Source organism: Paenibacillus sp. GCM10027630 (genome assembly GCF_042676305.1).
Taxonomy (GTDB): domain Bacteria; phylum Bacillota; class Bacilli; order Paenibacillales; family NBRC-103111; genus Paenibacillus_S.
Map to the genome: position 1 here is coordinate 1 of NZ_JBHTGY010000032.1, position 57671 is coordinate 57671.

Genomic DNA, 57671 nt, shown 5'->3' on the forward strand with positions numbered 1-57671 from the left:
TAGGTGGGGTTGTGTTTTAACTATGTCATGGAAAAACTTTGTGAATTTTCACACGATGATTTACAAAGTTGATGATGTGTAAGGTCTGATGCAACGCTAGTGGAGCATTTCCATTTAAATCCTTTATCGACGTTGAAATGGAAGAATTAGCTCCGGAAATTCCAGTTAACCATTCTCAACCGCCTCGTCAATCATGGGTCTCGTTCTTGGATTCTATAATACCAAGAGTTACCGGCCGGATTCGCAGACTTTTAAGGGAGAAGCGAGTTTTGAAAGTCGCATAAAGTTAAATCGCTTAACCAAAACGGCTATAAGAAAAGCTTCTGATCGAAGCCTTTTCGAGGAAGATACGTTCGCGTCTTAGCGGTGGCTTTTCTTGCAATATTAGAAAGCTGAACCTCCGGTTCGAACCTATACTTTCTGGCGTGTAATATAATCAAAAAAGACACCCAGAAAAACTGACGACAACTCAGCTTTCCGGATGTCTTTTTAATTTAAATAACCGTTAGTTGCTTCCGCTTTCCTTGGTGCTCTTGAGCAGTTTCGGAGCTACTTTCCCGATTATACGTTGAATAGGTCGAGGCAATTGCTGCAAATCAGCTACACTTAAAGTTCGGGTAATCATTAGCAGAAGCGGATATAATCCTCCCACTACCGCGGAAATAATGACAGCTTGTATAAAAGCATCCCCGCGAAGGCTTCCGAAAGGTACCACATACGAGCTGGTCAATCTATCCAGCAATACTCCTGCAATCACCATGACCACGGTTGTAATGCCCATCCCCAACCATCTGCGGCTGCCCAGAACCCGGAACGGCACCTCTTTGCGAAGCACCTGAAGATTCATAATCGTCATAAGGACGAAACATAAGCATGTAGCAGCAATGATTCCATAAATACCGAACCATGGAGCTAATACATAGCTGCCAACCAACTTCAGCACAATGCCAGCAGCTACACTCAGCATTAGGACACGCATTTTACCCATGCCCATTAGCACAGCGCCTGATGTCTGCATCACAATCTGGAAGATGGTGCTTACCGTCAGAAACACAATAATTGGAGCTGCATATGCATCAACAATAGCCGATCCTTTATCATTTCCGAAAATAAAGTCATTGATTGGACCTGCGGCCAAGCATATGATAAGCACCGCGGGCAGCCCTGTAAGAATAGATAACTGCAGCACCTTACCTGTCTGCTGAGACACCTGCTTCATGTCTTTCTGCGAATAGGCTGAGGAAATAATCGGCACCACGGACTGACTTAGCGCTACAGCCAATATTATCGGTATTCCGGCAAGTGACTGTGCCCGCCCAAGCAAAATTCCTAATATTTCCTTCGCCTGCACTTCTCCAACCTGATCCCTCAGCAGAAGGGTAACAATGGAGGAGTCGATTGTATAAATCAACGTTACCGTCAACGAAAAAATAACGATAGGAATCGATATCTTAAATAGCTGCGCATAGATTATCTTGAAAGACAGCGTGCTTCTTCGAACACCTTCTCGTGATGCTTCGTTCGGATCGGCCGACAGGCTTCCCTTGCTATCGGCCGAAGAAGGCAGTAGCCCTTCGGCACGATCGCTGCGGCGAAGCTTAATCGCATAATAAAGCATAACAGCAGCTGCAGCCACACTTCCGATGACGCCACCGAAGGAAGCGCCAGCAATGGCCCAGTCCATGCTGTGGGCCAACAATACATAGGCTAGTCCAACAGAAGTGACGACGCGGAAAAGCTGCTCAATGATCTGCGACAAGCCATTGGGCATCATCATGCGCCGACCCTGGAAGTAGCCGCGCATAATCGCAATCATTGGAAACAGCAGCAGAGCGGGAGCCAAAGCGCGTATCGGCAGCGATGCCTGCGGATTGATGATGCTGTTCGAGTAGTAAGGAGCAATGATGAATAGAAACAATGTCATTACCAAACCTGCAGCGGCGGCAAATAGTAGTGCCGCACGATAGATGCGGTTCGCTTCCGCATGAAGTCCAAGCGTCGTTCGCTCCGAGATCATTTTGCTAAGCGCGCTCGGAATACCCGCTGTCGCCACCACCAGCAGCATCGAATAAATATTAAATGCAGTCCCATAAGCTGCCATTCCTATATCGCCTAACAAAATAACGAGCGGAACCCGCTGCACTACACCCAATGCCCGTGCAACCAGAGCAGCCATTGCCAAAATAAATGTGCCTTTTACTAACGAATCCTTAGCCAAAACGTTTCCTTCTCCCTGCCGTGGTTAATTCAGAAAAAACCAAACAAAAAACAAAATGATCATCAGCGTCTGAAGCAGCAATTTTACGACCACACCTGAGAAAAAGCCGACTAATGCGCCTAAGCCTGCCCGCATAGCTTGTCTCCACTCCGTGCCTATAATGAGCTCACCAATCACTGCGCCGAGAAAAGGTCCAATCAACAATCCGGCAACCGGAATAACGAAGGGACCCAGAATCAGGCCGATTGTACTGCCGATAACTGAGGCTTTGGTGCCGCCGAACTTTTTTACCCCCATTGCACTTACCGCATAATCGGCGATCAGAAGGACGACTAAAATCGTTGTTTGTATCAACCAAAACCAAACTCCGAAGGGTTCGAACCCAATCATCCAGCCATAGACAAAATAGGCGGCATAAATGGCAACAGCCCCAGGAAGCACAGGATAGACAGCACCCACCATCCCGATTATAAACAGAACGATCACTATGATCCATGCAGCTATTATCATGGCTTTCCCACTTTCAAAATTAGTTTTGCTTTGCAAAACTGTTGCTTCCCAAGGATTAGCTTACGACAGCACGTATTGTTCGATAATTCGGGCTACTCCATGCTCTTCATTCGTCGCAGTAATTACATCGGCTAATTGCTTAATTTCATCCTGCGCATTGCCCATAGCAACACCAAGCCCTGCTTCACGAATCATGGATTCGTCATTCAAGCTGTCCCCCATAGCTATAACCTGGGACATCTCGATGCCCAGCAGCGTGCATACCTGCCGAATGCCGCTGGCTTTGTTGATGCCTTTGGGATTAAGCTCAATGTTGAGGGGATGCGAGTTCGTTATTTCCAAAGCGCCCAATGCTTCCAGCTTCGTACGAATCTCCTTCATCATCTCAGCATCCTCGTAATAATAGCCAAATTTCAGCCACTGCTTCGCATCGACCTGATCCGTCCATTTTTCCTTGTTAAAAATCTGATCGACAGCATAAGCCCAATACCAGGTATCATACTCCAAAGCTATAGTGTGCATTTGTTTGAGCAGACCCAGGTCAAGCAATGTACGATGATGAAGCACTCCAGGTGCCGCCCAAACCTCGCTTCCATTGACCGTAACAATCGGTGCCGCCAACTGCAGATCGTCCACATAAGCGACAACATTTTGAATACCTCTCCCTGTTGCGATCATTACCGTTACACCAGCTGCATTCGCGGCTTTAATCGCCGCTCTATTCTCTGCTGAAACAAGCTTGTCATCCGTCAGTAATGTACCGTCCATATCCAAAGCTATCAGCTTATAATTCCCCACGGGCTATCCTGTCCCCTTTTCTTAACAGAAGTTACAATGCAGTTGCAAAAGTCGGCCTCGGCAGCTCTTCCAAAAAAGTCGCATGCCACAGAGCAAACATGTAGATCGTCCACAACCGGCGTGCATAGTCGCCTTGGCCGTTTTGATGCAAGCTTACCATTCTGCGAACCGTATCCATATTGATATAATCTTCCACGCCGCTGGCTGCGATCTGCTCCATCATCACTGTGCCCTGATTGCCCTTAAGCCACTCCCGAAGCGGCACCGGAAAGCCAAGCTTAGGCCTGTTCAAAATGAAATCCGGAATGATACCTTCCATCGCTTTGCGGAAAATGTATTTGGTCGTTCCTTCGGCAATACGGTACCTGGTCGGGATTTTGCGGGCAATCTCAAATAATTCAACATCCAGGAAAGGGACGCGCAGCTCCAACGAATGAGCCATCGTCATCTTGTCCGCTTTCATCAAAATATCACCCGGCAGCCACAAATTCATATCGATATACTGCATCCTAGTGACGGGATCCTGATGACGCGTTTTATCGTAATACTGCTGAGCAATTTGCCATGGATTTCGATAATTGCGCAGCATTTCTTTGTCGATTCTGATGACTTCGGCCTTCATATCCTCGGTAAAAATTTTGGCATTACCGAGAAATCTCCGCTCCAGCGGCGTCGTACCGCGCAGTATGTAATTTCTGCCGTACAGCCCGCTCGGCAGCATACGCGCTGCTGCGTTCAGCAGCTGCTTCAGCGGCAGCGGCAGTCGATCGAGCGGCCGCAGTGACATCGGCTCGTTGTAGATGCGGTAGCCGCCGAACAGCTCGTCGGCCCCCTCGCCTGAGAGCGTGACCGTCACGTGCTCGCGTGCCAGCTGCGCCACGTGGTACAGCGCGATGGCCGAAGGATCGGCCACCGGCTCGTCCTGATGCCACACAGCTTTGGGCAGCGTGTCAAAAAAGTCATTCTGCGTAATGATCTTCGCATAATGCTCTGTATCCAGCGCTGCTGCGGTTTGGCTCGCAATCCCTGTCTCGTTGTTCGGCCCTTCGAAGCCAACCGAGAATGTACGAATGGGCTCAATGGACCTCATATGTGTGGCGATAGCTGTAGAATCGATGCCGCTGGATAGAAAACAGCCGCGTTCTACATCGCTCTGCATATGGTGAATAACGGAATCCTTCAAGCCTTCGCGGATTTGTTCCACATATTCTTCGAACGGACGCTCTTCCGTCTCAAACATTGGATCCCAATAACGGCGTATCGCCATATCTCCATCATAGTCAATCGTTATGTAATGACCTGGGGGCAGCTTATGTATGCCTCTAAACATGGTATCCGGTTCTGGAACGTACTGAAACGTCAAATAATTAAGCAGGCTTTCCGTATGAATCGAACGGTCCATGCCATCCGCGGCCAGCAAGCTCTTAATCTCCGAACCAAACAGAAAACGTCTGCTGTCCTTATAATAATAAAACGGTTTAATACCAAAATGGTCACGTGCCCCAAACAGCCGTTTCTTTCGGCGATCCCATATGACGAACCCGAACATTCCGCGAAGCCGATGCACACATTCTTCACCATACTCCTCGTAGAGGTGAACGATAACTTCTGTATCGCTATGCGTTTTGAATTGATGTCCCTTATCCTGCAACTCGTGGCGCAAATATTTATAATTATAAATTTCTCCATTAAAAACAATCCATACCGAATCATCTTCGTTTGAAAGCGGTTGATGCCCTTCTTTCAAATCGATGACAGACAGCCTGCGAAAGCCCAATCCTATACGATTTTCGCCCCAAAACCCAAAGTCATTCGGTCCGCGATGCACAATACAATCTGTCATTGCCTTGAGCATCGTCTGGGAGGGCTCCCTGTCATCAAAATACATTGCTCCGGTGATACCGCACATGTCTACTTTCCTCCTCAAGCGTCGTCCAAACAGCAAAATTAATATAATCGATATAATAGTATACCATATTCACAGCAACATCAGGAAATTAGACAAAAAGCTATATAGAGCAAGGTCATAAGCAACCGTTTATAAGATTGTGGAACTTTCCCCTTATCCAAATTCATCGCGCTCACTTCCTTTCTATGTTTTATATATATGCAATTTTCTTTCCTTTGTGCAACTTTTTGGAAACGTATTCTTGTTTGGACGCCATCACATTTCTGAACAATTCACTAAGAACACCTTCCGTTACCGGATGTTGTTCCTTTTATGTGCAAACCCATACGGTTCAAAGGCGATCTCTATCGCATACCCCCTCTTTACTTTTAACTTCCTTCTTTCTTGCTCTCGCCCGTATATGTCCCATCCACAGGTTTCCAAGTAGAACTGACTCTGTTGAGGCTGACTCCTTTACCTTGTAAAAGTGGACGCTCTGCACTAACTGTTTGTTTAATAACCTACGCGCTCAATCTTGGAAGCTAAGCCCAATAAAATCCAAGAAGAAATCATACGATAAGTAACCCTGCTTCCATCCAAGGATTTGGAGTCCATAGCGGAAGTACTTATTCCTTTATCGCCCGAAAAAAGCAAAAAACAGAGAGATACCGGAACAGATAGTTCCTTTATTTCTCTGTTTTCTGTGCATAATGCTCCTAATCACCCAATTAACGGAATTCCGACTTCCGCTATCGCTTAAAATTGAAGGCCGCATATTGAATAAAGGAACATCCTGTTCCGTTAAATCCTTAAATCCTTAAATCTTTAAATCCTTAATCCTTAATCCTTAATCCTTAATCCTTAATCCTTAATCCTTAAATCTTTAATCTTTAATCTTTAATCCTTAAATCTTTAATCTTTAATCCTAAATCCTAAATCCTTAAATCTTCAAATCCTTAAATCCTTAAATCCTTAAATCCCCAAACTTTAAATTCGAAATTCTTAACGGCCCCCAAAAGCTTCCCTGCTTATCCGTATAAAACCTTATAAAAAGCCCCTTCATGCAATTTGAAGTGCCCCTTAGAATTCATCAGAATAACCAGGAGGTTTTTCAATGTTTATTCTAAGGGGCACCTTCAAGTAAAGTGAGTGCTCACACTTAAATTCACTCGAACATACCGCTGCTTAAAGCTCATTTATTGCACGGAAGTCGTACCTTTGCCACCCTTCGGTACGCCGTCCAAACCATAATATTGATCATAAGCATCGAAGATCTTCCTTGCAATTGGAGCCGCGTTCCATGAGCCGAAGCCGCCCTCAGGCACAACAACTGCAATCGCCAGCTTTGGCTTATCCAATGGCGCATATGCGATAAATACCGCATTATCTATCATTTTACCGCCAACTGATTGCGTGGATGTTCCTGTTTTACGGGCAAAGCTGTATGGAAATCCTTCAAAGCCCTGTACCGTAACCTTCTCCATCCCTTTGATGACAGAATCCCAGTACTGTTTGGGGAAGGTCGTTTCATCCAGCACCTCACGCTCAATGGTTCTCACCGGATTGCCTTCATAGGTCTCAATTTTATCGACTAACAGAGGTTTCATTCTTTTACCCCGGTTAGCTAATGTAGCCGCATATTGGGCCATTTGCATCGTTGTATATTTCTCATTCTGTCCCCAAGAGGCATATACCATCCGAGATTGCAGCGTTTCCTTCGTATTGGTTATAAATTCGCTTAAGCCCGGATTCTCTCTTGGCAATCCGCTTCCTGTCAGGACGCCAAGACCGAATTTGTTCAAATACGACTCCCATAAAGCAGGCGCCTTATCGCCATTGCGCAAGTAAAGCGGGTTGCCGATCATCGCCGACATGAACGTGTTGGACGAATGCCAAATCGCATCCGCAGCATTGATAGGACCGTAGGCTTTCCGGTCGGAGTTGGTTAACTTCGCATTGTTATCTTTACCAAAGTTGAACACCCCTGTGTCATTATAAGGAGTGTTTACTCCGAATAAGCCTTCATTCAATCCAATAAGCACAGATAAAGGTTTAATTATGGAGCCTACATATACGATCGAAGTGGGATGATCCTTGAGCTCATCCGCCGGATAGTTGGGATACGCGGTCGTAATCGTCCCATTATTAATAAAAGGCTGTATCCGCTGATATTCTTCATTGTTGGAAAAGCCGGCACTCCACATGCCAGGATCATAATCCGGCATACTGGCCATCGAAATGACCCGGCCTGTATCCACTTCCATCGCCACCGCATAACCAGCTTTGGCATTAGGCGCATATCCGTATTGAGAAGCTCGGGCCGCCGGCGACTTGGCATAAACGAGCTGATCGAGGATGGCCTGCTCCGTTACCTGCTGCACATCCTTATTGATAGTCAAGAACAGGTTATTCCCTTTTTTCGGGGCTTCAACCTGAACCTTTCCGATGATTTTGGCCGAGGCATTAACAGGGTAAGTTTTCATCCCATTTTTACCGCGCAGCTCCTCTTGATACATCAGCTCAATACCGTCGTATCCAACATCCTCCGTATCGAGATAGCCTTGCGTATTTTGTTTATTTTTATAAAAATCAAGCCCGTTCTTCGGCTCCCTTGCTCTGGAAAACGGCCTCATATATCCGATAAGCTGCACACCTATAGTGCCTGGATCATAGGTCCGGATGCTCTCTTCCATAATTTCAAGCCATCTTAGTTCGTCACGGTGCTCAAGAATATAAGCAATTTCCTTTGGGGATAAACCCGATTTGATACGTCGCGGAACGAATGAATAGCTGGGAGGAGTGGTCGTATTTTTCTCCAGATCATAGCCGACATCCATCTCCTTGATAATACCGGCGGCGGTCATCGCATTTTTAGTAGGATTGCCGAATTCGTTGAAAATCTGCTCCAGCTTATGAGCCATCGCAATGACATCATCCTTTTTCTGATCCGATTCCATACGGAAATAAAGCGATTGGGCCGAGGAGGTATAAGCGATCGGATAGCCGTTCGAATCATAAATATTACCGCGGATAGGTGCGATTGGCGAATCTCGTACAGCAGTCTGCGCCTCCTCGGCAGCAAGCTGCTTTCCTTCGACAAACTGCAAAATCGCTAACCGTACAATAAGGACCGAGAACAACGTAAAAATACAAAAAAACAACAAATTAATACGAAAAGTAAAATGCCGCTGCTTGGTCTGCTCCTGCTTTTGCGGATCCTCCGACGACATCGTTTTTTTCAATTTCATTTCAGTTACAGCTCCTTTATCCTTACCAAAATCCAGTTGCAGCGATACAGACTAAACTTCCAGCAGTTCCCTAAGTGTGTGAATACCTTCGCCTGAATGGTAGTCGTAGCGTTTTATTTTGACCGCATCTATACCGGCTTGATTCGGTGCCCATATATCGTTTCTGTCATGATCTCCAATGTACAATACATCTTCTGCCGCCAAGCCCGACTGTTCCAGCGCCAGCTTAAAAATCGCAGGATCCGGCTTTTCTAAGCCTACAAGTGTCGATACAATAATTGGATCAAAGTAATGGGCAATCCCCTTTTGCTCTAGAATATGTGGCAAGGTGGGTGCAAAGTTGGAAATGATGCCTAGCTGCAATCCCGTAGCCTGAAGTTTAGGAATACACTCAGTCACATCATCAAAAAGCTGGTAAGCTTCCGGACCTGTGAATAGATCATACAGCCCATGACAGCATTGGTGAATACGCTCATCCGTCCAATTCTCTTCTTGAACTCCCAGCTTGTCCAGAATGTAATGATAGAGCTTCATCCAGAACGCGCGATCCGATTCCGGCGTACATACCTCGAAAGGGTCCAACTGCCTGCCATAATAAAATAAGCGGAATGCCTCGGTAAACAAGTCGCCAACCTGTTCTTCCGCACGGTGCAAGGAACGAGCCGCCAGAAATTGCTGCATAATGACTCTTGCTGCCGGAATGGTCATTAGTGTATCGCCAACATCAAAAAATATAGCTTTATATGAGTTCAATGGTTTACGTAAATTCATGAGCACTTACTCCTTTTAAGTTAGCTTGCTAACAGCTTCCACAGCAGCCTCCAATAGTTTACCATAATTCGCATTGAAGTGGAAAACCGGACATTCTTCCACAATATGTGGTAAGAATGCCCGGCCAAATACTTGATTATCGGATTATGCCTCACGGATATGCGTATCATTAAAGTTCGGAGGGTTGAACCAATTACCGCCACTGGCGACCCAGGTTGAATCCAATGGAACCCATTTCTGCTTATCGGATATATAGACCTCGTTCCAAGCATGCGGACCATAGCTCCCTTTTCCATCATAGCCGAGACCCGTGACAACCTTCACCTCAAGCCCTATGGAGCGGGCCATAACCGCATATAGTCTGGAGTAGTCAATACAAACGCCTTGCTTGGTTGCGAACGTTTCTTCCGGGGTTTGTTCTTTCCAAATCCGCTTTTGTTCATACAAATTCACTTTATCCCAATCATACTTTACCCGGCTGCCTACCCAGCTGTACAACAGCTTGGCTTTCTCCTCGTCAGATTTGCCTTTAGCCGATACTTCCTTGGCCGCTTGGGCAATATCCTTCGGTATATTAGCATCGAGCACCTCGTATTTCCGCTGCAAAATGTTAGTGAATTCCTGCTCGACTGCTCTGGTAAATACAGGAAGTTGATTGGCAATAAAGTCGCCAGTCACCGGTTTAATAACTTCATTTGCACCTTTCTGGTATAAACCAGAGGCTTGAATGTAGGTCGCTGCGGGCGTCTGTGGAAACAAGCTGGCAAAAATGAATAATGCCGCAATAATGAGCAAGGATCGGCCGGCACCGGTGACAGCTCCTATGAATCCCCCCACCAAGCTGCTGATTAGTGTTGGTTGCCCCTTACTGCTACGCCCTTCCTGATGAATCGATTCCTTCGCCCATCTATCAACAAGCGGATCAATAAGACGGTATAGAAGCTGCTTCGATACACTGTAGCCAATTACAAATAAAATTCCAAAGCGCAGCAGCGAGAAATCGCGAATCCCTGTCAAACCTGTATAATACAACTGTTCAAAAAAACCAAGTTCATGTGAAGGGATCATGATATCAAGCGATGTCAGCCAGCTTTGAACCTGTGGGGACAGCCATTCAACCAGCTTCCAGGCAATGATAAGCCCAAGCAGTGTGGCAATTCCTTCCGACACCATCAACATCAAATGCCTTGCCGAGGTTGAAGCGCCGCGAAGCATCCCTTGAATGACAGATAAGAGCACTGTGCCGGCCAGTAATACCGTTATCCAATTTGCTGCGCTTAGCGCGTTCCATGCTTCAGTCATACGCTACACCTCACTTCGATCATCCGGTTAATGATCTACAGCTTCGTATTTTTCTTCGCTTGCTCGATCAGAGCATTCACAGCCTCGTCCATCTTCATCGTAAAAGTCTGGTTCATAAACGTTACTTTTACCTCGTTAGAGGAGGGATTTCCGTCCAACTTCAAGCTTTTGGTAGTAACGGTAAATGTACCATCGGAATTCTGCTTATACTGAGCTTCCTTCATTTCATTGGAGAAAGCCTTAACCGCTTGATTCTTGGCCTCTGTCGATACGGCTGCACCAATATCCAACAGCTGATCCTTATAGCTGGCACCGTAGAAGAACAAGCCGGCCAGCACTGCCAACACGATAACCCATTTTACAACTGTTTTTAATATGCGCACTACAAGGAACAACACTACGATCGCACCAACAATAATAAACCAACGCTCCTGCAAAAAAGACATTAAGAAATCCAATTTCATCTCTCCCTACATTCATCAAAATTGATAACCCTGTAACCTTATTACTCTCGATCTGCATCCCGCTTCTTCTTAAGCTCCGCAAGCCTTTGCTGTATCTCATCGGATCGGTCGAATTTCTTGGTTTTGAGATACGTGGAACGTAAACGAAGTACCGCAAGAATCAGAATAACTGCCAAAATAATAATATATGGACTCACTAATGCGTCCGCCTTCCCCCAGTATAGTTCGTATAATTGCAAGTTAATTATAAAGGGCTGCTCTATTCCTCAAGGACGAGCACGTTGATCAAGGTTGAGTGAAACTATGTACAAACTCATACCTTCAGTTCAACTTATTCAATCTGTTGTAAGCAAGTACGCTGTTCTCAATAAGAGGTTGCAAAAATAATGGTACTAACCTACCAGCTTGTCACGTAAAAGTAATCATAGACGGATAGGAGTCAGACAAAGATCAGAAGTTGAGGTGATGACGTTGAAAACCGCAATTTGGCTTTACTTGTTTATGTTTGTGGCCTTTTTCGACTTGCACGCACAGTACCCTATTTTATCCCCGTTTGCTATATCATTAGGTGCAGCTCCATCGTTTATCGGATTGATCCTGGGTGTGTATTCGATCACTCACCTGCCTGGAAACCTGTTGGCAGGCTATGGTGTCGATCGTTATGGCAGTAAACGATTTATTGTATTCAGCTTGATTGTAGCAGGAATCGTACTGCTCATACAATCCAAAGTTACCGACCCATGGGACTTGCTCATTGTCCGTTCCATAAGTGGATTTGTGCTTGCCTTCCTTTCTCCGGCTTGTCTATCCCTACTCGCTAGATTAGCAAAAGACAGTGTTCAACAAAGCAAGCTGATGGCCGGTAACGGGTTCGTGCATACTATGGCGTCCGTATTAAGCCCGGCGGCTGGCGCCTTCCTCGTTGCAAAGCTCGGGTTTGCCCAATCCTTCACCATGCTCGGATGGCTGCTTATTATTACAGGTGTGCTCGCTATATTCGGCGTTAAAGAACGTCAGTATACGCAGAGCGCTGTAGAGCTATTTCCACAGGCACATGGACATGGACATGGCGCTCACGCGCTTCCAGCAGGCATAGAGGAAGCGACCGCGAGAACAGGAACTATTCCCTGGTTGTTCTTCGGCGTTCCGTTAGCCATTTCCTGCTCTCAAGGGATATTGTTCTTTGAGCTGCCTCTTATGAAAGAAACAAACGGCTCCATCCTAACCTCCGGAATTCTCTTTTCATTGGTTAGTTTAGGCGCCCTGGTCACGCTGAGCATGGTTTTCTTGAACCGAATCTCGCCTTTACTTCGCACCTCTTTCGGCAGCTTGGCACTCGCATTCATCTTCTTCGGTTTATCGATTGGTTGGCCGCTGCCGATCCATGTCTCCTTGTTCATGATTGGAATGGCAAAAGGTGTTATTTATCCAGCCATTGCCTCTTTGTTAGCCAGTTTGACAAGCGCGAACCGTTATGGACGTATTTTTTCATTCCTATCCATCTCTTTTTCCATCGGAGCCTTTATAGGTCCCATTGTTGCCGGTCATATGCGGAGTCATACATCACCTTATTTTATCGCCTTTATCTGTTTAATGACAGCCCTCACCCTGCTCCCGCTGCGTGGTTTCAAAACCGTTCAGACCTGAAGGACTTGGCTTCCACAGTACGCCCCAATCCGTTTAAATTGTATAAGTTTACCTTATTAAAAAACTGTTGAGAGTACTCACTAGCTGGCCGTTCGGCACTTTTGCCGGACGGTTTTTCTTTTTGTGATTCACTAATATAAACCCTGGGTAAATAAAAATAGGGTCGTACTCACTTTTCACATTTCTGCCATTTTTCCTACTAAAAATGATTTTTATAGGAGAGACGGACTTAAATCTGGGAACTGCGTTCGAAGGTTTTTGGTGTTCTGTTTTTTTATTCAAAGGAGGTGAAAAGCATTTTGAGTCAAGAGCCATTTCAAGAATCGAAGAATTTATTAGAGACAGAAAGGAGTGAAACCGTAATGAAATCAACGATATTCAAAAAAACGGCGCAAGTAACCGTCATGATGCTTATCATTTCAGCATTACTGCCCGTACTAGCGTTCGCAGCAACAGGCTTCAGTAATTTGGTTTATAAAAATAATACCGTTACAGGTAACGTTTATACGGATACTCCTTACAGTGTGAGCACACAAGTTTATATGTATGATCCAAACGGCAATCTGGTGGGAACTACTACAACAAGTGCTACATACAGCGTATACGAGGGTGTATACACTTATTCTTTCACAGGTAGCCCAACCGTAACTACTCAAACTTACCTCGATCTTAAGGAAGTTTCGAGCAGCGTTACTTCCAGAGTTTATGACAGCACAACTAGCGGCGGCAACAACAGCAATGGCGGCGGCGGTGGTGGCGGTGGTGGCGGTATTTCCGGCGGAGCTACAATTACTGTAAATTCCGATGGATCTATTGACGCATACACACTGCAAAATTCACTTAGTCAATACGATGTCGTTGAGCTTAAGCTGAACGGTGATGTCGCATTAATTCCAGCCAAGTCGTTGGTAAACTATGTAAGCGACAAGAACAAAATGCTGAAAATTTCTAACGAAAAAGGAACTTATACTCTTCCTCTATATGTATTGCAGTTAGAAAATCTTGCCAGCAAACTGTCCACAACCGTTGATGACTTGAAAATCAAGGTTGGAATCGCAGCTGCGGACGAAACAGCAACTAGCGAAATTGCAACTTCTGCTACTACCTTAGGAGCAACTGTGATCAGCAGTGCCGTTGACTTTACGCTTGCAGCAGTTGCAGCAGACGGTACGACACAGAATATTAATCTGGGCAGCAACTACATCAGCCGGACGATTCCATTATCCAAAGAAGTGGATCCATCCCGTACAACAGCTGTTGTTTTCGACACAACCACGAAGAAGCTAAGCTTCGTACCTTCTTTGTTCACAACAACTGACGGTATCAATGAAGCTGTTATCAAACGCAATAATAACAGCATCTACACCGTTGTTGAACTGAACAAAAGCTTCGGTGACAGTAAAGGCCATTGGGCACAAGGTTACATCGAGCTGCTGGCTAACAAGCTGGTTATCGATGGTGTAACCGATGATACGTTCCAGCCTGAACGCGATATTACCCGTGCTGAATTCGCAGCTTTGGTCGTTCGTGCTTTAGGATTGGATCAATCCGTTGGAAGCAGCTCATTTGGTGATGTAACTTCCAGTGATTGGTTCTCCGGTGTAGTCGGCGCTGCAGTCAATGCCAAAATCATTGACGGCTATGAAGACAACACTTTCCGTCCGAATCAAGCGATCAAACGTGAAGAGCTTGCAGCAATGGTCGTTCGTGCATTGAGCTATGCAGGCGCTAAGCCGGAAGTATCCTCTTCCCAGCAATCGGAGTTGTTAGCGAAGTTTACAGACGCTAATCAAATCGTATGGGCTCAGAACGAGCTGGCTGTAGCTATCGAAGCAGGAATTGTAGACGGAATTACAGACTCCACAATTTCTCCAAACACTCAAGCGACTCGCGCTCAATCAGCTACAATGCTGAAACGCTTGTTGACTAAAGCACAATTCATCAACAATTAAGATTAACTCTAAAAAGCTACACTCTCCAAAAAACGGGCTGACTATTGTCAGTCCGTTTTTTTAATTGAAGCCAGCTTCTATTTGACACATAACTCATGTTACTGTTTAACGGCCATTTTTATATAAAGGATAATCAACCTCAGTTGGAATCTCGATCAGAATCATTCTTAACCCCTCTGCAGCTGCTGTCAGGACCACATCCTCTGCTTGCTCGCCTTCCGCTTCGATGACTGTAAAATCTTTATGATTGAACGGATGTAAAGGATGCTTGTCTGCCTCTATAGCTAATGTCCAGCTTCCGTGACCACGAATGGCCAATGCCGCCAAAGAACGCCCTGCCTCAAGCTTGAGATTGTACGATATTCCCCCTGCGAGCTCCACATCCCACATTTGAACATCAGCAACCAATTCAACAGGAGAACCTTCCCCTATTACTGTTTTCACAGTGAGTCCAGCCGATTCGAATGCAGGGAACGCTTCATGATCATATTGGTTATAAGTAGGCTTGCGCTGCAGCGCTTCACGGAGATGCGGCTCAAACCATATTTGAAATCCTTCGGAATCCGGTCCAATAAACTTTTCGCTATGAGATACGCCTGAGCCTGTCTGCATCACTTGAAGCCCGCCTGCCGTTACTATGCTTCGGGTACCTAACGTATCCGAATGCTCAGCCTGGGCATTGACCATGTACGTTATAATCTCAAACGCTTGATGGGGGTGCATAGGGATATGGCCTTCCTCCTTCGCATGCGCCCAAGCCCAATAAAATAAAGGGCCAATCCCTTTTACAGCTGAACCTTCTCTTGGGAATCCGATTGGTTTCAGCTCTGTTATTTTGCCCCCGTCAAAATTGCCTACTGCTTGCTTTTCCGGTGGGTATATAGTAATTGTCATAACCTTTGCCTCCTTCGAATTATTTCTTAACATTATCAATTATTAACTTACTAATAATAAGTTTCTATAATAAGATTAATTTATTTGGCTAGCTTCGTCAAGCAGATTTTAAGTTTTATCCACAATTCGACATTTCCTGGGAAATATGACCCTTCATATTGCATCACAGCTTGGAACGAACAGCAAAACTGGATATACTACAAAAAGATACTGTTAAACAAAGAGGTGGTGTTTCCTGTGCCGGTTATTATTGTTGAAGGAAAAAACGACAAAAGCAGGCTTCGCCGCCTGTTAAGCAACGATGTCGATATATTATGCACCTACGGATCTTTGAATACGGAGAAGTTGGAGGCATTGAAGAAAAAGGCTGACCACAATGATGTGTATTTATTTACCGATAATGACTCCTCCGGGAAAAAAATCCGCGGCATTTTACGGGATACGTTTCCCGAAGCTGAGCAAATCTATACAAGAAAGGGCTACGCCGGGGTAGAGGGAACACCCGCTGAATATTTAATCCAACAATTAGAAAAAGCCGGTCTGGAAGAGTTTATCCTATACCCTCCACCAGATCCGACTCTTAGCCCGTAAATCAGCTTTTCCTTCTCAAGCTATTGTTTATGTTTTATTCCTTTGTCAGTTGAATCATGTCCTGGGCGATTTTTTCCACATCCAAATTCGGATCACTGCCAACATAGTACGTGCGAAGATCGCCTTTTTTGTCTACCAGCAAAATAACATTGTTATGTGTGAACGTACCGCCTTGCTTATCCTTCATGACCGTAACTCCGAATTTTTCTGCAAGCTGCATGGATTCGGCTTCTCCCCCGCGCAGGAAGTACCAGCCCTTGGGATCCGCATGAAAGCGCCCTGCGAACTCTTTAAGCTGCTCTGTTGTATCCTTCGTCGGGTCAAAAGTAATGGAGACAATAGCCGTTTTATCACCGAAGACGCCTTTTTTCACAAGTGAATCCTGTATTTTCGAAATCGTGTAGGTGGTTGGAGAGCATACATCAGGACAAGTAGAATAAAAGAAATAGACCAGCTTAGCTTTACCCGACAAATCCGCAAGCCCAACCTTCTTCCCATCAATATTCTCAAGCTTGAAATCCGGCGCCGGCTTGATAACCCCAATCTTAGTATCTTTACCTTTAAGCATCATATATCCGAAAACGCCAATCATAGCAAGCAGCAGCACAATGACAACAATTTTAAACCAATTACTTTGAGCATTTGTATTCATAAAGCTTTCTCCATCCTTTATCTAAAAAAAATAGCCCATGCTTCCATGGGACTTAGGTGATTAACTTTCTTACAGCCGCAAATTAATGATTCGTCGAAACGGTAGTAATAACCATTATGATAAACATCAGCGTTAAGTAGTTAATGGAATAAATGAACATCTTTTTGGCCCAAAGCTCTTCATCTTGCGCTTTGAAGCCTTTAATACAGAGAAACGCCCAGTAAAGCCCCATAATTGTCGCCGCATAAAAATAGAACACATTGACATAACCATAAACATAAAGCAGAAGTGATAATGGAACCAGTAAGACGATATAGCGAATCATACTGATCTTTGTAACATACGTCCCTCTCACAACAGGAAGCAGCGGAAAGCCGGCTGCCCGGTACTCTTCCATACGGCGAATGCCGAGTGCCCAGAAATGCGGCGGCTGCCATAGAAATAAAATCCCGAATAAAATGATCGCACCTGCATCAATCTCAGGACGAACTGCGCAATAACCGATTACAGGAGGTATAGCGCCGGAAAAGCTTCCTACAAATGTGCTCCATACAGAGGTGCGTTTGAACCAGGCTGTATAAATCCAAACATAGACAAAAAGCCCGATCAAACCAAGCAGAGCTGTCATCGAATTGACCAGCAGCCCAAGACCACTGACACCTATGACGCCGAGAATAATTCCATAAATCATTACCGTCTGCGCAGAAAGCTTGCCGCTCGGAAGCGCCCGCTGCTGGGTACGCGCCATCTTCGTATCCATATCGCGGTCCAAATAATTGTTCAGCACGCAGCCTGATGCCATTACTAACGCCGTCCCAATCATCGTGTACAGCATTTGCAGCCAATTTATTTGCCAGCCTGATGCCACCCAGAAGCCGCCGAATGCAGTAATGGAATTGGAAAAAATAATACCCGGCTTGGCTAATTGTACAAAATCTCTCCAAGTGACGGGTCCGTGATCAACCGTTTCAGACGCAGCTTCATCCGCTGAATTTACTGTGTTGTTGAGGTCTAGCCTCATTTGTTCTTCCACTTTATTTGAACCTCCTAAGAGTTTTGCTCTAGCAAAACTATCTTCGTAAGCAAAAGCTTAAGTATTCCTTTTGGCAAAACTTAACCTGTAAATATAATTCCTTTTATACCCTCTCTTATAATAACAACCACGAACCTGTTTGACAATGAACCGGGAGACGAGTTCAAAATATTGTCGAATCTTTTGCCCTGTCGGACTTAATATGATCATATTTTAAAACCAAACAGCCGATATTTCTTATTATCAGTTAAAAGTTAACATTTCAGTCGTATTCATTCACTGCATTTTCCAAAGAGTAAGATTCGACCAACTTCTATTCTCATCAGCCAACCCCTTCATCCTTTTGCTTCATTAATATACATTAATAACAACAGAAAAAAAATCCGCTGTGAGGAACGACGGATTTGTTATATGCAATGAAATTCTGTGCAATGAAATATGATGTACTGGTGATGTATTTACTTGCGTACATACAGCTTAGGCTTAGCAAATAGATGCTGCCGGGTAAATTGCCACGCTCCATCAAGCAAACTTTGGATTTGATATACTTTGTGACCCATTACAGATAATACCAGTCCGTATTTGTAGGTTCTGCTAACGCCGTAATAAAGTGGAATCGCTGGTTCTACAGCCCCATCTTGCGTTGTGATTGCTGTATGCTGCTGCTCTAAATAATCTCTTAGCGATTCTATAAATGCGGCGTCCACCCGGTCACTGAAAATACAGAGTGATCCAGTATGGGTATAGCCAGACCAGCTTCCCAGTGAATGAAGCTTCTGTTCAGCAGGGCATACACGCTGTTTGGCACAATAAATCATTTCGCCGTCATAATGAACCGTTAGCTGATTTTCATACTTTTCGTAGTGAAATAGCTCGCCTCTATGCGTTCTCCCCGGACAAACCGTGTCCGAATAAATCAGAACGGAGCCAGGCTCCATATGAACCTCTGTGCTTGCGTACAGAATGGAATCCTTATATAGCATTAACGGCTCAGGCATATACTCCACATAGCTGCCGCTATGAAGAATAAGCTTCTGCTGCTGCCTGCTCGGCTTAGCTGTTGAGGCATCCATTCCCTCTCCGCGGGCGGGATGTACTTTTGTATAGGATTGATTGGTAATATATACATTTGTATTTTCACCGAATCTCCAGTCCAGCACATATTCGTCTCCCCCCATAATACCTGGAGAGGCGTCCATGATATAAACTCCAAGCTGGCCATGATCGAATGGGAATGCTTTGGCGATTTTGAGCGGATATGCATGGTACCTATCGCTTAGCCGTGTCTGCCCTCCCGCCTCCGTAAAGGAGGCGGAAATGCATCCGGTCACTTTAGGCATGATCAAATTCCCGTTCTACCCATTCGACAATATCATCTAGACCTTGGCCGTTAAACAGATTAGAGAAAATAAATGGTCGCTCGCCGCGCATTTTCCGGGTATCTTCTTCCATTACTATTAAACTGGCGCCTACGTGAGGGGCCAAGTCAATTTTATTAATCACTAACATATCGGATCTTATAATGCCAGGACCTCCTTTACGGGGGATCTTCTCACCCTGGGCCACATCAATAATATAGATGAAGCGATCTACCAATTCCGGACTAAAGGCAGCTGCCAGATTGTCACCGCCGCTTTCAATAAAAATAATGTCCAGATGGTCAAAGCGGCTTTCCAGCTCCTCAATTGCTTCAAAATTCATTGAAGCATCTTCCCTGATAGCCGTATGAGGGCAGCCTCCTGTTTCAACACCAATAATTCGGTCTGCGGATAATGCTTCGGAACGAATAAGGATATTGGCATCTTCCTTGGTATAGATATCGTTGGTTATAACGGCGATGCTATATTTATCATTCAATCTGCGGGCAAGCCGCTCCACTAATGCGGTTTTGCCAGAGCCTACAGGGCCTCCAATCCCAATTCGCATCGGGCGTTCCTGATGATGCTTCTCCGGTGTTTCCCATTGATGGTGATGATGCGTTCCTCCTTGACACATAGAAATGCGCCTCCTTAATTATTATTGGTTCAGGACATAAACAAGCGTGAATAGAGTGCTTCATGACGCATCATGGCAATGTCCGTCTGAGGAGTATTACCGAAGCCATCCTCTAGCGGGTCCAAATGCTGCGCGCCCTGCCAGGCTTGCGCAATTACAGGTGTAAGCTCTGCAAGCAGACGCTGTCCTTCCGTTTGACCGATGGACATCAGCCTCAGGCCGCTGTTAATACAGGTCATCGTGCAAGCGTATAAATAGCCTTCCGCTGCCATAGCAAGCGGCACTTGTATTTGATAACTGATCCAGCCATGAATCAGAGGATGGGTGCCGTGACAACGGCGCTGCTGAAGCGCAGCCTGCAGCGGCTCCCATGTCATATGCGGGTAGATGGATCTTGCCAGCTGGAACAGCCGCCGCCCCATCTTGACTACCCCTTCCCTCGTCTCCGCAGCCGCTCGCTGCACATGCTGGGTTTGATCCACAAGCCAAAGCGAATCCCACTGCTGCTCAGGTGCGTAAAGATAAACTGCTTTTACCGCGAGGGCATCTATCGGCGCCCAGCTTTGAAACAGCATAGTTTCAATATATTCCCTCAAATGCTCAGACCGCTGCACATGTCCAGACTGAACCAACGTTTCCAGCCCAAAGGAGTGGGAGAACCCTCCGATTGGCAGCGCAGAATCGAGCAGTTGAACGTAGGAGAGCCACAAGTGTGCGGATTGTTGCTGCATGGTTGGTTCCCCTCCTATTGCATTCCTTCAATATATAGTAGGAATGCGTTAAAACAAGAAGTATCGCTGAGCCATCGGCAATTGCTGTGCCGGCTCACAAGTGATAGCCGCTCCATCGACCTTTACCTCATACGTCTCAGGATTCACCTCTATACGAGGAGTTTCCCCATTATGGATCATATCCTTCTTGGTTATGCTTCGGCAGTTTTTAATCGGCTCTATCCGTTTTTGCAGCCCTAGCTCAGTGTGTACACCTGAATCGAAAGCAGCCTGCGAAACGAATGTAATGCAATGATTCAGCGCCTTACCGAAGGAGCCGAACATAGGCCTTCCGAATACCGGCTGCGGCGTTGGTATGGAAGCGTTCGGATCGCCCATTTGCGCATAAGCGATCACTCCTCCCTTAAGCACCATTTCCGGCTTGACTCCAAAAAACATCGGGCTCCACAGCACCAGGTCCGCCAGCTTCCCCACCTCTACAGATCCTACAAGATGGGAGACGCCATGAGTAATCGCCGGGTTTATCGTATATTTCGCAATGTAGCGCTTAATCCGAAAGTTGTCGGCATCGCTGGATAAAACGTCGTTACCTTTATCAGGCGCCGGCAAGTAACCGCGCTGCTTTTTCATTTTATCCGCCGTCTGCCAAGTTCGGATAATCACTTCCCCCACTCGCCCCATGGCTTGCGAATCCGAGCTAAGCATACTGAACACGCCAAGGTCGTGTAGGATATCCTCTGCAGCGATAGTCTCAGGCCGTATCCGTGAGTCCGCAAAAGCGACATCCTCCGGAATTCGACTGTCGAGATGATGGCAAACCATCAGCATGTCGAGATGCTCTTCAATCGTATTTACGGTATAAGGACGCGTCGGATTAGTGGATGATGGAAGCACATTAAGCTCAGCAGCAATCTTGATAATATCCGGCGCATGGCCTCCTCCTGCTCCCTCTGTATGATAAGTATGGATGGTTCGGCCGCCAATGGCCGCTATCGTATCCTCGACAAAGCCGGATTCATTCAACGTATCCGAATGAATAGCAACCTGCACGTCATATTCGTCAGCCACCCGCAGACATGTATCGATCGCCGCAGGCGTTGTCCCCCAATCCTCATGCAGCTTCAAGCCTATAGCACCCGCTTCCACCTGCTCGATGAGCGGCTCCGTGAATGACGCATTGCCCTTGCCCGTGAATCCGAGGTTCATCGGAAACGCTTCAGCCGCTTCAAGCATACGGTACATATGCCACTTACCTGGCGTGCAGGTTGTCGCGCTCGTACCCGCGGCGGGCCCTGTTCCGCCTCCGATCATTGTAGTGACGCCGGATGCAAGCGCCGTCTCAATCTGCTGAGGGCATATATAATGAATATGGGTATCAATACCGCCAGCAGTAATAATACGTCCCTCGCCAGCAATAACCTCAGTTCCGGCGCCAGCAATCATATTCGACTGCACCCCATCCATCAAATCCGGATTGCCAGCCTTGCCTATGCCTACTATAACTCCATCCTTAATCCCTATATCAGCCTTAACAATACCCCAGTGATCAATAATCACAGCATTGGTTATCAAAGTATCAAGAACCCCTTGATCCCGGGTATGGCGGCTTGACTGTCCCATTCCGTCACGGATAACCTTACCTCCGCCGAACTTGCATTCCTCGCCATAAACGGTGAAATCATGCTCAATTTCAGCCCATAATTCGGTATCAGCAAGACGAACAGCATCTCCGACAGTAGGTCCGAACATCTGAGCATACGCTTTACGATTCATTATTGCCATCTTCTGAAGCACCCTCCTTAGAGTTTTTCGAAGAAAAGCTTGAATCGTAAGCATGCTCTAAGCTTTTCGCAGAAGAAGCGGCTTCGTAATCTGAGCCTTGCTTCGTATGCAGAAGCTCCCATGCATCCAAGCGGATCTTCACTTCCTCAGGCATATGGCCATACTTCGCTTCTCCTTGTGACAGGTTGTTTAAACCATAAGAAAGTTTGGCACCGCCAAGCTCTACCAGCTGAACAGGCTTTTCCTCCCCCGGTTCAAATCTCACAGCCGTGCCCGAAGCAATATTGAGACGCATGCCGAATGCTTCTGCCCTGTTAAACTTCAAAGCTCTGTTCACTTCAAAAAAATGAAAATGGGAGCCAACCTGAATCGGCCGGTCGCCGCTGTTGACTACTAACATTGGCAATGTTTGTTTCCCCTTATTTAATTCAATCTCTCCAGCTTTAATTCGATACTCGCCCGGAATCATCGTTAAGGCTCCTTTCCATTAAAGACAATTAAACACCTATAGGGTGATGCACAGTGACCAGCTTGGTTCCGTCAGGAAAGGTCGCCTCAACCTGTACCTCATGAATCATCTCAGGTATGCCTTCCATCACTTGCTCTGCTTTTAATATAGTTGTTCCGAATTGCATCAGCTCGGCTACCGTTAAACCATCCCTTGCCCCTTCCATAATCTCAGAAGTAATTAAAGCAATGCTTTCGGGATAATTTAATTTCACACCGCGCTGCAGACGTCTTCGAGCCAAATCCGCAGCTACTGTAATTAACAGCTTCTCTTTTTCACGTTCTGTTAAATGCATTTGATTAAAACCTCCCAATCCCAATTATTCATTTGTAAGAAAACCTAACATATAAACACGAATAATTAGTTGCTAACACATCCATTATATTCGCTTTTTCAAAAATTGTAAATTACTTATGTCAGATATATGTAGGTATTTTGAATCATATTTTCCGTTTTTGGACATACTTAATTCAAAAACATTATATTGTAATAATTATTTTGAATAATAATTCCACATTTTCAATTACAAGAGAAAATTGTGTTATGTATATTGACATTGATGTAACGCTAAATTATGATATCTCATGTAAGCAAACCTACCTTTTGAGCTTAACGCCATAAAATATAAATCGGATTTGTTTTTCCGAGATTCACCACGACAATAAGCTGCTTAAACAAATGAGTAACTGGCCGGCACTAATAGACATCAAACTGCAGAGTCCGGTACAGCTGCTTACAAGCTGCACAACAATTTTTTAAGGAGTGGATGAGATGTTGGCAAAAAGAAAAGGGATCAAAGTATTAATGGCGGTCTGCATGTCTCTGACAGCACTTCTTGCAGGCTGTGCAACTCAGACAACGCCGGCTGCAACACCAGCTGCTCCGGCAGCAGCAACCAAAACCGATGCGAAGCCGGAAGCGGGCAAGGATGAAGCTATTCCAGTCGGAATTCTGCATTCATTGACCGGCACCATGTCCATCAGTGAGGTTTCTGTAAAAGATGCCGAGATGATGGCTATTGATGAAATTAACAAAGCAGGGGGCGTACTTGGCAAGCAGTTGAAACCCATTGTTGAAGATGGGGCATCTGATTGGCCAACTTTCGCAGAAAAAACGAAGAAACTGCTGCAAAAAGACAAAACGGCCGTTATCTTCGGCGGATGGACTTCTTCAAGCCGCAAAGCAGTGCTTCCGGTTGTAGAGCAAAACAAAGGACTCTTTTTCTATCCCGTGCAATATGAAGGTCTTGAATCATCCCCATACATCTTCTACACAGGCGCAACAACCAATCAACAAATCGTACCTGCGGTAACCTGGCTGCTGCAAAACAAAGGAAAGAAATTTTTCCTGCTGGGCTCTGATTATGTTTTCCCAAGAACCGCCAATAAAATCATTAAAGAGCAGCTGAAAGCTGAAGGCGGACAATTAATTGCAGAAGAATACACCCCGCTCGGGCATACCGACTACAACACAATCATAAGCAAAATCAAAAAAGATAAGCCGGATGTCATTTTCAACACTTTAAATGGTGACAGTAACGTTGCTTTCTTCAAGCAGTTGAAGGATGCAGGTATAAGCGCAAAAGATTTGACCACACTTTCCGTAAGTATTGCAGAAGAAGAAATTCGCGGTATCGGCGCTTCCGTCCTGGAAGGACATTATGCCGCATGGAACTACTACCAAACTACAGATACTCCTGAGAACAAAAAGTTCGTTGAAGCCTACAAGGCCAAATACGGTAAAGACCGCGTGACCGATGATCCAATCGAAGCAGGTTACTTTGGTGTATATCTATGGGCCGAAGCCGTGAAAAAAGCAGGCTCCTTCGATGTAGAAAAAGTGAAAGAGGCCGCAAAAGGACTAGAATATAACGCTCCAGGCGGTAAAGTCATGATCGATGGAGAAAATCAGCACGTTTATAAAACGGTTCGTATAGGTCAAGTGCAGGCCGACGGCCAATTCAAAGAAGTGTGGAATTCCGGCAAACCAGTGAAGCCAGATCCTTTCCTCAAAACGTACCCATGGGGCGCCGAGGTTACCAAGAAATAAACGTAGCTTCGCTGCCGCAATAGCGCAAACAAACTTTCGGGGCTGCTCCAATGCGGGCAGTCCCGCCTTTTCATAAAGGGCTTTGAGAAAGAAGCTATTCAAATCAAGGAGGTTGATGCCAATGGGCTTGCTGCTGCTTCAATTATTTAACGGCGTATCGCTTAGCTCCATCCTGCTTCTGATCGCCTTAGGGCTCGCCATCACGTTCGGTTTGATGAATGTGATCAACATGGCGCATGGTGAATTTATTATGATAGGCGCTTATATGGCTTATACGATCCAGCAATTATTTCAAAAGTTTTTGCCAGCGTCCGCTTTTGGCTGGTATTTTATTCTTTCTCTAGGCGTTGCATTCGCCATGGCATTCGCCATTGGCTGGCTGCTTGAGGCAACGCTGATCCGCTTCCTTTATGGCAGGCCGCTCGACAGCTTGCTCGCAACCTGGGGTGTGAGCCTTGTGCTGCAGCAGCTGGCACGGCAAATTTTCGGAGCGCCTAACGTGGCGGTCAAAGCACCGGAATGGCTGGAAGGAGGCCTTGCGCTTAGCGCCGATCTGATGCTGCCTTACAAGCGGCTGTTCATCATCGGGCTGGTGATCGTGTGCATCACGATCATTTACCTGTACCAATATCACAGCCGTGGCGGGCGCAACATGCAGGCGGTTATGCAAAACCGCGGCATGGCTTCATGCCTCGGCATTTCCACGCGGCGCATCGATTCGCAAGCATTCGCCTTCGGCTCGGGCATGGCTGGCATCGCCGGCTGCGCGCTGACCCTAGTCGGTCCGATCGGACCGTCGATCGGAACCTACTACATTGTCGATGCGTTCATGGTCGTTGTACTTGGCGGCATCGGCAAGATTATCGGCACCGTTGCCGGCGCTCTTGGCATCGGCGTGCTGAACACCGCCTTCGAATACACAACGAGCGCTACAATCGGCAAAGTTATCGTATTTACGCTTATCATCGCTTTCCTGCAATGGAAGCCTTCCGGTTTTGTAACTATTAAATCGCGAGCGCTTGATTAACCGCCATGCTTTCGTAGAAAGTTTTGCATTAGCAAAACTCTAAGGAGTTGATAAAATGACTATCACAAATACCAAAATAAAAATCGTGATCACACTCATTCTATTTGCAGCGATGTTGATAGCCCCGCTATTTTTATCCGAATTCCGGCTCTCCCTGCTAGGCAAATTTCTAACTTATGCAATTGTTGCTATGGGGCTTGATTTAATCTGGGGCTATACAGGCATTCTCAGCTTGGGTCACGGCGTTTACTTCGGACTTGGAGCCTATTGTATGGCTATGCACCTCAAGCTTGTAAGCTCACATGGCGAATTGCCTGATTTCATGTCATGGAGCGGTGTTGAAAAGCTTCCTTGGTTCTGGCTCCCCTTCCAGTCAGCCGGAGCTGCCATCCTTCTCGCCATGCTGGTACCGGTGGCTGTTGCCTTTATTCTTGGATATCTCACCTTCCGAAATCGAATCAAAGGAACCTTCTTCTCGATTCTATCGCAAGCATTGGTCATCATTACTGTTACGCTGTTTGTCGGGCAACAAGGCTATACCGGCGGGACTAACGGACTCACAAATTTCGATACGTTCTTGGGCTTTCCTGTAGGCGAACAGTCTACCAAGCTGATGTTCTACTATGTGACCGCATTTGTTGTGATCGGCACCTTGGCATTATGTCTTTGGATCTCCAAAAGCAGGCTGGGCAAAATTCTCGTTGCTGTACGCGACGCAGAGAATCGTGTCCGCTTCATCGGTTACAATCCTGTAACCTACAAAGTATTTATTTATTGCTTCTCCGCCGCACTATCGGGGCTGGCCGGCATTTTATTCGTTTTGCAGGAAGGCATTATTTCACCCGCTCAAATGGGCATTGTTCCGTCTATCGAAATGGTTCTATGGGTTGCCATCGGTGGTCGTGCCACCATATTCGGCGCAATCATTGGAGCACTCGTCACCAACTCGGCAAAAACCACCTTCAGTGAGGCTTATCCGGAATGGTGGCCGATTATTATGGGCGCAATGTTCATCGTAGTTGTATTGTTCCTGCCTAAAGGCATCGTAGGAACCGTCAAAAGCATCGTTGAGAAAAAAGGCTGGTACCCGATCAAAAAATCCAAGCGTTTGCTTCCAACAGCCGCATCTTTAGTAACCTATTCAGATTTGCATAACGAAACCAATCCAGCCAGTACGAAGTAATCCTCATTATATTTAAAACCTAAAAGAGATGAAAACTCAGAGATCGCATACGAAAAAAGTTTTCATAAGAAAACCCTAAGGAGGTTGTTCCTATTATGGAGACATCACCAAAGAAAGAATTTGCCGCCGATATAGTCCGCATCGAGCAGCTTGAGGTAGATTTCGACGGTTTCAAAGCCATTCGCGGACTCGACTTCTCCCTCCAGCGAGGCGAGCTGCGATTTCTGATCGGCCCTAACGGCGCTGGCAAAACAACTCTGTTAGATGTTCTATGCGGTAAAGTCAAGCCCTCTAAAGGCACTGTTCGGTTTAAAAACAGCATCGATATCACCAAACATCAGGAGCATCAAATAGCCCAGCTCGGCATCGGACGTAAATTCCAGGCGCCTTCTATCTTTATTACACTGAGCGTTTTGGAAAACCTGCTTTTATCGATGCGCCAGAAACGAGGACTGTTAAGCTCCTTAATTGCCAAGACAACAGCAGATCAGCGGGAACGTATCAAGCATTATTTGCAAATGATTGGTCTCGAGCATAAATCTCAAGATAAAGCAGGCTCCCTATCTCATGGAGAAAAGCAATGGCTAGAAATAGGGATGCTGTTGATTCAAGAGCCAGAGCTGCTCTTGCTCGATGAGCCAGCTGCTGGGATGACCGACAGCGAGACAGAAAAGACCGGTGAGCTGCTGCACAAAATCAGTGACAAGCAGACTATTATTGTTGTCGAGCATGATATGGAGTTTGTACGCCAGTTTGCTAAAACCGTCACCGTCATGCATGAAGGATCCGTACTCTGTGAAGGAACCATGGAGGACATCCAGAATGATGATAAGGTTGCCGAAGTTTATTTGGGGAGACGAGGTGTTCGTGATGCTGAACATTAGTGGATTGGAGGCGGGTTACGGAGAAAGCATGATTTTGCGAAATGTGGAGTTACAGATTAAGCCTGGTCAGGTCGTCTGCTTAATGGGGCGTAACGGTGTCGGAAAAACAACGCTAATGAAAACTATTATGGGATTAATCAAGCCTAAGAAAGGCAGCCTCACCTATGATAGCCGAGACATCACTAGCGCAACTCCAGATCGACGGGCCAAGGGAGGAATCGGCTATGTTCCCCAGGGACGAGATATTTTCCCACAGCTTACAGTGGAGGAAAATTTACTGTTGGGACTTGAAGCCAGCAGCATTCGCAAAACCAGTATACCGGAAACCGTCTATGAAATGTTCCCGGTGCTTAAGGAGATGATCCGGCGCAAAGGCGGCGACTTAAGCGGCGGGCAGCAGCAGCAGCTATCCATCGCCCGCGCTCTGGTCGCCGAGCCGAAGCTGCTTCTACTCGATGAGCCTATGGAAGGGATACAGCCATCCATTGTTATGGAAATCGAGCATGTCATTGAGAAGATCAAAGCAAGCAAACAAATGTCCGTCCTGCTTATTGAGCAAAGCCTTACCTTTGCAACCCGCATAGCCGACTACTACTACGTGCTTGACAAGGGTACCATTGTAGCGGAAGGCAGCTCCTCCTCATTAAGCGAGGATCAAGTTAAAAAGCATCTGGCCGTCTAATAGGACAGCCGATAAGCTTACGCAGACAGCCAATCATCTTGGGGCTGTTTTTCTTTTTGTTTAAATCAGCCTCATCCCGATTATTTTATTTCACCAATCGTAAGTGGTATGATAATTAGGCGGGTAATTATCCCAAATAAGGAGGAGAAAAATGATGACTCAACAAGTTTCTGACAGCACAACATTGCATAATGGCGTCAAAATGCCATGGTTAGGATTAGGTGTCTGGAAAACGAAAGACGGAGACGAAGTCATACAGGCAGTCAAATCCGCTATCCAAACCGGTTACCGTAGTATAGATACAGCGGCTGCATATGGCAATGAAGAAGGCGTTGGCATTGGAATCAAGCAATCCGGCGTACCGCGTGATGAACTATTCATCACTACCAAGGTGTGGAATGCCGATCAAGGCTATGATTCTACATTAAGAGCTTTCGAAGAGAGCCGCAAGAAGCTCGGTCTTGAAGTCATCGACCTCTACTTGATCCATTGGCCGGTAAAAGGTAAATATAAGGACACCTGGCATGCTTTGGAGAAGCTGTACAAGGATGGGGCGGTTCGAGCTATTGGAGTCAGTAATTTCCATACTCATCACCTCAAGGATGTCATTTCTGAAAGCGAAACGGTTCCTATGGTTAATCAGGTTGAATACCATCCTTTGTTGAGCCAGCAGGAGCTGCGCAGCTTCTGTAATTCCAATCAAATTCAACTGGAAGCCTGGAGCCCCTTAATGCAGGGCAACCTGGACAACCCGCTTATTAGCGAGCTGGCTGCCCAATACGGCAAGTCACCTGCGCAAATTATTCTTCGCTGGGATATTCAGAACGGCGTCGTCACCATTCCGAAATCGATCAACGCTAATCGGATTCGCGAGAACAGTGAGATTTTCGATTTCACTTTATCCGAGGATGATGTAGCTAAAATCAATTCATTAAACAAAAATCAACGTTTCGGTCCTGACCCCGATAACTTTAATTTCTAATTCAAACTTTAACCCCCAACAGGCTGTCATGTTCTCATGGCAGCCTGTTGGGGGTTGTGAAATAAGAAAGATATTATAAAGATGGAAATACTCACGTTAATCCAGCCGCGAAATCGTTTGAGATCATTCTAACTGGAAAAACTCCCGCTAATAGACGTGATAGGGATGATATCAACCAAAATCCTTAGAATTAGCATGAGAAATTCCAGCTATAGGGCTTGGAATGCTATTTTCGGAGCAACTAACATGACATTTTCCTGATAATTGCGTGGAGCTCCCCAGGCTGCCATGCAAAGTGCCCTATCCAATCCCTGAATCCCGATACACGAGATTGAACGTGTTGGAAAGTGACCTCAGCTCGCATTTCGCAAGGGGTGCAACCATCTATTCAGGATAAAGTGGTGGATAGTCTGTCCCCAAAATGACATTTGGGACAGACCCTAACATAACGTTCTGAATAGGTTAACCTTTTACGGAACCGCTGGTCATACCGGCGATAAATGATTTGTTAGCAAACAAATATACAACGAGAATCGGCAGCATAGACAGCATTGAGCCTGCCAGCATAAGATTCCATTCCGCTGCGGCGTTAGCTGAATATTTCAGAGAAATAACGCCTACCGTCAGCGGCCGCATCTCCGGATGCGTCATGGTGAAAATAAGCGGCAGAACATACTGGTTCCAAGCCTCACGGAACGTGAACAGCCCAACTACGCCTAACCCCGGTGTGAGCAACGGCAAAATAATGCGCCAATATATACCAAAGAATCCGCAGCCGTCAATTGTAGCCGCCTCGTCCAAATCCTTCGGAATAGCCTTCACAAACCGCTCCAACAAGAAAATATCAAAGGATAAATGCGTTCCAACGAAAATCAGAACGACCGACCACAGCGAAGTATGCATATGCACCGCACGCATCATATCGTAAAGAGGTCGGAAAGTAATCGCCCCGATCGTAATGAACATCGTTGCAGCCAGAACCCACATAAGGAGCCGCCTACCGGGAAATGCTTTTCGGGCCAACACATAAGCGCCCATAGAACAGATAATAATATTTAGAACGGTTGAGGCTACGGAAATGAACAAGCTGTTCCATGTATATTGAGCAAAGTTGGCTCTTTCCCAAGCTTCTGCATAATTTTTCCAATTCCATGTTTCTGCCAAAATATTGGTGCTGTTTAACAGCTCGAAATTGGTTTTAAACGATCCGAACAAGGTATAAGCTACGGGATACACTATGGCGATAAGGATAGCAAGCAGAAATACCCAGATGATCGCCCAACCTAGCACTGTGCCTAAACCCAAAGAGGATTTTCGATTTGCCGTTAATGTACTCATAATTTCCCCTCCTCTCTTAATGGACCTCGCTGGATTTACGCGAAATATAGAGATACAATCCCGTGAGCACACTGACGATCAAGGCAGAGGTGAAACCTACCGCCGCACCGTAGCCGTACTGCTGTACTACGGCATCGCCTTCGGATACCGGGAAGAACAGCTTATAAATATACAGGTACATCACTTCGGTTTTGCCCCCAGGACCACCGGCCGTAAGAACCATAATACTTTCATAGCTTTTCAGTGTATTGACAATCGCCAACATAACGATCATCTGAAGCACGGGTCCTAGCAATGGAATCGTTACATGCCAGAACTGTTGGGGCTTGTTAGCTCCGTCAATCGATGCCGCTTCGTATAGATCATTCGGGATCCCCTGCAGGCCGGCAATGAAAAGCACCATATAATTACCCACTGCGCCCCAAATGGCTACCAAAATTGCCGTTAGCATCGAATATTTAACACCGAGCCACTCAATAGGTGAATGGATCAGCCCAATCGACATGAGCATGTTATTGATAATCCCGTTGTATGAATTAAACATCAGGTAGAACACTAGGGATATGACTGCTGTACTGATGATGGTCGGCATGAAAATGATCGCACGAATCGTATTTTTGGCAAACAGCTTGTTATTTAATATAAAAGCCAGGATCAGCGAAAGCGGTATAACAATAACAAGCTTTCCGAGCGTAAATACAACCGTGTTCCATACGGAATGCCAATATTCCATATCCCGTGTAAACAAACGGACGAAGTTATCCATACCGATAAATTTGGCTTGCGTAAAACCATCATAATCAAAAAACATATATTTAAAGGCCCAAGCAAGCGGGTAGATCGCAAATAGAAGCAAAAACACAATCGTAGGCATAATCATCAAATACGGAAGTCCGTATTCTCTTAAACGTTTTTTTAACAGCATGGCTTTTATCCGGCTCCTTTCAATGGGAAATTTCCGAAAAAAAAGAGAGCAGATCTCCTCGATGTTTCCAAAGAGGAGAACAACCTGCATCTCTGTGCATTCAATTTAATTCAAGTCTATTGCAAAATTACTTTTTAAGCTGGCTGCGAGGATCGAAGTTAGGATCAACGACACGTTTCACGTTGCCGGCTTTTTCTTCATTGTTCAGTGCGTCATTGTAACGTTTGTTCAAATCTTCAATACCTTTATCCAACGGAGTCAGGCCCAGAAGCGATTCGGAAATCACACTTTGCCATGGCTTGCCTTCTACTTTATGAACCGGATAAGCAGGCCACATGATATCGTCCTTAGGTGCGAACTCTTTGAAGTTTTTGAGCGTTGGCTCTTTCGCTTTACTGATTACGCTAGGCACTACGCTAACACCTTTACCCTGCTCATAATAAGGGACAAGCAATTCATCGCTATATAAGTAGTTCATGAATTCCCAAGCTTCTTTTTTGTTTTTGCTTTTTGCCGACATGTACAGCCAAGATGCGCCGCCGTTAATGTAGTTGACACCTTTAGGCGCTCCACCGTCCAATGTAGGAACCTGAGCTACGCCCCAATCAATTTTGGTAGGAAATTGGGAATCATATACGCCAGGCTCTGCGGAAAGCGAAAAGTACATACCAATCTTTCCCGCTGCAAACTGGTTGCGAAGCGGATCTATATCCAGAGATTCGTAGCCCGGCAGCATGCTTTTGTTGTCTACGATTTTCTTAATTCCTTCAACATATGGCTTCAATACCTCAAAGTCATATTTACCGGTCTTCCAGTCGTAATAGTCTTTGCCATCCAAACGAACCATAGGCAGAAGACCTCTTTCAAAAGCAGCCGAAGGTGTTTTCATATTCAGTGCAAATCCGTATACACCATCAGCTTTGCTGGCTTCGGTAATCTTTTTTGCATCGTCAACAAGCTCGGCTACAGACTTCGGCGGTCCGCTTATTCCAGCTTTGGCAAACAGATCTTTATTGTAAATTAAGCGCCAAGTGGTTCCATAGTTGGGAAGACTGTATGTTTTGCCGTCTATAGCATTCTGACGATCGACCTTGAGCAGGCTTTCCCCGAAACGAGTTTTGATATCAGGTGTCAAATATTCATCGAGCGGTTCAATCGCTTTCATTTTGACTAAATCTTCGAACTTGATCTTCATTTTTGCATTAAAAATATCCGGTGCCTCATCAGCTTGAATCGCTGTTTGCAGCGCTTGCTCATAGTTATCCGTCATGATCTGCTGTTCAACTTCAATCTTGCCTTTATGCGTTTCATTGAACTTGTCGATTTTCTCTTTCATCAAATCCGTATCATGACGTGCATTCGTCCAATATTTCAGTTTAACGGGCTGTCCGTTCGCCCCGCCACTTGAGGAAGCCGAATTCGATGCAGCACCGCAGCCAGCAAGCAGGGACGAAGCCAATATCAATGCCAAGCTCGTCTTAGCAATCGTTTTTTTATTTTTCATGTTGTGTTAACCTCCCTTTAGTGTCCAAACTTATATTTTAAAGTATAGCGGAATGAAGCTGATTGGATAGGGAGGCATTTTTCGTTTCAGAGGGGGAATAATTACTCCTGTTCCCTATTGTTATTTCATTCCAAGACGTTGCTCACGATACTCAGAGGGAGTAATACCAAGCTTTTTTTTGAAAATTTCACGAAAGTACTTCCGATCCAGATAGCCAAGCCGTTCCGCGATTTCATATATCGGTATGCCTGCGTCCTCTAGCCAAACCTTGGCCTTCTCCAGCTTCAAATCCGTAATGTACTCAACGAAAGTCGTACCGGTCTCGCGTTTAAACAAACTGCTCAAATAATTCGGGCTAACGCCAACATGATCCGCTACTTCAGACAATCCCACCTGCTGCAGCAATTGCTGCTGGATGAATGCCTTCGCTTCTCCTACAATGTTTTTAGTGCCCAATTGCATGTATTGTTTGACTTGCAGCGTCGCTTCATAAAACCATCCGGCCATCTGCTCCTGCAGCTCGGTCAAATTGGCATGCTCGCAAGTGTGATACCAAGTCTCGGGAGCATTGTTCCGCTCTTCTACCTGCACACCCACATCGAGCAGCAGACGTATCAGCATAGTAACCAGCTGTATACAAGAAATTCTGAAATCGGCCGGCGTGCTTTCGCTACCCTTCAAAGCGTTAAAAAAAACAGCTACTCCCTCCGCCACCGATTCAACCTGCCCTCTGCGTATGAGCGTAAACAGCTCTTGCTCCTCAACAACCGGATAACCTGTGCGTTTCATTCGAAACGGCAGCAGATCCTCCACATGCATCACCTGGTTATTTCCGAAAAAGTAGATATGATCAATAGCTTCGCAGGCTTCTTTATAGGCATCCGGCAATCCTGTGATTTCCGGGCAAGGCGAGCTGATTCCAATGGTGACCGTATGGTTGGAATACACCTCAATGGAGGATCGGCAATGCTCCGCAAATTTCAGCAACAAATCTTTGACTTCTTTGGATGACATCGACAGATCATAATTAACGAGGAGGGTCAGAATCCCCCATTCCGAATAAAAGGTAATGCCTGTCCCCCAAGCCGGCAGGCAGTCTCCAATTATATTTTCCACAACAAAACGGCTCAATTCGACCTCCTCAACGGAGTTTTGGGAAATCGTTTGGAAGTCATCTATAGCTATAGCGAGTAAGGCAAAGTAATCAGAGCGCAGCGGAATTTCAGCAAACTCCCATTTATCCTTGGATCGCACTAGTTTGTGATCACGGAAATGAACCATTTCATTCAAATATTGCTGCCGTAAAGCAGGTAAGCTTCGCCGGATCGTTTGTTGGAATCTCTGCTTTTGTTCATCCTGCTCCTTGACCTTCTTCAGCTCCAAAACTACCTTTTCCAAAATGACAGTCAGTTCTTTAATGTCCACAGGCTTAAGCACATAATCCGATGCCCCAAGCGCCAATGCCTGCTTTGCATAATCGAATTCCTCGTAGCCGCTGAGCACGACAAACCGAATCACGTGGTCATAGTCATGTCTCAACCGTTCCATCAGCTCAATCCCGTTCATGTTGGGCATTTTAATATCCGTTACGACCAAATCCGCCGGTTCCGCATCAAATTTAGCCAGCGCCTCTTTACCGTCCAGCGCGATATCTACATGAGTAATACCGAGCTCCTCCCAAGAAATATGCTTGCGTATCCCCTGTACTACACTTTCCTTATCATCAACCAGCAACACTCTCATGGTTTCATTCCCCGCTTCCATCCATTCGTATGCGTATTACAAAACGGGAGCCGGAGCCTAACTCGCTCTCCACATGAAACGATGCTTGTCTCCCAAAAAAATACCATAAACGTTCTTTAATATTCATAATGGCGTAGCCTTCACCCGTTCTCTCAGCCCCATTCAGCCTTCCGCTTGTTTTATCGTCCGTTAGCGGCCGGTTGAAATGAGCTACAAGCTCCGGTTCCATACCACATCCGTTATCCTCCACCTCAAGCACAATAACATGAGGTTCTTCAAACCGGCTTATCGCCCTAATGTGGAAATCCTTGTATTCATTTGCTTTGAAGGCATGAAGAACGCTATTTTCCGCAAGGGGCTGTAAAATAATTTTGGGTACCAGGAAGGTCCGGGTTCTGTCATCCGTATGGATCTCAAATGAAAACTGCCGTTTATATTGATAATTGACCAGCTTCAAGTATTGTTCCACATGCTCCATTTCTTTGGAAATTGGCGTTGCTTCCTCGCCGCGGTTTAAGCTAAGCCTGAAAAAACGCGACAATGACAAAATAATATCGGCTGCGGAAGTATCTTGAAATTCCAGTGCTTTCCAGTAAATCTCATCGAGTGTGTTGTAAAGAAAATGTGGATTTATTTGCGCCTGAAGCACCCGCATTTCCGCCTTGCGTTTGGCCTGACTCTCCTCGACAACCTGCTTGAGCAGCAGCTGAATTTGATCCAGCATCTCGTTAAAATGGCTGCCCAGCTCTCCGATCTCATCCCGGTTGCTTGAGGCAAACCGCACGTCCAGCCTCCCCCGCTTCGCTTGACCCATCAGCCTCTGCAGCTTACGAACGGGATTAGTCACCATTCTTGCGATATATTTATTCAAAAAAAACGAAACCGCAAGCAAAATCGCAGTGAGCAGTATCGTAAAGTATTTGATGTAAGAGACCTTATCCATCAATTGTTCCTTCGGTTGAAGCACCATCGCCTTCCAGCCCGGAATCGGGATCGACTTATGATTGACCAGGTACGTGTGCCCGTCGATATTCAAATCAAATGAGGAGCGCTCGGATTCCTGGGCGGCAATTGAAGCCTGTTGAAACAACTGCCGAGTCCACGACTCCTGGGAAGATGCCAAAATCGGCTGCCCTTTTTCATCCAGGACCAGTGAAAAGCCTCCATTTACAAGTTGTATGCTCTGTAAATTATGTTGAAAGGTTTCAACCGTCAGTGTAATGACCATATAGTTATCCTGATCCAGATAATTGGTATCCGCCGCAGGACGGGTTATGAGACTAAGGACCTCTGCGTCCCCGCCAAAAAGCGGATCCTGCTTGGAGTACACCCAGCGGTTGGTAGGTGAATTTCGAATCGCTTCGTAATAAGGCGTTTCCTTAAACGAGACATTCCGCTTGCCTCCGGGCATTCCTTGATAAAACTCACCTCTGGGCGTATACAAGTAAATACTGCGAATCGTACTGGAGGACAAACTGACATTGGAGAATAAAGAAAACATTTTATTGAACATCACGGAGTAGGTCTCATCTGATTTGAACTGGCTCCACTCAATCGTCTGCCGGAGCTCCACGCTGGAATTGATCAAATACAGCTTGTCTCCAATGCTTTTTAGCTCGTTATTAATATTCGATCCTAATTGTGCAACCGTTTGGTCCGCAGCATTATAAGCGTATCCCTCCAAAATTCGGGATGTCTGATAAATGGAAAATGCCCCGGTTAGTGAAACCGCGAGCACAATAACGACGGAGGTCATCATAAATACTTTCCATTCCAGGCTAAAATCACGAAACCGCTGAACGGCGATCCGCTTGAACCGTTGCAACCTAAACATAAACCCACCTCTTCCTATCCTTTTGTAGCATAATCAGTAAACTTCGGAAAGGGTTAATATTTTATATTCCCGACTAGCAGTGGTAATTATTCCACCCTTTGGGAATCTCTGAACTGCAAAAAAACTATCAAACAAGCCCTAATAAAAAGCAAAGCTTTTATTCACCAAGCAGTGCTAATTGTCCAAGCGTTCATAATACTAATTAATGTAGAAGTATTTTTACTATCTTAAGGAGGAATTCGATAATATGATGAACAACCCTTACAGACCTGGGGGAGCCTACGGGGGCTATCCAGGGTACCCAGCTCAACAGGGAGGCATGCAGTATGGCGGACAAATGTCTCCTCCACCGGCAAGCGGTCAATTTATTTCTCCCACAGGTCAGGTTGCGCCAACGTCGATGCTGCCTATCGAGCAATCGTTCATTGAGAACATTTTGCGGCTCAATTTAGGAAAAATGGCAACACTCTACATGACGTATGAAAATAACAGCGAGTGGAATGCCAAAATATTCAAAGGCAGGCTCGAAGCGGCAGGAAGAGATCACATCATTATCAGTGACCCTACCACAGGCATGCGTTATCTGCTTCTCATGGTAAACCTGGATTATATCACCTTTAATGAAGAGCTCAAATATGCTTATCCTTATGGGCAGCAGCCTCCTCTAACGACACGTTAAGCTTGTTAAGCAAGAGCAATCCAGCTATGCTATTCAGCAAGCAAAAGAGAACCGGTTGTGCCAACTCTCGAGAAACGTTAGCAATTGTCAAGGTTCGCGAAGCAAGATACAAGCAATTTTAGTTTCTATTCGCATAAAAAAAAGCCGTCACACTGTGACGGCTTTTGGCTTGTACTTAACCCATTACCAAGACAACTTTACCCTGAGACATATGTTATAATCAGCAATAGATTGTTTGTAAGGGTCAAATCCAATCCAGTCAAAGGGGCAGTCCTCGTGCATACTTACGGCGCCATCCGGTACTATCAGTTCGGAAATCCACCTGATGTGCTTCAGCTAATATACAGACGCATCCTGAAGCCGGGTGCAGGCGAAGTGCTTGTTCGTATGACAGCTCGGCCCATCAATCCGTCGGATTTGATCCCTGTTCGTGGCGCCTACCCACACCGCATTTCGCTGCCTTGCATACCCGGCTATGAGGGAGTCGGCATCGTAGAAGCAATCGGCCCTTCGGTTGATCCTTCACTTCTGGGAAAACGTGTATTGCCACTGCGAAGCGAGGGGACTTGGCAGGAGCGAGTTGTTGCCTCATCTGAGCTGGTCATTCCGGTTCCGAATGATTTGGACGATGATATAGCATGCCAATTATATATAAACCCGGTAACAGCATGGGTTATTCTAACAGAAGCCTTGCGGCTGCAGCCAGGTGATTTTGTGGCAGTTAATGCTTGCGGTTCGTCAATCGGACGTATTTTTGCGCAGCTATCCGCCATTCTCGGCTATCGGTTAATCGCTATAACACGCAGTTCAAGGCATACCCAAGAGCTGCTGTCGCTTGGCGCATCACATGTTATTGATACATCGGATCCAAACACGCCTTCAATCCGCGAAGCTGTCTTTAGCATTACGGAAGGCCGGGGTGCAGCGGCTGCCATTGACAGCGTGGGAGGTGCTGATGGCGAACAGCTGGCCTATTGTACCTGCGCTCAGGGAACCGTCATTAGCATTGGACTTCTATCAGGCCAGCCTGTTCATTGGGGTGAAGTTTCACGAGCCAGCAAAACTGCCGTACAGTTGTTTTGGCTGAGGAACTGGGTCCGTGATGCTTCCGTTCACACATGGCATGATACGTTCGGGCAGCTGATAGATTTGATTCAACATAATCGTCTTCGCTTATCGCGCATAAGCGAGCGATACGAGCTTGCTCAAGTAAAGCACGCTGTGATCGCGGCTGAAGCCTCTGCCAGTAAGGGTAAGGTTTTATTAGTCGATGCGGATAACAAATCCATAATTTAATAGATATTGATTTCAGGATTGACTAGATGTACGGGTCTTTCGCCTGAGACGCCACGAACCAGATTTTCTGCAGCAAGTATCGCCATTTGGGTTCGTGTCTTAATGCTTGCGCTGCCGATATGCGGCATTGCTACAACATTAGGCAGCGTGAGCAGCCGATGATTTGGGTCCAAAGGCTCCGTTTCGAATACGTCCAAGCCTGCCGCCCAAATCTGGCCGCCTGTTAAAGCATCGTACAAGGCATCCTCATTCACAATGCCCCCGCGGGCCGTATTAATAAGGACTGCGGTGTTTTTCATTCGTGCAAATTGCTCTCGGTCGATCAAATTAACTGTGTCAGGTGAATACGGTGTTAACACAACAATGAAATCAGATTGGCTCAGTAAAGTGTCTATATTGGCATAGGTCATGTCATAGGCTTGTTCAGCTTCAAGCTTTCTGGAACGGTTATAGTAAAGGAGCTTCATGTCAAACCCCTTCGCCCTCTTGGCGACAGACTCGCCGATTCTGCCCATTCCGATGATCCCTAAAGTTGCTCCAAAGATATCCTGCCCCGTCAACTGCATCGGTGACCACGTTTTCCATTGACCGTCTCTTAAATAATTGGAGGCTTCAATTAATCTTCGGGAGGTTGCGAGCAGCAGGGCAAAGGTTAAATCTGCCGTCGTTTCCGTCAACACCCCTGGTGTATTAGTAACCGCAATGCCCCGTTTTGTTGCAGCTCCCACATCAATATTGTTATAGCCCACAGCCATATTGCTGATGACCTTCAGATTAGGCGCCGCCTCAAGCAGCTGTTCATCAATCCGCTCCGTTAAGAGGCACAGCAACCCATCGGCATTTTTAAGCTGCTCCTGAAGCACTTCCCTCGGTACTGGCGTATCCTCTTCATCCCAAATGGTTACCTCACACTGCTGCTTGATTATAGCCAAAGCGGCTTCGGGAAGCTTGCGGGTTATGTAGATCTTATTCAATTGCCCTCATCCCTTCCATTAGAAAATTATAAATTGTTTCGATTGGAATCGTTTACACTCAATGTATGTACTTTGCCTGTGCTTGTCAAGAGTCCCTTTATAATATTGCAGCAAAAAACCGGACTCCCCTAATTCAGGAAATCCGGTCTGGTTTCGTTGCTCGCTCAAATAGAGTTTACGCTTTGGTTTGTGCTGTGCGATCCTGCAGCTGATGTACGGAAATACTGCCCCAGCTCAAATCAGGCACTCTATATTTCTCAATCAAATCCCAATCCAGCTCCATCCCGAAGCCTGGCTTGTCGCGGCCCGGTACGAGCAAATATCCGTCCTCGTATTTCACCGGATTTTTCACAATGTCGCTGACGTACAGCTCAGGGCCAGTTGGATCGGAGGTGAAATTCAGATTAACAAGCGATGCTCCCAAATGAGCCATCGCAGCCGTACCAATGGACAGCTCTTGCGTGGTTCCAAGCAAGCAGCCCTTGCCTGACACTTCAGCAGCAGCAGCAGCTTTCCGCGCAGCAGTAAGGCCTCCAATAAAGATTGGTGAAATGTTAAAAATATCGACCGAGTCATGACGGATCATTTCATACTGCTGACGGAAGCTCCATACATGCTCGCTGATCGGATGATCCACTTTCAAACGGAAATGGTGAAGACCTTCAAAATCATTTTGCGCCGCTGGGCTCTCAATGAGCTGGAAATCGTATTTGGACAAACGCTTAGTCGCTTGCCATGCTTGCTTCCAATCCAGCAAATGGCTGAAATCCAGCGATTTAATGATAACTTTGGAGCCGAATTCACTTTTGACTCCATCTAGGAAAGCTTCGTCCGCATCCAAATTTTTACCTACGTACAACCGGAAAGTGTCAAAGCCCTGCTTGAAGCGTGTGCGAACAACCTCAAGGTTCTCCTCGACTTCCTCCATAAACCGATGTCTAAAGATTGGGTAACACACCTTAATTTTGTCCTTCACCCGACCACCGATAAAATCAGCAACCGAAGTATTCAATAGCTTACCTGCAAGGTCATGAAGGGCGGCGTCCACTCCATTACGCACGAAATTACCTTTTTCATAGTAGAACATCATTTCTGGAAAATTGCTCAATAGCTCCTTGTTGATCAACGATATATCGAATGGATTTTTGCCGACCAGGATTGTTTTTAATACCGTTGTCAGGTCGTTAACATCCAGTGAGTATTGCGGAAGGTGGGAAAAGTCGGACATTTCCCCGATTCCAGTAACACCTTCATCGGTCATAATTTCAACGATAACATGCTTGCTAACGAAGCCAGTATGTCTTGGAGTGCCCACTACAGTTAATTTCAGGTCTGATATTTTCATGTTTATTGTCGCTCCTTTAAGTCTCTATATGATACGATCAGTCAAATAAAACCTAATACAATCCCCAGTCCTTCAACAAGTTAGTTACTTGCTTCACTTCATTCTCGTTCAAGAGGCTGATTGGCGGTCTGACGGCTTTGGAAGGCAATAATCCGAGCTGAAACATCGCTTCCTTCACGACAGTTACATTGTTACCTGTATTATATTTGGCTCTCAGATCTTCAAACGGTGCAACTTCCTCCCAGATCGACATCGCCTCTGCATAATTGCCTTCCCGCAAAGCATCCAGCATTTTGAACGGACGAATGGTTTCTACATTGACCAATCCAGATGTGAATCCGACAGCTCCTGCTGCGAAAAAGTAAGGCGCCCACATTTCAGCTGTGCCGCAAATCCATACGAGATCCTCTTTAACTCCCTGAACAGCTTTGGTGAAGGAAGGCAAATGGTTAACCGCATATTTAACGCCGATAACATTAGGCAGCTTGGCTGTTTCCTGAAGCACTTCAAGTGAAATTTGCTCACTGCGCACATAAAGGATAATCGGAAGCTTCGTGGAAGCGGCAATTTGTTTATAATATTCGATAAGTCCGTCGGCTAACAGATAAGGATGAATCGGTTGATGGACCATAAGTCCGTCTGCTCCGCAGGCTTCCGCGTTCTGTGCTAAATCGCAAGCCGTTTTCACGTCATAACCAACGCCAGCAATTACTAAGCTTCGTTTGGCTACAAGCTCAGTAACATAACGGGTGACCTCTTTGGCCTCATCTATGGTTAGAGCATAAAATTCACCTGTATTGCCGCAAGGGTATATAGCTTCGAGCCCTCTATTCAGCAAAAAAGTAATGTTATCATTCAGCGCAGGCCAATCAATCTCCAAGCTGGAGTCAAAAGGGGTTACGTTGATTGCGTTGATCCCCTTAATTTTTTCAATAACGTTGCTGTACAATATGTTCGCCGCCTCTCGGGGTATTATAGTAGATGAATCCCTAAATCTCTCAGTCCATGATGCTATGCTACTGCTTTACAAATACGGTTTTGATCGAAGTAAAAAACTCAATCGCCGCCTGTCCCTGCTCACGAGAGTGGGAGCTGGATTGCTTCATACCACCGAATGGTGCTTGCAGCTCAACCCCTGCGCTTTCCGCATTGACTCTCACAAGCCCCGCTTCCATATCGTTAACGAATGCTAGCATGTTTCCAATATTTTTTGTGAAAATCGATGCGCTTAAGCCGAACTCACTATCGTTCGCTGTCTGCAAGGCTTCTTCAAAAGTATCCACCTTAATCAGAGCCAGCACCGGACCGAAAATCTCCTCTTTGGCAATGGTCATATCCGGCTTCACATTATCGAACACAGCAGGCTCTACATAGAAACCCTCTCCTGTGCCGTCAGGTACTTTTCCTCCGAACAGAAGTGTAGCTCCTTCACTAATTCCCTTCTCCACATAGGAAAGCACCGTTTGCTGCTGGCTTTCGCTGGCGCACGGTCCCAACCATGTTTGCGGGTCCATGCCATCTCCAACCTTTAATTGCTTAACTCGCTCTACCAGCTTCTGTTTGAATGTTTCGTAAACAGCGCTTTGTACAATCACTCGGCTTGTTGCCGTACATTTCTGCCCTGTGGAACGCAAGCCTCCGCTTATCGTAGCTTCAACGGCTAAGTCGAGATCGGCGTCTGCGGCTACGATGACTGGATTTTTACCGCCCATTTCCAACTGATACTTGGCCCCACGAGCAATGGCGCCCATGGCTATGCGCTTGCCTGTCGCATTGGAACCAGTGAATGTAATTCCGTTGATGCTCTTATGCTCAATGATGCCTTGGCCGATTTCACTGCCACTGCCTACAACCATGTTGATTACACCTGCTGGCAAATTCGCCTCATGGAAGCATTCCATGAGTTTAGCTGCTGTTACCGCTGTCTCGCTGGCCGGCTTAAGAATAACTGTGTTTCCATATATTAGCGCCGGTGCGATTTTCCAAATGGGAATGGCAACTGGGAAATTCCAAGGTGTAATGACGCCGACAACCCCTAACGGTACACGTGTCGTAAACATCAAGGCTTCGCTGTCGGTTGATGGGATAACATCCCCGACTTTGCGCATCCCCTCGCCTGCATAATACCTGAGAATGGCAATACCACGAGCCGTTTCACCCTTAGCTTCCGGGAACGTCTTGCCCATCTCGCGGGTCATCGTCTCGGCAACCTCATCCAGGCGCTTTTCCAATGCATTAGCGATTTTGTACAAATATTCACCTCTGGCTGCGCCGGAAAGCTTGCGCCATGCTGTCGAAGCTTGCTTCGCAGCGGCAGCTGCATGATCCAGATCAACTCTAGAGGAACGTTGAATATAGCCTACGACCTCCGATTTGTTAGAAGGATTTATACTGGAATCCACTTCTCCGGTTACGGAAGACGTCCATTCCCCATTGATATAGTTTAAAGTTGTTTCTCCTGCCTGAAAGGCCATTACTAGACACATCCTTTTCCTGACTAAAGTTTAAGAAATATAATATCTGATATATCAGATATTGCCATAAGAAACCTTTGCCGTCAATACACAGTTTCTGCTTCCAATTACTGTGTTGCTTGAATTACCTAATATGGCTGAACCAAGCATAAATATAGGCAAGGGTAAAATTTTCAAATATAAGCTAACAAGCTTTTATTTATTGCTTCTCCATTACAAAAGAAGCCGTTCTGCGAATATGATTGCGCATAGCTTCCTCCGCACCATCCGGGTCCCGCTGCATAATTTTTTCAAATACCAAATAATGCTCCTTGTAAGCCCGTTCCAGCTCTTGTGAATCAGACAATGCCTGCTTGCGAACAGCCCGGTCAAAGGCTCTAACCGCGTTAATTTGCTGAACAATATAGTCATTCTGGGCGATATCCAATATCTTATTGTGATAAGCCTCATTCAATTCATACAAAAGAGCCCCATTATCCTCCTGGGTAGCCTTCTTTATCTTCTCCATATGCTCTTCCAGATCTCTAATTTCCTGATCGGAAATTTTAATAGCAGCAAGCCTCGCAGCTACCCCTTCCAGCGCAGATCTTGCCCAACTGATCTCCTCAATAGAGCTCATAATTTTATTCGACACAAACGTCCCGATTCTGGGTTTAGTTATAACAAGGCCTTCCTGATCCAGACGGCGTAAAGCCTCTTTTACAGGCGTAGTGCTGACACTGAAGCTTTGAGCGATATCCCGCTCCTTCAAATGCGAGCCCTGGGCAATAGTGCCGGATAAAATGGCTTCTTTTAAAGTTTCATAAACCATATCCCGGATTGATAGTACTTTGGAGCTTATATCTACACGGTATTGCATTGAATTTCTCTCCTCAAAAAGTATATTACTCCCGCATATCCCTAGGTAAAAACTAGTCGTGATATATCAGATATCTTATGCCGATCATATCAACCCGGTTATTATATGTCAATCCATGATTCAATAGACGGACATAATAAAAGCGACCCTCAACCGAGAGCCGCATCACGAACAAACTCTATTCAATTCCTGCAAGCGTCACATTGTAGAAAGCTCCATCCGTTTCTATAGAATAAAGGGGCTGTCCCAAAAGTCATTTTGAGACAACCCCTCCACCATTTTATCCTGAATAGATGGTTGCAAAAGAGCCCTCAATTCCACTTTAATAGTTGAAGGCTTTTTTGCACATTCTTATGTATTCTTAGTGATAAATAAGATGAAGTCGCTTTCAAGCGCGTACTCATCGCGGGTATCGGGTTCGGGGTTCGGTTACGGCATTGCATGGCAGTCTGGCGCACTTCGTGCAATTATCAGGAAAATGTCAAGTTAGTTACTCCGAAAATAGCGTTCCAAGTCTTATAGCTGGAATTCCTCNAAAATAGCGTTCCAAGTCTTATAGCTGGAATTCCTCCTGCTAATTCTACGTATTTTGGCTAATATCCACCATTTCACCTCTATTAGAGTTAGTTTTTCCAGATAGATTGATTTCAGGCGATATCCACGCTGGATTAGCGTTACAATTTCCATCTAGTTTCTTTCCTTCCGCAGCGGCCCCGACAAATCATGGTCTCCTCTAGATTGAAAGCATCCGCCCCATCACTTAAGTAACATCCAAAAAGCGGCCGGACTCATTTTTCGATTTTCGAACCCCCACTCTGATGGGAATTTCCCTACAAAAAAGACGCTTCCATTTCCGCTTACATGGTGGTTTTGGAGGCGTCTTTGTACATAGTTTGGGACTGATTCATTCACTGATACCCTTTTGGGACAGCCCCTTCTCGTTTTAATAGATGGACCTACAGCTTGTTATCGGTTATTGCAATAGGCTGAGCAAATTCGCAATCGCCTGAGCGGTTTCTGCCCTATTCGTCCACAGAGTCGGTTGGAATTCGCCGTCCCCCGTACCATTCAGCAGTCTTGCTGAGGCAGCTGCCTGGACGGCTTCAATTGCCCAGCTCGATACTTTGTTTGCATCCGTGAAGCTGCTGCTCGAAGCAGCTTGCAGCTTTTGTCCCTTGGCAGCCACTTCATAAGCTCTTACCAGCATGACCGCCATTTCTTCTCGGCTTAGCTTATCATCGGGAGCGAATGTTGCAGCCGCACGGCCTCCAATAAGCTTCGCTTCATAAGCTGCCGCTACAGCTTCCGTATACCATGCATTGGACGGTACATCGTTGAAGGGCAAGGCTGTGGCAGCTTTTGCCGATAATCCTAGAGATCGGACAAGCAGTGCCGCAAATTCAGCACGGGTTGTAGATGCTGTCGGTGCAAAATGCTCGGCATCTATGCCATTGACAATGTGCTTAGCTGAAAGTACGTTTACGGCATTAAACCCCCAATGTCCGGATGGCACATCTATATAGGTTTTATTGTATTCCAGCACCGTATATACGCTGAAATGGCTTAGTTTTACAGTGATTTGTTTATTCACGGCATCAATAGGCCCACCTACATACTCCCACTCCTTAGTTTGCTCGTTAAGGTAGTAGACACCAAGCAGCTGTTCTTTAAGACCTGAGCTGCCAACATAAGGAATCTTAATCTCAATGGGCTCATTGAAGAGAGGCAGTTTCTTCTCCACGCCATCCTTGGTAAAGATAGACAGCTCGAACCGCAGCACTTCGCTCGCTGATTTTACGAGAGCATCCTTTGTTTTTAACGCTGAAGCTGCCATGTTTTCTGCGGATTGCTTATCCATAGCGCTTAGTATGAATGAAATCTGTGCATCCTTAGCCGCCGCATCATTTCCAAGTAGTGCTGTTAATGACTTTAATACATCAAGCGGAATGCTCACAGTCCCTTTCTCTGATTGAATTTCAAGCTTACCGCTTTGCGATTTCAAAGCATTAATAGCTTCGACCGGCAACATCAACTGCTTCTTGCCAATTCCCATCTCTAGAACCAATTTACCGTTGATATCCGGCTTCAGATCAGTGAGTTTCACATTTTGCTTATCTTCCGATTGAGGTCCAACTGGAGCACTTCCGCCTCCACCGTTGGAATGGTTGGAAGAATACGTAGATGTAAGTACGCTGATTGCCGCTCCTTCCGATAAGTTGCCTGCTGCATCCACAGCCTTAACAACAAAAGTGTAAGAAGTGCTAGGCAGCAGGCCTGTTAATGTATAGGTCAATCCTGTTACTGTTGCTGCTGCCGCTGTTCCATTGTTTACATATACTTTATAACCCACAACACCCACGTTATCCGTTGCTTCTGTCCAGCTTAAACTGACGCTGGTTTGAGTCTTCCCGCTTACGCTTACCACCGGTGCACTTGGTGGAATGGTGTCTGCTCCAGTTGGAGGCGGGGCCGAGTCAAAGGTAGCCGTAACACCAGTTAATGCGGCTTTGACTATGCTGTTGGCTGCCAGAGCAGCAGCTGTAGTACCGCTTATTTGCAGCTGCGTATCTTGGCTTGCATTCAGAACTTTGAATTTCAGCGTTGCATAAGGCTTGACTCCACTAGCAGCATCTAATCCAATGCGAGTGGCTGCATACGCAATGTGGCTTCCCTGCACCGTTACACTTCTGAAGCCTGTCAGCTTACCGTCAACGTTGACAAGGCTGGCTGCATCAATCTCTATCACATCTCCTTCGAAAAGCTCTGTTGCAATTCCCTCTAGCTTCAACACAGTAGGATCAAAATCAAAGCCAGACTGGATCCCATATACCGAATCGGCCCCCACAGCCCACAAATAGACCTGTAGACTGCCTTTACCAGTGGTAGGAAGAATCACTTGAGAACTATAACCGGTTGAGCTCACTGTTACATTAACTACAGCACGGCTTTGTCCGTATACAGCTGTTATAACCGTTGAGCCGTCCTTCTTGCCCGTTACTTTACCCGCTGAATCTACCTCTGCAACCGCTGGATTAGAGGAGCTGAAGCCGGCTAATCCGGAAACATTAAGTTCAGAGCCATCAGGGGCCTGAAGAAGTACGTTTGTTTGACGGATAGTGCCTGGCTGCAGCACGTATCCGTCTGAATCCAGCTTCACCGAACTGACAGCCACATTAGAGGATACCGATTTACCGCCGTAGGTAGCCGTAATTACGGAGGTTCCTGCGGATACTCCTGTTACAGTACCCGCGCGATCTACCCAGGCAACAGATGAATTGGTGCTCATGTAAGCAGAAGATAAGGATACATCCCTAACGCTTTGATCCGAATAAACGGCTGAAACAACCGTTTTATGTGAGGCGCCAGCTTGTAAGCTGTATACGCCTGTATCCAATTGCAGCGTTGCAAGCACAGGAATTACCGTCACTATAGCCGATGCCGATTTACCCCCATAAGTGGCTGTGATTACAGTAGTTCCCGGACTTTTGCCGGTAACAAGTCCTGTTCCACTAACCGTAGCTATGGACGGGTTATTCGAAGAATACCCCGCAGCAGCTGTGACATTTCTCAATCCATTGGAATAAACAGCTGTCACTGCAGTGGCACGCTCGGATCCATGCTGAATGCTATAAGCTTCTGCATCCATCTGCAGGCCGTTAAGCACTACGTCGCTGGCGACTTCAATGGTTGTTGAAGTGGTTTTTCCGGCATAGTGAGCGGTAATGACCGCAGACCCGATGCCTTTGGCCGTTACAACCCCTTTGGCATCCACCTGAGCTATCGCCGTGTTGGAGGAATCATACCAAGCTGCCTTCGTAACATCGCCGCTCGTTCCATCCGGATAGTTGGAAGTTACCTTGGATGTATGAGTATGGCCAATCACAAGCCCATATGGGGCTTCCAGCTCTATAGTAGTTGGCACCTCAGTTACTCTCAAGTCATCGAAGGAGACGGTTCCAATCTGATTAGAGCCAATGGCAAAGCGAATATACGTTAACGGATTGGCTGCAGTAGTCCTAAAAGAAAACTGGGATGCCACCAACTTACCGTCAACATACATATCAAACTTGCTTGTATTCGTGTCCAGCACAAGCTGAACTTGATACCAGGTACCCGCTGTGAAAGCTTGCAGCTTGGCATTGGTCGAACCGTTGTAAGCCTTTATGCTGCCTGTATCCAGAGAGATATTGACGCCTGTCTGAGTAGCGTTATTAATATAGGGAGCCGACTTATTACCCTCAACCTCATCGCTCTTAACACGATAATCCACAACAAATTGCCCGGTTAAGCTAATATTTTTGCGATCCGCATTTACAGTGCCGGTCATATTGGTTTTTGTAATTTTGACACTCTTATTATTGGCATTACTGGCATCCTCCTCGACCATCACCGAACCTGAAGCCGTTGTAGTGCCCCAATTCGCTCCGCTCAAAGTGGCCGTCGGATAATTGTCGAAGTTCTCATCCAAGTATAATGAAGACGGTACAGCTCCAAATACCACTGAAGACGTACCTGTAAATATAGACAGCAGAACCGCAATCATTAGCAGCACTGCAGCTGCCGTCGGAAATTTTATTGTTAAATGTCTCATTGAACCAAGCCTCCTTCCTTATTGTTTATTGATGTACAAGCCGAGCAGAGACAGATCCTCAATGGAAATGATCCCATCTCCATTCAAATCGTACAGGTAAGGGAAATTCACTCTATCGTTAGCTAGGGTTCTGCCCTGCTCCTTCCACAGATTAGCCAGCTCAGAGGCCGCAGCCGGATTGCCGTTGAACCGAATCATCCCTGCTTGCTTATCAATAAATAAATCATTGCCTCCGCTTAGCACCAACTTCATACCCTCATCCTCAACGGTAATAGCCTGCAAAACATCGCTGCGTGTAGAATAAGTCTGCACAGGAGTTACGGAAAAGCTGCCCGTCTTACTATCAGGAGCATATTTGGCCACAAAATAAACCCATTCTCCAGCCTTGTAAGCAGCGGGAGCCGCCGAATCGGTCAGCTTGACCATAAGCTTATCCGAGTTAGCAAATTGAACAATAACTCCGTTATTATCAGACGTTCTAACATTTGTCGGATCCCACAGCGCCTTCGAATACAGATCATCCATAACCTTGCCGTTAGTTGTGGTAAATCCGGCGTTCAGTTGGTTAATGTCAGCGCTCGATAGCCATGTCGGCTTTGCCGTACCGCCCGCAGGCGCATTAACAGCCTTCAAGCCGGGCCAGCCGTTTATTCGGGCCTTGCCAGCACGAACTTCACTAGCCGAAGCCTCTCCCGTATCTTGCGTCAAATCAAGCAAGGGAGAGCCATCGCTTGCATATATACCATTGATCCGCACCATGTTAGGATCGATGCTGCCAGGCACATAGGGATAATCGGGTACTGACATATAAGGCAGACCAATCAACTGATTCAGCGATTTGTAGCTTTGATCGGAGCTGAATTGTACCGCCAATACATTATAAAGCGACGTTCCGTTCGTAATGTAATACTGCTTCGTAATGTTCGAAGTAGAAGTGGAGACACCCGTATCTTTGCGAACATAATAATTAGGCGTTGCCATATTCGAGGTCGAAGCTTTCACATCATCATATAGCCACTGATCATTGCCATCTTTAAAATACATCCCCATAACCCGATCAATCTTAGGTCCCGTTGGGGTTACAGTACCGGAATCAATCAAATTTTCAGTAAAATCGGTTCCAGATACGGAGATTGTCAGAGGCTGCCGGTTATCATTTTTGAAATAAGCCGACACCTTGCCTTTACGGAATGTATAGTCCTCCAGCTTCTGCTGCTCAGTGGATACCCATGCGTATTTTTGCAGCATATGGTGCAAGGCTACAGGACCGTGTACCGCAATATGACCCAGATTGGCCGTTTCCCCGTAGGATGGAATTAAGGCACTCGGGCCTTTGATCAAAAACCGCCCCAAATCCGAATTCAACTCTTGAGCCCAATACGATAAGCCTGAGAAGTTACCCATGTTAAAGCTGGAGCCGCCGCCCTCGTTATGCCGCGAGCCTGCGAAAATCCAACCATCGGCAGAAAGCCGCGAGTTGAAATATTGTGCCATTTCCATGCCGTCCGCATGAATGATGCTTTTGAAATCCTTAAAGCCAGCATCCTGATCAGGAATCTCATTGATAATTTCAGCCAAATCGCTCAGTGATACACCTGCGTAGCTAACATCAAACCCGTTCACCTCATAAAAAATATGTTTGCCATCCACCTCCTGCCGTGCCTCTTTCCGAAACCCTCCCTCATTCGGCAGGTTCGTTCCAGGAATTCCTTTTGTATAATAATTATAAATTTCATTTTTCAATGCCTGATCGTCATACAACACCGCCAACTCAATACCACCCAGCAGCGCTACAAGGGCTTGGTTCTGCGATTTTTGCGTGCTGAATTTGGTTACCCGGGTTAGCCATTTCCACATGGAATAAGCCTTTTCCTTGCCCTCAGCCAGCTGCTCCGTCGTGAACAGCTCTTGACCATATTTCAACGTGCTCGCCAAGTTATGAAGACCAAATGCGGTTGTCGGATAGTCTGCACCCGTTGTGCTCCCGCTGACATAATACGGCACATAGGCTTCTCCACTGTTCTTTGCACCAGTCAAAAGCTTATCCGAATTAGCTGGATTATCAATCAACTGAACACGGTTATGTAAATAGAAATCGAGAGCTTTCCTTGCTTGCTTAGCTAACAGCTCATCCGTTTTACCCGACAACTTCCACATGTAAGCAAATAGGCCGGCAGCTCCAAAGCCCGCTTCTGTGCTGCTGTTTTGTTGATCCATACCGATAAACGATGCATTGTCAAAAATAACGGTTCCCACCGCCTGATCCAGCATCAACTCAAAAGTCATCGTGTAGGCCGGATATTCCGCATCAAAAATACCGCTTAGTTCCTTCCAGCTTCCTTCTGTGGCGCTGCCATAAAATATTTTGCTGCCCACTAGCAGCCCGTCTTTATCGTTATAGCTAATTTTTGCCGCCACTCCACGTCCGTCTGCTGCCGTGAATCCAGGCAATGTTTTGTACTTGACGGAAAATACCCGATAGTCGCCGCCAAATTGCCGTGTTCCATTAGATGAAGCCTTAGCCAGCATACTAACCGAAGCGACTGTATTTATCGAAGAAGAAACGATCTGCACCCCTTTACCCGACAAACCGCTGGAGGTCTTTTGATCTATAGTCGCCTTAGTTCCATTCAGTTGATTCTCTGTCCAGGCAGGCGTTGCATCGAAATTAGCATTCGGAATCGCTGCCGCTCCTTTGTTCCCGACCTGAACGCCTGCTGATCCGGCTGCTGTGGAAATTGAAGTATCCAATCGCATCAGTCTGACGCCATCCCAATAGACCGTTCCTGACGCTCCATCCAAGCCGGCTTCCACAACAATACTGTCTGGCTGCACAGCGGGTACTGTTACTAGACCGCGAATTTCCGTCCAATCCTGTGTACCTTTGCCACCGCCACCTTCAGTAAATACATAAGGGATTTCAAGCACGGCACCGTTGGCATCCTTAAAAGAAACCTTCGCGTACACACCTTGGCCTGAACCGGTTACCTGCTCCTTTTTCACATAAGCGCTAAACAGCATCAAACTGTTAGGCTTTAATGTTACAGTCGCTGGAGTCACATAATCGACCAGTACGTCGAGCGGATTCGCAATGGTTTGTGACAGAACACCGCCGCTTTCTGATAGCGCTTCCATTTTGATCATTCTTGCAGCTTCAAAAGCAGCTTGCACATCATTTACCCAAGTGAATTGTGCTGCTCCTGAATAACTCCAGCTATCGGGTGCTGCTGCAGAAGAAGTCCCCGCTTCAAAGCCCCTATTCGAAACAATGTTACCAGTCAAAAGGGTTCCGTTGCTGACAGTCACTTTCTGCGGAAAGTTATCTGTTCTACCGTCTGGCTGTTGATTGGCGAGCAGATTGGTTTTGAAAAATTTCAGTTGTTTTTCCGCTGCACTTACATCCGGGTACACCCGGTCCACTCTATCCAAAAAAAGATTCGCATCCGGCGTAATGGTTACAGCCGCTGCCACTGACACGCTTGTAAAAGCGGATAGCGACACCAGCATTGCGAGTATGGCCGCTCCCCAAGATTTCCGTTTTCCAGCTATTTTCCCTTGTTTCATCTTGTTTTCCCTCCCGTATACATGTTTATGAGTACAGAAAATCAAGGGGAAGTAAACAACAGCTCCCCCCAATTGTAAGTATTAAAAAAAGGTTTTCGCTAACAAAATAAAATGACAAAAGACGGTAGCGATGAGATGGCAACGCAAGCTGGATTTGTCTGTAGCATCATTGATGGATTAACTTGCCTCTAGATTGTCTAAATCTCATTTTCGTGGGAATCAAGCAGCTCACTGATCAGCAGCAGAGCCAAGGCTTGCCCATAAGGCGTTGGCGTAATCTTCACTTCATTGTACGCCTCTACCGTAGGCATAACCGGCGTGCCGCCGGACACCCCGTGCACCGCGCCGTATACATCGACGTGGATCATGACCGAGTCGGCCGCCTTGCGCACGGCCTCGCGAAGCTCGGCCTGCAGCGCCGCATCGGCGATCAAGCCGCTGCGCAGCGCAAGCGCAAAGCCGTAGGCGATCCCTGCCGTCGCCGACGTCTCAAGATAAAAGTCCGGCCGGTCCATTACGGTATGCCACATACCGTTAGCTGTCTGAAGCCGGACCAAGCCCTGCACCAGCGCCGTATACCGCTCGCCCACTTCGGGCGGGATATAGGCCAAATGCTTCACCTCGGCGATGATCTCCGGCACGCCGAAAGCCACCCAAGCGTTGGCGCGGCCCCAGCGCGCCGCCGACATGTGGCTGCGGTGCAGCCCATCGAAGCCGTGGAACAGCACGCCCGTCGCCTCATCCTGCAGAATCTGCAGATGAACGACGACCTGCTTCACGGCTTCCTGCGCCATCGCCTCGTCGCCAGTCAGCGACGCGAGCCGCGCCAGAAACAGTGCGCCGACTACCAGCGTGTCGGCCCACAGCTGCTCCGGGAAGTCGACGCCTTCGGTCACTGTGTGCTCGAAGCCGCCTTCCTTCGTGCGCGGCGCTTCGTGCATGAGCCACTCGCCGTGCTCACGCACGAGCGGCATCCACTCCGCCACAGCCTCCGGCTCGCTGCGCAGCATTTCCGTCAGCGCGGCGAATGGCGCTGTCGAGTTAATGACACGCTGCTGCGCCGCCTTGTGGCGGTTGTCACGCATCCAGCGCCACAAATATTCGCGAACCTCCTTTGAGTCAGCGATCACTTCGCCATACTTCACCGCGGCGATCAAGCCAACGCCCGGCTTCCAGTCCCAATTGTACATATTGCGCTGCCAATCGCTCTCAGGTGCGGTGACCATATACTCGTATACCTGCTGCGCCTTGCTCAACAATCTTTCTCTGTCCATCCTTATTGCAGCCTCCCAATAGTTTCGCTTCAGCTAGACTCGCATCATAAACATATTCTGCGTTCCACTTTTACGAAACAGAATTCATTCCTTTCATCAGGCCTACCCTTTCACCGAACCAATCATCGCACCTTTGGCAAAATACTTTTGCAAGAACGGATAAATCAATAGAATCGGTACCGTAGCGATTATAATCATCGCCATCTTGACCGTCACGCCAATCTTTGGAGTATCCCCCGACATTGCCGCATCCACGGCATCGCTGGTCATCTGGACCAAAATTTGCCGCAGCAGCACCTGCATCGTCATTTTACTGACATCACTGTTGTACATAACCGCTTGGAAAAATATATTCCACTTGGAGACCGCATAAAACAATGTCAAAGTCGCAATAACCGGAAGTGAAATCGGTACAATGATACGCAGCAGTACTCCGATATCGTTACATCCGTCCATCTTGGCCGACTCCTCCAGCTCGGATGGTAGTGAACGGAAGAAGCTGACCATAATCATCAGGTTGAACACGCTCAGCGCACTTGGAATGATTAAGGACCATAGCGAGTTGAGCATACCTAGCTGCTTAACCAGTAAATAAGAAGGGATAATTCCCCCATTGAACAGCATTGTGAAAAAGGCGATAAACAGCATTGCACTTGCGCCCTTAACCGTCCGTTTGGATAGCGGATACGCAAGAGTCGTTGTCAGTACCATACTTATGGCCGTGCCTACAATGGTTATAAATACAGTATTTTGCAGCGTTTGAATGAACTGACGGTTTTGAAATACTACGTTGTAGGCTGCCGTCGTCCATTGCTTGGGCCAAAACAACAGCTGTCCCTCATAAACCAAATGAGATGTCGAAAATGACATTACCAATACATTCCAGAATGGAAATATCATCAATAGTGCCATTAATCCGAGGAGCGCGTAGTTAATCACTTCGAATCCTGAACTTTTCTGCCTTTTCATCGATTGTCTCCTCCCTGGAAGTTTGTTGAACCATATCTAGAATAAATAGTTATCACTAGTCTTTTTAGCCAAAAAGTTGGAGCCGAGTATTAGAACAAGCCCTACTGCCGATTTAAACAGCCCTACCGCTGCCGCAAAGCTGAAGTTGCCTTGAAGAACCCCGGCTTTAAATACATAGGTATCAAATACTTCAGCCACATCGCTAACCATTGGGTTACCCATCATGTACAGCTGGTCGAACGAAAGGCTCATAATATGTCCAATCCGCAATAACAGCAGCACAACAACTGTGCTCATCAACGCGGGAATCGTAATCGATTTCATCTGATGCCAACGGTTTGCTCCGTCCACACGCGCCGCCTCATACAGCTCGGGATTAATACCCGCCAGCGCCGCAAGGAAAATAATCGTCCCCCAGCCGGCTTCCTTCCAAATGCTTTGCAGCGTAATCATGCCCCAGAACAGTTGTTTATCGAGCAGCAGTTGTACCTTCGGAAAGCCCAATGCATGGACAATCTGTGTAACCAGCCCTTCCGAGTTCATCAAGGTGATCGTTAGTGAGCAAATGACAACCCATGATACGAAGTGAGGCAAATAAATAATCGTTTGTATCGTCCGCTGGAACCATTTTAACCGTATCTCATTAAGCAGCAATGCCAATACAATCGGAGTCGGGAAAAACAGCACCAAATTCATTAAACTGATTACCAGAGTATTACGTAAAACCAACCAAAAATCCGGATGCTTAAATAGACGCTCAAAATGGGCAAAACCGACCCAATCACTATGGAGAATGCCTGCAAACGGGTTATAATCCTGAAAGGCAAGAACAATTCCGTACATCGGAACATAATCAAAAAGTAAAATAAAAGCCATTCCGGGCAGAGCCAGCAAATATAAGTAACGGTCCGTCCATAGCTTCTTCCACAGCTTACCGCTCCCAGTGCGGGCAGCGGCCGCCGGTCTTCTTCCTGGGTATGCGGCTTCCGTCCTAGTTGTCATTATCCATCACTCCCTATAGAAAGCTCGGGTACGTGCCGCTGATCTGACACGCACCCCTGTGCCGCTTCATTTATTTACCTGCAGTAGCTGCAATTTCCTCAATCCATTTAGCGCCTTCAAAACGGTCGTACCATTGTTTCACAACGCCATCCCAATCCTTCACTTCCGTATTGCCCATAATGACTTTTACTATATTGGTGTTGATAAAAGCATCGGCCTCCGCCCTATATTTCGAACCGACAGGGGAGAACGCGAAATCCATAGGTGTTGGGATTTTCAAAAACTTCTCAAGCATTTTATTTCCGTTTATAACAATTTTTTGCGCTTCCTCGGAGTTTTTCTTGCTCACGAACATTTCTTCCGTAGGCTGCATAGGCAGTGTTCTGAGGAATGTACCCGGCATATCACGAGAAATCAGCTCGCTTTTCACTTCATTCTTGCCATCTTTTTTCGTAAAATGAATACCTTCCGCACCATACAGGTTGAAAGTTTGACCTTCAGGACTTGCTCCGAAGTCGAGCCATTCCATCAGCTTTTGCATTTTCGCCGGATCTTGAGCCGCTTTTTTAGAAACGAACAAACCTCCATATTCCACGCGACCTGTAGCCCCTTGCAGTCCGGCAGGACCTTTTACAGGTTCAAAAGGCATCAGCTTGGCATTCGGGTTCGCTTTCTTAAAGTTATCTTCAAAATCGTTTACACGGGACATGTAATGGAAGAAAATCCCGGACTGACCTTTGCTGACCACCTTGGATTCAGCTGTTTTGCCATCCGTTACCGCGAAATCGGGATCAATCAGACCATCTTTGAATGCTTTATTCATCCAGGTCAAATATTCCTTGAAGGCCGGAGTCGCGAAATAAGGGACGTATTTACCATCCGCCTGCTTCACCCATTTATCTTGAATGCCGAATGGCTCTTGTAAGCCGCTAACTCCTATAAATGCATTAGCTCCAAAACCAATCTGGATGCCGTACGTATCTTTTTTTCCATTTTTATCCGGATCGTTGAAGGAAAATGCTTTGGCTACATTGTACAGATCATCCATTGTTTTTGGCGCCTGCAATCCCAAAGCATCCAGCCAATCCTGACGAATTAGCGGAGCATCGCCAGAGGCAACCGGGTTACGCACATTCGCAATCGCATACGTCTTATTTTGATATTTGGTCAGGTACAGATCCTTTTGCTTCTTTAGATTCGGATACTTATCGATGTATTCATCCAGCGGTACAATTTCTCCAGCCTTAATCATGCCTACAATAAAATCATCCATGGTTCTCCATGCAAACGCATCTGGAACATCTCCGGACGCGATTTGTACGCGGATCTTCTCTTTATAGATTTCCCAGGCATTTACTGTGAGATCAAATTGTATGCCCAGCTTATCCTGCAAATATTTCATCGCTTCATTACTGTCTGCCGAGGTGCTTGGAATCGTGTTGCCGGAGTCATAAGCCAGCTTCAGCTTCACTGGACCTGTTGGCGCTTTGGCAGCCCCACCGGTTTGAG

The 57671-nt window shown here is 46.4% G+C and carries 44 protein-coding genes and 1 pseudogene (1 of these 45 running past the window's edge); 11 read left to right on the forward strand and 34 right to left on the reverse strand.

Annotated elements, in window-relative coordinates; genetic code table 11:
- Window positions 1-505: 505 nt before the first annotated feature.
- The 9 genes from ACFQ0C_RS15395 to ACFQ0C_RS15435 all read right to left on the reverse strand — a co-directional run bounded on the left by ACFQ0C_RS15395 (window position 506) and on the right by ACFQ0C_RS15435 (window position 11396).
- A complete protein-coding gene (locus tag ACFQ0C_RS15395; RefSeq protein WP_379367966.1) occupies window positions 506-2218 on the reverse strand; it encodes a putative polysaccharide biosynthesis protein in 1713 nt (570 codons plus the stop codon).
- 24 nt (window positions 2219-2242) lie between these two features.
- Window positions 2243-2728 (reverse strand): DUF456 domain-containing protein, encoded by a 486-nt coding sequence (locus tag ACFQ0C_RS15400; RefSeq protein WP_379367967.1) that lies wholly within the window; start codon window positions 2726-2728, stop codon window positions 2243-2245.
- Window positions 2729-2788: 60 nt separating this feature from the next.
- Window positions 2789-3526, reverse strand: a complete 738-nt coding sequence (locus ACFQ0C_RS15405; protein ID WP_379367968.1) for a Cof-type HAD-IIB family hydrolase — start codon at window positions 3524-3526, stop codon at window positions 2789-2791.
- A gap of 31 nt (window positions 3527-3557) precedes the next feature.
- Window positions 3558-5435, reverse strand: a complete 1878-nt coding sequence (gene asnB, locus ACFQ0C_RS15410; protein ID WP_379367969.1) for an asparagine synthase (glutamine-hydrolyzing) — start codon at window positions 5433-5435, stop codon at window positions 3558-3560.
- Between the two features lie 1175 nt (window positions 5436-6610).
- A complete protein-coding gene (locus tag ACFQ0C_RS15415; protein WP_379368019.1) occupies window positions 6611-8656 on the reverse strand; it encodes a peptidoglycan D,D-transpeptidase FtsI family protein in 2046 nt (681 codons plus the stop codon).
- A gap of 57 nt (window positions 8657-8713) precedes the next feature.
- On the reverse strand, window positions 8714-9433 hold the full coding sequence (locus ACFQ0C_RS15420) for an HAD-IA family hydrolase (RefSeq protein ID WP_379367970.1): 720 nt from the start codon (window positions 9431-9433) through the stop codon (window positions 8714-8716).
- A 144-nt stretch (window positions 9434-9577) separates the two neighbouring features.
- Window positions 9578-10735 (reverse strand): transglutaminase domain-containing protein, encoded by a 1158-nt coding sequence (locus tag ACFQ0C_RS15425; RefSeq protein ID WP_379367971.1) that lies wholly within the window; start codon window positions 10733-10735, stop codon window positions 9578-9580.
- 35 nt (window positions 10736-10770) lie between these two features.
- On the reverse strand, window positions 10771-11199 hold the full coding sequence (locus ACFQ0C_RS15430) for a hypothetical protein (protein ID WP_379367972.1): 429 nt from the start codon (window positions 11197-11199) through the stop codon (window positions 10771-10773).
- A gap of 41 nt (window positions 11200-11240) precedes the next feature.
- Entirely contained in the window at window positions 11241-11396 is a 156-nt protein-coding gene (locus ACFQ0C_RS15435; protein ID WP_379367973.1) for a hypothetical protein, read from the reverse strand.
- 274 nt (window positions 11397-11670) lie between these two features.
- Here ACFQ0C_RS15435 and ACFQ0C_RS15440 point away from each other — a divergent pair, with 274 nt between their 5' ends.
- Window positions 11671-12846: an MFS transporter gene (locus ACFQ0C_RS15440; protein ID WP_379367974.1), complete on the forward strand. Its 1176-nt coding sequence runs from the start codon at window positions 11671-11673 to the stop codon at window positions 12844-12846.
- A gap of 362 nt (window positions 12847-13208) precedes the next feature.
- Window positions 13209-14798, forward strand: coding sequence for an S-layer homology domain-containing protein (locus ACFQ0C_RS15445; RefSeq protein WP_379367975.1), 1590 nt, complete (start codon window positions 13209-13211; stop codon window positions 14796-14798).
- Window positions 14799-14903: 105 nt separating this feature from the next.
- On the opposite strand, the gene ACFQ0C_RS15450 is transcribed toward ACFQ0C_RS15445, so the two are convergent.
- Window positions 14904-15692, reverse strand: coding sequence for a pirin family protein (locus ACFQ0C_RS15450; RefSeq protein WP_379367976.1), 789 nt, complete (start codon window positions 15690-15692; stop codon window positions 14904-14906).
- Between the two features lie 237 nt (window positions 15693-15929).
- On the opposite strand from ACFQ0C_RS15450, the gene ACFQ0C_RS15455 reads away from it, so the two are divergent.
- On the forward strand, window positions 15930-16283 hold the full coding sequence (locus tag ACFQ0C_RS15455) for a ribonuclease M5 (protein WP_379367977.1): 354 nt from the start codon (window positions 15930-15932) through the stop codon (window positions 16281-16283).
- Window positions 16284-16317: 34 nt separating this feature from the next.
- On the opposite strand, the gene ACFQ0C_RS15460 is transcribed toward ACFQ0C_RS15455, so the two are convergent.
- The 8 genes and pseudogenes from ACFQ0C_RS15460 to ACFQ0C_RS15495 form a co-directional block, all read right to left on the reverse strand.
- Window positions 16318-16935 carry an SCO family protein gene (locus tag ACFQ0C_RS15460; protein ID WP_379367978.1) on the reverse strand — a complete coding sequence of 206 codons (618 nt, stop codon included), beginning with the start codon at window positions 16933-16935 and terminating at the stop codon, window positions 16318-16320.
- 82 nt (window positions 16936-17017) lie between these two features.
- The gene (gene cyoE / locus ACFQ0C_RS15465; RefSeq protein WP_379368020.1) at window positions 17018-17956 is read right to left on the reverse strand and encodes a heme o synthase; all 939 of its coding nucleotides are present in this window, start codon (window positions 17954-17956) and stop codon (window positions 17018-17020) included.
- Between the two features lie 470 nt (window positions 17957-18426).
- Window positions 18427-19308, reverse strand: coding sequence for an urease accessory protein UreD (locus tag ACFQ0C_RS15470; RefSeq protein WP_379367979.1), 882 nt, complete (start codon window positions 19306-19308; stop codon window positions 18427-18429).
- A complete protein-coding gene (gene ureG, locus ACFQ0C_RS15475) occupies window positions 19301-19963 on the reverse strand; it encodes an urease accessory protein UreG (RefSeq protein ID WP_379367980.1) in 663 nt (220 codons plus the stop codon). The genes ACFQ0C_RS15470 and ureG overlap by 8 nt, the downstream gene beginning before the upstream one ends.
- A gap of 29 nt (window positions 19964-19992) precedes the next feature.
- Complete coding sequence (locus tag ACFQ0C_RS15480; protein ID WP_379367981.1) at window positions 19993-20694, reverse strand: urease accessory protein UreF; 702 nt, start codon at window positions 20692-20694, stop codon at window positions 19993-19995.
- 48 nt (window positions 20695-20742) lie between these two features.
- Window positions 20743-22476, reverse strand: a complete 1734-nt coding sequence (ureC, locus tag ACFQ0C_RS15485) for an urease subunit alpha (protein WP_379367982.1) — start codon at window positions 22474-22476, stop codon at window positions 20743-20745.
- 115 nt (window positions 22477-22591) lie between these two features.
- A pseudogene (locus ACFQ0C_RS15490) lies at window positions 22592-22945 on the reverse strand (urease subunit beta); the annotation flags it as partial.
- A 28-nt stretch (window positions 22946-22973) separates the two neighbouring features.
- On the reverse strand, window positions 22974-23279 hold the full coding sequence (locus ACFQ0C_RS15495; protein ID WP_379367983.1) for an urease subunit gamma: 306 nt from the start codon (window positions 23277-23279) through the stop codon (window positions 22974-22976).
- Window positions 23280-23755: 476 nt separating this feature from the next.
- Between ACFQ0C_RS15495 and urtA the strand changes: the two genes are divergently transcribed.
- The 6 genes from urtA to ACFQ0C_RS15525 all read left to right on the forward strand — a co-directional run bounded on the left by urtA (window position 23756) and on the right by ACFQ0C_RS15525 (window position 29791).
- Window positions 23756-25033: an urea ABC transporter substrate-binding protein gene (gene urtA / locus ACFQ0C_RS15500; protein WP_379367984.1), complete on the forward strand. Its 1278-nt coding sequence runs from the start codon at window positions 23756-23758 to the stop codon at window positions 25031-25033.
- 121 nt (window positions 25034-25154) lie between these two features.
- On the forward strand, window positions 25155-26060 hold the full coding sequence (urtB, locus tag ACFQ0C_RS15505) for an urea ABC transporter permease subunit UrtB (protein WP_258211705.1): 906 nt from the start codon (window positions 25155-25157) through the stop codon (window positions 26058-26060).
- A 55-nt stretch (window positions 26061-26115) separates the two neighbouring features.
- Window positions 26116-27243, forward strand: coding sequence for an urea ABC transporter permease subunit UrtC (urtC, locus tag ACFQ0C_RS15510; RefSeq protein WP_379367985.1), 1128 nt, complete (start codon window positions 26116-26118; stop codon window positions 27241-27243).
- A 95-nt stretch (window positions 27244-27338) separates the two neighbouring features.
- Complete coding sequence (gene urtD, locus ACFQ0C_RS15515; protein ID WP_379367986.1) at window positions 27339-28127, forward strand: urea ABC transporter ATP-binding protein UrtD; 789 nt, start codon at window positions 27339-27341, stop codon at window positions 28125-28127.
- Window positions 28114-28809, forward strand: coding sequence for an urea ABC transporter ATP-binding subunit UrtE (gene urtE / locus ACFQ0C_RS15520; protein ID WP_379368021.1), 696 nt, complete (start codon window positions 28114-28116; stop codon window positions 28807-28809). Before urtD ends, urtE begins: the two co-directional genes overlap by 14 nt.
- Window positions 28810-28963: 154 nt before the next feature.
- Window positions 28964-29791: an aldo/keto reductase gene (locus tag ACFQ0C_RS15525; RefSeq protein WP_379368022.1), complete on the forward strand. Its 828-nt coding sequence runs from the start codon at window positions 28964-28966 to the stop codon at window positions 29789-29791.
- Between the two features lie 462 nt (window positions 29792-30253).
- On the opposite strand, the gene ACFQ0C_RS15530 is transcribed toward ACFQ0C_RS15525, so the two are convergent.
- The 5 genes from ACFQ0C_RS15530 to ACFQ0C_RS15550 form a co-directional block, all read right to left on the reverse strand.
- On the reverse strand, window positions 30254-31129 hold the full coding sequence (locus ACFQ0C_RS15530; RefSeq protein ID WP_379367987.1) for a carbohydrate ABC transporter permease: 876 nt from the start codon (window positions 31127-31129) through the stop codon (window positions 30254-30256).
- Between the two features lie 16 nt (window positions 31130-31145).
- A complete protein-coding gene (locus tag ACFQ0C_RS15535) occupies window positions 31146-32054 on the reverse strand; it encodes a carbohydrate ABC transporter permease (RefSeq protein WP_379367988.1) in 909 nt (302 codons plus the stop codon).
- A 127-nt stretch (window positions 32055-32181) separates the two neighbouring features.
- The gene (locus tag ACFQ0C_RS15540) at window positions 32182-33558 is read right to left on the reverse strand and encodes an ABC transporter substrate-binding protein (protein ID WP_379367989.1); all 1377 of its coding nucleotides are present in this window, start codon (window positions 33556-33558) and stop codon (window positions 32182-32184) included.
- A gap of 120 nt (window positions 33559-33678) precedes the next feature.
- The gene (locus tag ACFQ0C_RS15545; protein ID WP_379367990.1) at window positions 33679-35301 is read right to left on the reverse strand and encodes a response regulator; all 1623 of its coding nucleotides are present in this window, start codon (window positions 35299-35301) and stop codon (window positions 33679-33681) included.
- Between the two features lie 4 nt (window positions 35302-35305).
- Window positions 35306-37135: a cache domain-containing sensor histidine kinase gene (locus ACFQ0C_RS15550; protein ID WP_379367991.1), complete on the reverse strand. Its 1830-nt coding sequence runs from the start codon at window positions 37133-37135 to the stop codon at window positions 35306-35308.
- Window positions 37136-37382: 247 nt separating this feature from the next.
- Here ACFQ0C_RS15550 and gerQ point away from each other — a divergent pair, with 247 nt between their 5' ends.
- Together gerQ and ACFQ0C_RS15560 are read left to right on the forward strand one after the other, a co-directional pair.
- The gene (gene gerQ / locus ACFQ0C_RS15555) at window positions 37383-37814 is read left to right on the forward strand and encodes a spore coat protein GerQ (RefSeq protein ID WP_258211545.1); all 432 of its coding nucleotides are present in this window, start codon (window positions 37383-37385) and stop codon (window positions 37812-37814) included.
- 276 nt (window positions 37815-38090) lie between these two features.
- The gene (locus ACFQ0C_RS15560; protein ID WP_379367992.1) at window positions 38091-39110 is read left to right on the forward strand and encodes a zinc-dependent alcohol dehydrogenase family protein; all 1020 of its coding nucleotides are present in this window, start codon (window positions 38091-38093) and stop codon (window positions 39108-39110) included.
- Here the strand turns inward: ACFQ0C_RS15560 and ACFQ0C_RS15565 are convergent.
- The 11 genes from ACFQ0C_RS15565 to ACFQ0C_RS15615 all read right to left on the reverse strand — a co-directional run.
- Window positions 39107-40084, reverse strand: a complete 978-nt coding sequence (locus ACFQ0C_RS15565; RefSeq protein ID WP_379367993.1) for a 2-hydroxyacid dehydrogenase — start codon at window positions 40082-40084, stop codon at window positions 39107-39109. The two genes, ACFQ0C_RS15560 and ACFQ0C_RS15565, sit on opposite strands and share 4 nt — an antisense overlap.
- Window positions 40085-40259: 175 nt before the next feature.
- Window positions 40260-41429, reverse strand: coding sequence for a mandelate racemase/muconate lactonizing enzyme family protein (locus tag ACFQ0C_RS15570; protein WP_379367994.1), 1170 nt, complete (start codon window positions 41427-41429; stop codon window positions 40260-40262).
- A 52-nt stretch (window positions 41430-41481) separates the two neighbouring features.
- Window positions 41482-42378: a dihydrodipicolinate synthase family protein gene (locus ACFQ0C_RS15575; RefSeq protein ID WP_379367995.1), complete on the reverse strand. Its 897-nt coding sequence runs from the start codon at window positions 42376-42378 to the stop codon at window positions 41482-41484.
- A 67-nt stretch (window positions 42379-42445) separates the two neighbouring features.
- Window positions 42446-43903: an alpha-ketoglutaric semialdehyde dehydrogenase GucD gene (gucD, locus tag ACFQ0C_RS15580; protein WP_258211550.1), complete on the reverse strand. Its 1458-nt coding sequence runs from the start codon at window positions 43901-43903 to the stop codon at window positions 42446-42448.
- Between the two features lie 199 nt (window positions 43904-44102).
- Window positions 44103-44762 (reverse strand): GntR family transcriptional regulator, encoded by a 660-nt coding sequence (locus tag ACFQ0C_RS15585; protein WP_379367996.1) that lies wholly within the window; start codon window positions 44760-44762, stop codon window positions 44103-44105.
- A gap of 973 nt (window positions 44763-45735) precedes the next feature.
- Window positions 45736-49353, reverse strand: coding sequence for an S-layer homology domain-containing protein (locus tag ACFQ0C_RS15590; protein ID WP_379367997.1), 3618 nt, complete (start codon window positions 49351-49353; stop codon window positions 45736-45738).
- Window positions 49354-49371: 18 nt separating this feature from the next.
- The gene (locus ACFQ0C_RS15595) at window positions 49372-52917 is read right to left on the reverse strand and encodes a hypothetical protein (RefSeq protein ID WP_379367998.1); all 3546 of its coding nucleotides are present in this window, start codon (window positions 52915-52917) and stop codon (window positions 49372-49374) included.
- Window positions 52918-53114: 197 nt separating this feature from the next.
- On the reverse strand, window positions 53115-54191 hold the full coding sequence (locus tag ACFQ0C_RS15600; protein WP_379367999.1) for a glycoside hydrolase family 88/105 protein: 1077 nt from the start codon (window positions 54189-54191) through the stop codon (window positions 53115-53117).
- 102 nt (window positions 54192-54293) lie between these two features.
- On the reverse strand, window positions 54294-55160 hold the full coding sequence (locus ACFQ0C_RS15605) for a carbohydrate ABC transporter permease (protein WP_379368000.1): 867 nt from the start codon (window positions 55158-55160) through the stop codon (window positions 54294-54296).
- A gap of 36 nt (window positions 55161-55196) precedes the next feature.
- Complete coding sequence (locus ACFQ0C_RS15610; protein WP_379368001.1) at window positions 55197-56162, reverse strand: ABC transporter permease; 966 nt, start codon at window positions 56160-56162, stop codon at window positions 55197-55199.
- 70 nt (window positions 56163-56232) lie between these two features.
- On the reverse strand, window positions 56233-57671 hold the 3' portion of the coding sequence (locus ACFQ0C_RS15615; protein WP_379368002.1) for an extracellular solute-binding protein. The gene runs 106 nt beyond the window's last position; only the last 1439 of its 1545 coding nucleotides appear in the window; the start codon falls outside the window, past its right edge; the stop codon is at window positions 56233-56235.

Coding starts and splice junctions, on each gene's coding strand:
- cyoE (WP_379368020.1), bottom strand. CDS start 17,956: ATGAGGCTAGACCTCAACAACACAGTAAATTCAGCGGATGAAGCTGCG.
- ureG (WP_379367980.1), bottom strand. CDS start 19,963: ATGTGTCAAGGAGGAACGCATCATCACCATCAATGGGAAACACCGGAG.
- gerQ (WP_258211545.1), top strand. CDS start 37,383: ATGATGAACAACCCTTACAGACCTGGGGGAGCCTACGGGGGCTATCCA.
- ACFQ0C_RS15445 (WP_379367975.1), top strand. CDS start 13,209: ATGAAATCAACGATATTCAAAAAAACGGCGCAAGTAACCGTCATGATG.
- gucD (WP_258211550.1), bottom strand. CDS start 43,903: ATGGCCTTTCAGGCAGGAGAAACAACTTTAAACTATATCAATGGGGAA.
- ACFQ0C_RS15590 (WP_379367997.1), bottom strand. CDS start 49,353: ATGAGACATTTAACAATAAAATTTCCGACGGCAGCTGCAGTGCTGCTA.
- ACFQ0C_RS15540 (WP_379367989.1), bottom strand. CDS start 33,558: ATGAAAAATAAAAAAACGATTGCTAAGACGAGCTTGGCATTGATATTG.
- ACFQ0C_RS15605 (WP_379368000.1), bottom strand. CDS start 55,160: ATGAAAAGGCAGAAAAGTTCAGGATTCGAAGTGATTAACTACGCGCTC.
- ACFQ0C_RS15525 (WP_379368022.1), top strand. CDS start 28,964: ATGACTCAACAAGTTTCTGACAGCACAACATTGCATAATGGCGTCAAA.
- ACFQ0C_RS15595 (WP_379367998.1), bottom strand. CDS start 52,917: ATGAAACAAGGGAAAATAGCTGGAAAACGGAAATCTTGGGGAGCGGCC.
- ACFQ0C_RS15430 (WP_379367972.1), bottom strand. CDS start 11,199: ATGAAATTGGATTTCTTAATGTCTTTTTTGCAGGAGCGTTGGTTTATT.
- ACFQ0C_RS15425 (WP_379367971.1), bottom strand. CDS start 10,735: ATGACTGAAGCATGGAACGCGCTAAGCGCAGCAAATTGGATAACGGTA.
- ACFQ0C_RS15480 (WP_379367981.1), bottom strand. CDS start 20,694: ATGCAGCAACAATCCGCACACTTGTGGCTCTCCTACGTTCAACTGCTC.
- urtC (WP_379367985.1), top strand. CDS start 26,116: ATGACTATCACAAATACCAAAATAAAAATCGTGATCACACTCATTCTA.
- ACFQ0C_RS15530 (WP_379367987.1), bottom strand. CDS start 31,129: ATGAGTACATTAACGGCAAATCGAAAATCCTCTTTGGGTTTAGGCACA.
- ACFQ0C_RS15600 (WP_379367999.1), bottom strand. CDS start 54,191: ATGGACAGAGAAAGATTGTTGAGCAAGGCGCAGCAGGTATACGAGTAT.
- ACFQ0C_RS15460 (WP_379367978.1), bottom strand. CDS start 16,935: ATGAATACAAATGCTCAAAGTAATTGGTTTAAAATTGTTGTCATTGTG.
- urtB (WP_258211705.1), top strand. CDS start 25,155: ATGGGCTTGCTGCTGCTTCAATTATTTAACGGCGTATCGCTTAGCTCC.
- ACFQ0C_RS15550 (WP_379367991.1), bottom strand. CDS start 37,135: ATGTTTAGGTTGCAACGGTTCAAGCGGATCGCCGTTCAGCGGTTTCGT.
- ACFQ0C_RS15535 (WP_379367988.1), bottom strand. CDS start 32,054: ATGCTGTTAAAAAAACGTTTAAGAGAATACGGACTTCCGTATTTGATG.
- urtD (WP_379367986.1), top strand. CDS start 27,339: ATGGAGACATCACCAAAGAAAGAATTTGCCGCCGATATAGTCCGCATC.
- ACFQ0C_RS15545 (WP_379367990.1), bottom strand. CDS start 35,301: ATGAGAGTGTTGCTGGTTGATGATAAGGAAAGTGTAGTACAGGGGATA.
- ACFQ0C_RS15495 (WP_379367983.1), bottom strand. CDS start 23,279: ATGCATTTAACAGAACGTGAAAAAGAGAAGCTGTTAATTACAGTAGCT.
- urtA (WP_379367984.1), top strand. CDS start 23,756: ATGTTGGCAAAAAGAAAAGGGATCAAAGTATTAATGGCGGTCTGCATG.
- ACFQ0C_RS15610 (WP_379368001.1), bottom strand. CDS start 56,162: ATGACAACTAGGACGGAAGCCGCATACCCAGGAAGAAGACCGGCGGCC.
- ACFQ0C_RS15450 (WP_379367976.1), bottom strand. CDS start 15,692: ATGACAATTACTATATACCCACCGGAAAAGCAAGCAGTAGGCAATTTT.
- ACFQ0C_RS15420 (WP_379367970.1), bottom strand. CDS start 9,433: ATGAATTTACGTAAACCATTGAACTCATATAAAGCTATATTTTTTGAT.
- ureC (WP_379367982.1), bottom strand. CDS start 22,476: ATGGCAATAATGAATCGTAAAGCGTATGCTCAGATGTTCGGACCTACT.
- ACFQ0C_RS15585 (WP_379367996.1), bottom strand. CDS start 44,762: ATGCAATACCGTGTAGATATAAGCTCCAAAGTACTATCAATCCGGGAT.
- asnB (WP_379367969.1), bottom strand. CDS start 5,435: ATGTGCGGTATCACCGGAGCAATGTATTTTGATGACAGGGAGCCCTCC.
- urtE (WP_379368021.1), top strand. CDS start 28,114: ATGCTGAACATTAGTGGATTGGAGGCGGGTTACGGAGAAAGCATGATT.
- ACFQ0C_RS15570 (WP_379367994.1), bottom strand. CDS start 41,429: ATGAAAATATCAGACCTGAAATTAACTGTAGTGGGCACTCCAAGACAT.
- ACFQ0C_RS15470 (WP_379367979.1), bottom strand. CDS start 19,308: ATGCCTAAAGTGACCGGATGCATTTCCGCCTCCTTTACGGAGGCGGGA.
- ACFQ0C_RS15400 (WP_379367967.1), bottom strand. CDS start 2,728: ATGATAATAGCTGCATGGATCATAGTGATCGTTCTGTTTATAATCGGG.